Origin of the sequence: Enterococcus sp. FZMF, from assembly GCF_030263915.1 — a bacterium.
GTDB classification, from domain to species: domain Bacteria; phylum Bacillota; class Bacilli; order Lactobacillales; family Enterococcaceae; genus Enterococcus_D; species Enterococcus_D casseliflavus.
In genome coordinates this window covers 2,832,784-2,890,454 of sequence record NZ_CP127160.1, presented here as the reverse complement: position 1 = coordinate 2,890,454, position 57,671 = coordinate 2,832,784, and the positions used below count along the sequence as shown (strand labels likewise).

Below are 57,671 nucleotides of genomic sequence, written 5' to 3'. Positions count from 1 at the left end.
TCTTATTGGATGCTTTGGATTATGGATTCCCACCACATGGCGGCATCGCCCTTGGGTTAGACCGATTAGTGATGCTCTTGGCTGGCGAAGAAAACATTCGCGAAGTCATTGCTTTCCCTAAAAATGGGAAAGCAGCTGATCCAATGTCACAAGCGCCAAGTACCGTTTCGCCAATGCAGTTGTTTGACTTGAACATCGATGTAACAACGGTTGAAGAAAACGAATAAGCGTTAAATCATGATGAAATGAGTGATGAAATAGAAATTGGTGAATGAATGAAAAAAGTTCATGAGAATTCACCCATTTCTTTCATTGCTCGTTTCTTTTTTTATGAGCTGAAGTATAATAAAGGCAAATCAAAAAAGTGAGGCTATGAAATGCAATGACTCCTCTGTTTAAATGGCTCCCTCATCCAGAATACGCCAACAAACTTTCGTTTTCGATCGTCTATGCGCTGCTGGCATCGATTGCGGTCAATTTCTTCTATCAACCAGGTAATATTTATTCCAGCGGCATTACGGGTGTCGCTCAGATCATCACCACGATCTCAAGAGAAGGGCTCGGGTTTTATATCCCCTTATCCCTTGCGCTATTATTGTTGAATGTGCCATTATTTTTTCTAGGTTGGTTTAAGATCGGCCACAAGTTTACGATTTTTACTGGAATTACTGTTTTACTCACCTCCTTATTCGTGCAAATTTTGCCCGAAGAAACCGTCACGACGGACCCGATGATCTGTGCGATTTTCGGTGGTGCCATCAATGGAGTGGGGATCGGCTATGCCTTGAAGAATGGTCTTTCTTCTGGAGGGCTGGATTTTGTCAGCATTGCCATCCGCAAAAGGACAGGGAAAACGATCGGCTCGATATCGATTTTCTTTAACATTGTTATTTTGTTCGCCGCAGGGATCTTGTTTGGCTGGCAATATGCGTTGTATAGTGCGATCGCGATTTTTGTCAGTGGAAAAGTGACGGACGCGGTTTTTACGAAGCAAAAGAAAATGCAGGTGACGATCATCACCCGCAACCCAGAAGAAGTCATTCAAACGATCCAAAAACATATGCGGCGAGGGATTACCATCATCAACGAAGCCGAAGGGGCGTACAAGCATGACAAACAAACGGTTTTGCTGACGGTAGTGACACGCTTTGAACTGCCGATGCTGCGCAGTGCCATGAAAGAAGCCGATCCAAAAGCCTTTGTCAGTATTGCAGAAAATGTCCAGATTTTGGGTCGCTTTTATGAAGAAGAACTGTGAAAAAGGAGTTGAAAAAAGTATTTCTTTATAGAAGTACTTTTTTTTCGCCAAAAATTAATTTTTTTGAAATATAGCAGATGTTGCTAGCTTTATATGGGGGATTTCTGGTAAATTATGAGAGTATGGAATCAATAGCGTTCATGCTGAAATTGTTTTTTTATGAAACAATTGGATCAATTAGAGAAAAGTGGTTGAAAAATGAATAAACGTTTAAGCACAAGCCGCTATATTACCGGGTTTGACGGCATTCGAACCTTGGCAGTCATCGGCGTTATTTTATATCATTTACTACCTACTCATATGCGAGGCGGTTATTTAGGAGTTCCAGTATTCTTTGTCGTATCAGGTTATTTAATCACTGACTTGCTGAGGCAAGAGTGGGATCAAAACGGCAAAATCAAAGTCAAAGATTTTTATGTTCGGCGAATGAAACGGCTCTATCCAGGAATGGTGGTGATGCTGCTTATCTCAGCAGCGTATATCACGTTGTTCCAGCGAAATCTGCTGAATAATTTGCGCGGGGTTTTTGTTAGCTCGTTACTGTATTACAACAACTGGTGGCAGATCAATCATGGGTTATCCTATTTTGATCGGTTCGGTAATGAATCCCCCTTTACCCATCTGTGGTCGCTGGCTGTGGAGGGACAGAACTATCTGATTTGGCCTTTAGTATTTATCTTGTTGATGAAAATCGGCAAGCAGAGGCATCGTGCCTTTAAATTTACTGCCGCAGTCACGATTTTGTCGGCAATTCTGTTAGCAGTCCTTTACACACCAGGCGCTGATCCAACACGGGTTTATTATGGAACGGATACGCGGCTCTTTTCGATCTGGATGGGGAGTGCCTTAGCATTCATTTGGCCAAGTACCCATTTGAAGAAAGAGATCCCGCAAAAAGCCAAACGGGTCTTGAATATCTCTGGTTTTGCTTCCTTGGCTGGTCTGATCGCAGCGTTCTTTTTCTTAGATGATCATTTGACCTTTGTCTATTATGGCGGCATGTTCTTGATCAGTATCCTATGTACGATTCTTGTGGCAGTCACCGCTCATCCCGGAGCCAGCTTGAACCGGGTATTGAGTAATCCGATTTTCAGTTATATCGGCAAGCGCAGTTATGGGATCTATTTGTATCAATTTCCAGTGATGATATTTTACGAAGCAAAAGTGGGAAATATCGGTGAGAACGTGCTGATGCACACGTTAGTGGAACTATTCTTGATCTTGTTTATCAGTGAATTGTCCTATCGGTTTATCGAAAACCCAATGCGTAAATTCCAGTACAAAGATACATTCAGAACGGTCCGCGGTTGGTTCAGTAAACCAATTTTTAGTTGGAAAAAACCGTGGTTAGTGCCCAGCTTACTGATTACCCTCGTTGCTTTGTTTGGCGTCGTGACCGCACCGACGAATTATGTCGATGCCCAGCAGCAGCAGTTGAAAGACAACATTGCGGCCAATAAAAAAGCGGCAGAGCAATCGCAAAAGAATGCGAACGCTGAGGGCAATGAAGCGGACGATGAAGCGAACACGAGTGAAGATGAAAAAAATATCATGGAAAAATATGATCTAACAGCAGCCCAAGTGAAAAAAGCAGAATCTCTTGAAATCACGGCTTTTGGTGATTCTGTGATGCTGGATGCAACGGCTGACTTGAAAGAAGTCTTTACCCAAGCGGTAGTTGATGGGGATGTTGGGCGCCAGCTGTATGCGAGCCCTGAATTGATCAAAGACTTGAAAGAAAAAAATCTTTTGCGGGATACCGTCCTTGTGGGGCTAGGGACGAATGGTTCCTTTACAGAAGCCCAATTTGATAGCTTTATGAATGAGATCGGTGATCGCAAAGTCTACTGGATCAATGTGCGGGTACCGACACAGCGTTGGCAAAATGAAGTCAATCGGATGTTGGAGCGCATGGAGGAAAAATACGACAATATGACCTTGATCGATTGGTATGATTTGAGTAATGACCAAGAGTCATGGTTCTATGAAGATCGGGTCCATCCAAATCCAGATGGCATGGATCAATACGTGAAGCTAGTTGCCCAAACGATTTTACAAGAGGAATAAACAAGAAAAAGACAAACCTTACGCAATCATAAGGTTTGTCTTTTGTCTTAAACGGTGCTTTGTAAGAGCATCGTTTTTTAATTCTTTTCTATCACCGTTAACAGTGAGTCAAACAAAATCGCACTAGAAGCCGATCCGGGATCGATATGACCGATGGCACGTTCACCAACATAAGAGGCGCGGCCTTTTTTAGCAACGAGTTCTTTGGTATGTTCTTTCGCTGCTTCGATCGTGTCTTTGGTCAATTCACCTTTTTTCAAGGCTTCTGCGACAGGTTGCCAGACATCGATCATCGTTTTGTCTTCAAACTCAGCTTTTCCTCGCATTTTGATGCCCGCCAAGCCTTCTTCAACGATCGTACCTAATTGTTCAAAGGAGTCGATCGTTTCTAGTTCCTTCGTTGCTTTGGTCATATTCATAAACGCCGAACCATAAAGGGGACCCGAAGCGCCGCCGACTTTTGAGATCATTGCCATCGAGAAGACTTTAAAGGTATCACTGATCGTCGTTGGCTGTTGTTTGGCATAAGCTTCTTGATAAGCAGCTACGCCGCGTGCCATATTGTTGCCATGGTCCCCGTCGCCGATCGGTGTATCTAAATCGCTCAAATAGGCTTTGTTTGCTTCGATTTCTTTCGTGAAGGTGTCTAACCATGCTTGCACCGTTTCTGTTGTCAATTGCATCTCTATTCGCTCCTTTACCAGGCTATTGTTGTGACGGCTTCATTTAACGCATCGGTGTGATCCGTTTCGCTGAAGTCGATCAAGGTCAGTGAAAGTCCCTGCATATCGATGGAAGTCATGAAATTGCCGACTTTATGGAAGGAGACAGGGATGTCTTTTTCTGCGAGTAATTTCGCGACATCATTGGCAAAAACGAACAGCTCCATTTGCGGCGTACCACCCATACCGTTGATCAAGACACCGACTTTTTCTGGGGTCTTTTCATAATCCGCCAAGATTTTTTCCACCAACTCTTGTGCTAGTTCACGTGAGGGTTTCAGTTTTTCACGACGGTAACCAGGTTCGCCGTGGATGCCCACGCCATACTCGATCTCATCATCGGCTAAGTCAAAACCTGGTTTCCCAACTTCAGGAACTGTTGCCGCTTTTAATGCGACCCCAATGGTTTTGATCGATGCAACCAAGGCATCGCCCAGTGTTTTTAATTCGCTTAAGCTGGCACCATTACGAGCAGCTGCGCCTAAAATCTTGTGGACTAAGACCGTACCGGCAACTCCTCGTTTGCCAGCAGTATAGGTGCTATTTTCAACAGCGATATCATCATCCACGACCACGATCTCCGTCGTGATCTCTTCCATTTCTGCCATATCTTTGGCCATCTCAAAGTTCAAGATATCGCCAGTATAGTTTTTGACGATCAGCAAGACGCCTTGTCCTTGATCAGAATCTTGGATAGCCGTCAAAATCTGATCGGGGGTAGGGGAGGTGAAGACATCGCCTAAAACGGCGGCGCTAAGCATCCCATCACCGACAAAGCCAGCATGGGCCGGCTCATGTCCGCTCCCACCGCCAGAAACAAGACCGACTTGTTCTTTTTGATTATTCTTAGCGATCACCCGAGAGTCGGCGACTTGATGGACCAGTTCAGGATAACTGCCTACGATACCAGCCAACATTTCTTCTACGATCATTGAGGGATCATTAATGATTTTTTTCATGCTTCATGCCATCCTTTCTCGGCTGCTTTTTTTGCTTCTGCAACGATTTGCGCCAAATCATCACTGAAACCAGCGGTGATCGCTGCAGCAAAGGCACCTTCCACTAGCGGCGCGTCGATCAGGTGATAGCGTTCTTGTTGCTGAAGTTCCAGCATGTCGTATGCAAGTTCGGCATTCAAAACGGCACTGCCTAGATCGGCAAAGACTAAGATCAGTTCAGCGTCTGCGGATTCGTTGACGGCATCCACGATTTTCGTGGCGTCAGAACCCAGCTCTCCTTCTGCTGTCCCGCCTAAAGAATAGATCGTGACTGACTCGCCGTCAGCCATTTCTTCGATCATCTGTTTTAATCCTTCGGTGAGTTGCTGACTGTGAGAAACGAGTAAAATACTTTTTTTCATCCAATTTCACCAACACTTTCTGATTAAATTTGGCTGTTTGACAAGGGGGGTGCCTTTTCCAAAGAAACACTGTCCTTGTTGAAACCGCCTACAGGTTCAGTATACCAAATTTCTTTCTTCTTGTATGGTTGCACCTATGGAGAGGACAAAAAAACAGCATCGTCTTTCTGGACAAAGCAAGAAAGAGCGATGCTGCAAAATCAATTAGGATTGTTTAACGAGCACTTTGGCTGAAAAGCACTTCGTTAGGAAAGAAAGCCCCACGTACAGACAGATGTTCAATGCCATCATGCCAAGGAAGTAAGGCAAGGTTACGGCGGTCAAGAAACCAACTTCCAGCAATCCGTGGAAAAGCATTGCTGCGACATAGATCCCCACGGTAGTGGTAATCGCTAAAAACAATCGCAATGGATTTAATGGCAAGCAAGCGCGAATCACAGCGATACAGCTGATCCCGATCAACAAATAGTACAACAAGGTCGTCGTATCAAATTGCGACCAACCGTAGTCGGTTTGTAAAAAGCGGATCGCAAAGTAATTGACTAACACCAACAAGGCATTTGGTAATGCATTGAGTAAGACCGTCGGCAAGTAGCGCCCCTTGATCGGTGCTTTGTTTTCTTCAAAGGAAAGGAAGAAAGAAGGATAGCCTTCAATTGCTAAGTCGATCAATGTGATTTGGATCGGCAAGAACGGAAAGGCGCTGGATGTCAGGATACAAACCAAAGAGAGCAAGAAGCTGTAAATCGTCTTGATAAAGAAGATTCCCGACGCTTTGGTGACGTTATTGACGACGCGGCGTCCTTCAAATAAAACATCTGGCAACGTAGTAAAGTCAGAATCCAATAAGACAAAGTTAGCGATTTGACGGGCTGCACTGTCGCCAGCAGCCATCGCAATACTAACGTCGGCTTCCCGCAGCGCCAACACGTCATTGACGCCATCGCCCGTCATAGCAACGGTCCGTTGATTGGCTTTTAATTCTTGGACAAGCAGTTTCTTTTGTTCAGGGGTCACACGACCAAAGACCGTATAGCGTGTCGCAGCTTCTCGGACTTCTGCTTCGGTCGTTAAGGTAGAAAGATCGATGGCTTGATCGGCATTCGCAAGACCTGCACGATGGGCGATCGCTGCGACAGCTATTGGATTATCGCCAGAGATCACCTTTAGATCGATGCCTTGATCGGCTAAGTAAGCCAAGGTTTCTTCAGCGTTTTGGCGGATGATATCAGATAAAATCAAGACTGCCACCGCTTGTGCATTGCTTGGGTCAAAGGATGCTGGCGCTTTTGGATCGGTCTCTACAGCTAAAATCAACACCCGCAGACCTGCTTCTTGCGCTTCTTTGACTTGCGGCAAGGCAGCAGAGCCAGCGACTTTTTCAGGTGCGCCAAGATAGACATTTCCTAGATGTTCAAAAGCTACAGCACCCCATTTGCGCTGTGAAGAAAAGGCAGCGACTTCGATCGGCTGATGATCCGTTAGCTCAGGGCAGCCTTGACGCAATGCTTGCATCGTCAAATTGTTATCTGTGCTGGCTGCCAAATAATTCCCTAAGAGCATGTTAGGGTCGCTGTCGACTTGGAGAGGAACGATCGATTCGAGAACCATATGGCCTTCCGTCAACGTCCCCGTCTTATCCAGACAAAGGGTATCAACATGCGCTAAGGTTTCAACGGCATACATGTCTTGGACCAAAATCCGTTTTTTGGCCAATTTAATGACACCTGTCGTCAAGGCGATACTGATCAGCAGGACAAGTCCTTTTGGTAACATTCCTAATAAGGCAGCGGCAGAAACGACGACGGATTCCTTGATCCCAGCATCTCGCATCATAAAGGCTTGGAAGAACAAAATCACCCCTAAAGGAACGATCACATAGCTGGTGAATTTGGATACACTACGGATCGAAGCAAGCAGCTCAGAGCGGATCGGTTTGTGGACCTTCGCCTCATTGCTTAGTTTCGCTGCGTAGTTTTCTGCACCGACATGAATGACTTTTCCTGTCACTTCACCGCTGACGATGAAACTTCCTGAGAGTAAGGAAGCACCTGCTTCTTTGACAACCAGATCGGCTTCACCAGTCAGCATCGCTTCATTGACTTCGACTAGTCCAGAAAGCACCGTCATATCAGCGGGGATTTGGTCCCCAGCACCAAGAATGACTGAGTCTTCTAAGACCAATTCTTTGGCTGAAATCTCATGGATTTGACCATCTCGAATCACTCGTACCGTTTGCGGTGAAACAAGTGAGAGTTTTTTTACTAAATTACGTGCGTGCAATTCTTGGCTGATCCCAATGGTGATATTCACAAAAATAATCGCTAAGTAGAACATGTTGGAATAGGCGCCTACGGCAAATAAAAAAACGCCAATCAATAGGTTGAGAAAATTGAATAACGTCAGTAAATTGTCCTTGATGATCGCAGCAGTTGATTTACTGGTTTTGGTTTCATAATCATTGTGCAGCCCCTCTTGGGTTTTCTTGGCGACTTCTGCTGCAGTCAAGCCGGTGGGTAATTGAGTCATAAGCATCTCCATTTCATTTGTTCATTTCTTTCTGATTCCTTTATCTAGTCTAGCATTCGAAAAAGGCAATGCAATCGTTGCGAGGAAAATAATGATAAAATTAATTAAAATCTTAAACAATCAACACGTGTTCTTTTAAAGAAAGAAAAAAACTAGGGGAACAAACCGCACCATCGACTTTTTTCTGGTGCTTACGTATAATAGGGGAAGAGAAAAAGCCGAGAAGCAGATGCTTAGCGGACAAAAGAGGGTAGCGAGCATGTCTTTAAAAGAAAAAATTATTGCAGAAAGCAAGCGGCTTGGCATCGACAAGATCGGGTTTGCTTCAGCGGAGCCGTTTTTGGCATTGGAGCCTTCCTTGCGGGAACAAAAAGCCAAAGGCCATACCTCTGGTTTTGAGCATCCCGTGATCGAAGAGCGTATCTATCCTGAACGGACATTTGAAAATCCGCAAACGATCATTGCGATCGCTTTAGCTTATCCGACAAAAATCAAAGAGAAAGTCCCGCGGGATGAAAAACGTGGCATGTTTGCCCGTGCCTCGTGGGGCATCGATTACCATGATATATTGCGAGAACGGTTGGATCGCTTGATCGCCTTTATCAAAGAACAAGCGCAAACGATGGAAGAACAAGTCGAATGGCGTTTTGCACCGCAAGTCGATACAGGGGAATTGGTGGATGTGGCGGCAGCGCAGCGGGCGGGTCTTGGCTTTATCGGTCGTAATGGCTTGCTGATCACAGAAGAATTTGGTTCGTTTGTTTATCTCGGGGAGATCGTCACTAATATCTCTCTTGAACCAGATGAAGAAGTCCCGTTTGGTTGTGGGGATTGCATGCGTTGTGTGACGGCTTGCCCCACTAAAGCGTTATTGGGCGATGGTCGGATGAATGCCCAGCGTTGTTTGTCCTATCAAACCCAGACGAAGGGCATGATGCCAGAAGAGTACCGCAAAAAGATGCATAACGTGATTTACGGTTGCGATATTTGTCAGCTGGTCTGCCCCTATAATCGGGGGAAGGACTTCCATTTTCATCAAGAGATGGAGCCTGAAGTCGATACCGTTTATCCAAAACTGCAACCGATGCTGTCTTTATCAAACAAAGCCTTCAAAGAACAATTTGGCCATCTATCTGGCTCTTGGCGGGGGAAAAAACCGCTGCAGCGAAATGCCATCATCGCCTTAGCCAATGTGGGAGACCGCAGTGCCTTGCCAGCGATTTGGCGCTGTGCGACAGAAGACGTGCGCCCAGTGATTCGAGGAACGGCTTATTGGGCCATTGGCCAGTTGGGCGTCAAAGAACCAGAGATGTGGTTAGAGCGACTGCAACGGTGCGCAGAGTTAGAACCCGAAGAAGAAGCACAGCAAGAATTGCAGCCTGCTATCGAACGATTGCAAGCAGTCATTACCAAAAAGCAGGAAAAAGAGATATAAAAAAAGCAAAACGTGCCCGTGGCCGTTTTGCTTTTTTGTTTAATCTAGTACGTCATCACTTTCAACGATTTCTTCTGAATCGAGTTCGAAATCGGGTGCTGGATGCACACGCTCAGGCAGCTCCATTTCTAACTCGCCTTCTTCGGTGTATTGGTTGTCGGTATCGGCAACGTCAGCTAAAATTTCTTCAGGAAGCTCTTGCTCCAACCGATAGCCTTCTGCATGACGTGCATCGAGTAATTCCAAAAGATGTTGCCACTCGTCTTTCGAGATCACTACAACGTCAATGCCATCTTTGTTTTGTACCTCTACAACAGAGGAAAGATCGGTGCCGACCGTTTTAATGATCGATTCCAACGACCATTTACTCGTTTCTAAGTCAATTTTTTGTGCCATAAGAATTACTCCTTTTTTGAGAAAAATTTTGTCCTACCTTAATTGTAACGGGAAAGTTGCAGAAAACAAAATAGCTTGATTGGGAATCGTCCCTGATATGCGCAAGAACATTTGCACAGCGGCTTTAACCAAGGTAAGATAAGAGCAAGAAGGGAAGGAATAAAAATGACAGAAAAACAGACATTTCATGTGAATGGGTATTTAGCACTGGTTGTGCTGATCGGGTTATTAGTTGGCGGCGGTTATTTGTTTTATCATGGGTTCGTAAATGAGAGCGTTCTCGAAATCGTTCTCAGTATTCTTTTATGGATCGTTTCGTTTCTTTTCCTTAGTTCGTTAACGATCGTACAGCCCAACCAAGCCAAAGCGATCCTCTTTTTTGGGCAATATTTAGGGACCATTAAAGACAACGGCTTATTCGTGACAACCCCCTTAACCCAAAAAATCAATGTTTCATTGAAAGTCCGTAACTTTAACAGTTCGCTGTTGAAGGTCAATGATTCAGACGGAAACCCGATCGAGATCTCGGCGGTGGTGGTTTTTAAAGTCGTAGATACGGCGAAAGCATTGTTTGATGTCGATTATTACCAAGATTTCATTGAGATCCAAAGTGAAACAGCGATTCGTCATATTGCGACGCAATACCCGTATGACACGTTCAATGACGATGATCTGACGTTGCGAGGCAATACCAATGAAGTTTCGGAAGAACTGGCAAAAGAATTGCAAGAACGATTGGCTGTTGCCGGGGTCGAAGTCATAGAGACCCGCTTAAATCACCTCGCGTATGCGACTGAGATCGCTAGTGCGATGCTGCAGCGCCAACAAGCCAAAGCGATTTTATCTGCACGACAAATCATTGTTGAAGGAGCCGTCTCCATGACACAAATGGCGTTAGAACAAATCGAAGACGGACAGGACATCAATTTCACAGATGACCGCAAAGTCCAATTGATCAATAATTTATTGGTGTCGATCATTACCGATAAAGGCACGCAGCCGGTGATCAATACGGGCGATGTCAAAGAGAAAGGAGTGTAGCATTTGAAGAAACTTTACATCAAACAGAAGGTTTTCAGCATCGGTGAAAAATTTACCGTCACTGATGATTTACAAAACCCTCGCTATTATGTCGAAGGCAGTTTTTTTAAGATCCCGAAAAGTTTTACGATCTTCAATGAGCAGCAGCGACCGATCGCGGAGATCACCAAAAAAGTGTTCAGTTTATTACCGAAATTTTTTGTGGAAGTCCACGGCCAAGAAGCGATCGTTTTAGAAAAACATTTCACATTTTTTAAAGCACGCTATTCCATCAGTGCAGAAGGCATCGATGTGGACGGCAATTGGTGGGATATGGATTTTGTGGTCAACCGCAACGGCAAACGGATCGCAGAGATCCACAAAAAATGGATCTCTTGGGGCGATACCTATGAAGTTGTGATCTATGAAGAAGATCTAGATGACCTGATCATTGCATTAGTGGTAGCCATCGATCGCGTCAAAGCAGATGATGCCGCAGCATCAAGTTCAGCAAGTAGTTAGAAAAAAAGGAGCGATGTGCATGTTATACGGTTCGATTGAAGCAGGCGGCACAAAATTTGTGTGCGCCATTGGCGATGAAGAAATGACAATCAAGGAAAGAGTGAGCTTTCCGACAACGACACCTGAGGAAACAATGCCTTTAGTCATTGGTTTCTTCAAACAATACCAAGCAGATTTAGCAGGGATTGGGATTGGCTCATTTGGGCCTATCGATATCCATCGCGATTCTGCCACTTATGGGTACATTACCTCGACCCCGAAATTGGCATGGCAAAATTTTGATTTCATCGGTACCATGAAAAAAGAATTTCCGATCCCGATTTCTTGGACAACAGATGTCAATGCGGCTGCCTATGGTGAGTATGTCTTCGGCAGTGGCAAAGGATTGAGTAGTGTCGTTTATTACACGATCGGTACAGGTGTTGGCGGCGGTGCCTTACAAGAAGGGCGCTTTATCGAAGGCTTTAGTCATCCAGAAATGGGGCATATGCTGGTCGTCCCTCATCCAAAAGATGACTTTGCTGGCAGCTGTCCATTTCATGGCAACTGTTTAGAAGGGATGGCTGCTGGACCCGCCATCGAAAAACGCTTAGGGAAAAAAGGTCAAGAGGTTGCAGAAGATGATCCTTATTGGGAAATCGAAGCCTCCTATATTGCTCAATGTGCCTACAATACAACCTTGATGTTTTCTCCAGATGTGATCATTTTTGGCGGTGGTGTGATGAAACAACGCCATATGCTGCAAAACGTCCACGACGCATTTGCAAAATTGGTCAATGGGTATGTCGAAACACCTGAGTTAAGCAAATATATCGTGACCCCAGCATTGGAAGACAACGCTGGAACGCTCGGTTGTTTGGCATTGGCTCGAGAAGCGGTCTTACATTCATAAATAAAAAAAAGATCATACTCTTCGGGTATGGTCTTTTTTTACAGCGTATCAGTGGCACTTTTGGCGACTTTTTGTATACTTAAGCTGAGGTGGAAAAGAATGAAATTAGCTGTTCGAAAAAGAAAAATCGGAAATATTCCGGTCTTAGAAGTCGTACCAGAAGAAATGATTTATGAGCCGCTGCCATTGATTATTTACTACCATGGCTGGCAGACGAGTAAAGAATTAGTGTTGACACAAGGCAGAAAGTTGGCTAGAGAAGATTTCCGGGTGGTCTTGCCAGATGCAGCCAATCATGGGGAGCGCAAGACCCAGCTATCGGAGATTCCTTCTCTAACTTTTTGGCAAAGTATCCAAACCAATCTATTTGAGTTTTCTTACTTAGTCGATTTTTTTGAAAACCTTGGTTTGGTCAACGGTCAGATCGCAGTTGGCGGAGTCTCTATGGGAGGGATGACCACGTGCGGTTTATTGTGCCAGCATCCAGAAATTACAGCGGCAGCTTGTATCATGGGTTCTCCTTCCATGTTGAAATACCGTGACCGCATCCAAATGCACGCTGGCGCTGCTGGGTTCTTTGTACCCGAGGATTATGGTCAGCTTTTAAGCTGGATGGATGCTTACGACCTGTCTTCTCAACCAGAGAAATTGGGACAGCGTCCTCTTTTGTTTTGGCATGGTACCCAAGACGAGAAAATTCCTTATGGTGATGTGGAAGCCTTTGTGGCAGAAAATCCAGAAGCAAATTTGCAGTTTATCTCGCGAGAAGAACGCCATCTGGTTCGTGGAGAAACGATGGATCAAGTCACAGCTTTTTTCGTGGCAGAGCTCAATCAAACCAATCAATGAAACTGTTTATAAAAGAAAAAGATTGTGTGAAAAGGTACAAGCATAAAACTCGTTTTTTGTCACGTGATAACCTATACTGTAGGGTGCAAAAAAAGGAGGAATTGGTTTGACATACCGCGTTTTATTATTTTATAAATACACAACAATTGAAGATCCGGAAAGCTTCGCCAAGGAGCATTTAGCATTTGGAAAAGAAATTGGCATCAAGGGCCGTATTTTAGTAGCCAATGAAGGGATCAATGGCACACTTTCTGGAACGGTTGAAGCAACGGATCGCTATATGGAAAAAATGGAAGCTGATCCCCGTTTTAAAGGGATTTTTTATAAGATCGACGAAGTAGAAGAACATGCGTTTAAAAAGCTATTCGTTCGTCCGCGTAAAGAATTGGTTTCATTGAACCTTGAAGACGACATCGATCCATTAGAAATGACTGGAAAATATTTAGATCCTAAAGCGTTCAAAGAAGCGTTGTTAGATGAAGATACCGTGGTGATCGATGCCCGTAACGATTATGAATATGATTTAGGCCATTTCCGAGGAGCCGTTCGTCCCGATATCCGCAGCTTCCGTGAGTTGCCGCAATGGATCATCGATAATAAAGAAAAATTCATGGATAAAAAAGTCGTTACTTATTGTACTGGTGGTATCCGTTGTGAAAAATTCTCAGGCTGGCTGCTGCGAGAAGGTTTTGAAGATGTGGCCCAACTCCATGGCGGTATCTTTGCTTATGGGAATGACCCAGAAGTTCAAGGTGAGCTTTGGGATGGGAAAATGTACGTCTTTGATGAACGCATCAGTGTGGAAATCAATCATGTAGATAAAAAAGTCATCGGCCGCGACTGGTTTGATGGGACACCTTGCGAGCGCTATGTAAACTGTGCCAACCCAGAATGCAATCGCCAATTCTTAACTTCTGAGGAAAATCAGGCTGCCCATTTAGGTGCCTGCAGCTATGATTGTGCCATCCACGAACACAACCGTTACGTGGAGCAACATGGAATCACAGAAGCAGAAAAAGCTGAACGGTTAAAAAACTTTGCAACAAAAAATGAAACAGTCACTGCCTAAACCGACAACTGTTTCACAGGAAATGAATGATTAAAAGAGTCGCACGTGAGTCCGAAAACTGGCTTAGCTCAGTCAGTTTTTCCACCTTCCGTGCGGCTTTTTTGAATGGACAGAATTGGAAACGATTGTTTTTTAATTATCTGAAAAATCTAACTATTCCAATTGTTCTTTTTTCTTTCCTATCGAGAAAAAACGCAAGGCTCTCGCATATTTCACGATTTTAGAGTAAACTATACCTAATTGTGGAAGAGGAAAGAGGAATTCAGATGAAAATTGTTATTGCTGGTGCAGGTGCTATGGGCAGCCGTTTTGCTATTATGCTAAAAAGAGGCGGAAATGACGTCACGTTGATCGACGGCTGGCCTGCGCATATCGAAGCGATCCGTGAACACGGATTACGAGCGAACTTAAACGGTGAAGAGATCGCAGTCCCTTTTTCGATCTATTCGCAAAATGAGATCCCAACGACTGTACAAGCAGACTTGATCCTGGTCTTTACTAAAGCGATGCAACTGGATCAAATGATGCAAACGATCAAACCGATGATCGGAGAGCAAACGAAAGTCTTATGCTTATTAAACGGGATCGGTCATGAGGACACGATTGAAAAATATGTCAGCACAGATAAAATCTTTTTAGGAAATACCATTTGGACGGCGGACTTGATTGGTCCTGGTAATGTTCGCTTGTTTGGGGATGGTTCTGTAGAACTGCAAAACATCGAACCGGGGAAAGAAGAAGATGCCCGTCAATTGGCGGCAGTCTTGGCTGATGCTGGGTTGAATGCGTCTTATTCTGAGAACATCCGTTACTCCATCTATCGCAAAGCCTGTGTCAACGGCACCCTAAATGGCTTGTGTTCGATTTTAAATGTGAATATTGCCCAATTCGGACAAACCTCAACGGCGCGTGCGATGGTCCAAACGATCGTGGAAGAATTTGCGGCAGTTGCTGCCCATGAATCTGTTGAACTGGATGTATCCGAAGTAGTCCACCATATTGAGGAAACCTATGATCCAGAAGGCATCGGAATGCACTATCCATCCATGTATCAAGATTTGATCAATAATCATCGCAAAACCGAGATCGATTATATCAATGGCGCAATCTCACGAAAAGGCCGCAAGTACCAAGTGCCAACGCCTTATTGCGACTTTTTGACTCAAATGATCCATGCTAAGGAAGATATTTTAGCAGCAGAATAACCACTTCTGCGAAGGGAATAACTCGTAAAATCGCTAGCAGTCAGTAGCGATATCAAGAGACTGCATCCAAATCATTCAGCAAAAAAGTCTTTTCGCTCACTCATAGAAGAAACACTATGAGGGCGAAAAGACTTTTTTTATTGATTTCGAGTGAGTCTGCTTATTTTTTCTTGATGCGAATCGCATAAGAATCCAGCAAGATTCGAGCAATGACCGATAAGGGCAGTCGTGAGCGGACTTCATAATCAGGGAAAAAGGAAATTTCTGATTTGAAGCTAATCAAAGAAAGCTCGACTAATTCCAGCAAACGGCTTTCTTTTGAGGCGGTGATCAAAAGCGATCCGATTTCTTTATCGTAACAATTTTGAGCCGCGATGACTAATTCTTCGGTCTCCCCATTTAATGAAACAAAAATCACGGTATCTTCTTTGCGTAAACGCTTACTGATCGTAGTGATAATATTGGGATCAGTGTACAACTCACAATATTTATCCACCAGCTGAAATTTTGTCTTCATTTCTTCCCCAATCAATTCTGAAAAGCCCCGTGCAAAAATAACGATTCGTTTCGCGTTGTATATTTTTTGGATCGCATCTTCAATAGTGCCCGTATCTAGCATATTTAAGGTACGAATGACTTCTTGTTCATTTTTAATAATGGAGCGACGGATCTCTTCATCCACCATTTCCACGTTTGAAAAATTCAAGGTCATATTCGATTGCTCTTTTAAATGATGTTTAAAAGAGGTGTAGCCCTCATAGCCCTTTTTCTTCATGGTTCGGACGATCGTTGTCGTTGAAACATTTGCCAGTTCACTTAGTTTGATAATCGAAAGGCTCGGAATTTCTGAAAGGTTTTGCGTAATGTAATTCCATAAAAATAGTTCTGCTTCACTTAATTTGTTGTCCATCTTGCCACCTCTTAACGCTATTTTAGTGTGATTGTATCTGAAAATCAAATGGAATCAAACAAGATTGAAAATGTTTTCAACAGAATGGATCGTTTTAGAAAACATGTACATTCAGAAACAGTGCATACTTAAGGTACAGCAAGGAGGAACAATTATGGGAACGATTTACACATGCACGATGAATTTAGCGATTGACTTATTTATCGAAACAGAACAGCTTTTGCCTCAAGTTGTCAATCGTACACTAGATGATGAGATCCAAGCCAATGGCAAAGGGGTGAACGTTTCTCTTATTTTGAAGATGCTAGGCATTCCCAGCACTGCTTTAGGATTTAGCGGTGGCTTTACAGGAAAATATATTGAAGATTTTTTAAGCGAAAAGCACATCATGACCGATTTTGTAGCGGTTAATGGAATGACCAGAATAAATGTCTTTACACAAGTCAACGAAGAAAACAAAGAATATAAATTGGTCAATCAAGGGCCAGCGATCAGTCCAGAAAATGTGGAGCGATTGTTAGCAAAAATCAAGACTCTTGTTCCAGGTGATTTTCTTTGTGTTTCTGGGAGTTTACCAAAAGGTGTTCAGCCGACGGTTTTGATTGAGATCAGTAAAATCTGTCAGGAACGAGAAATCAAGCTGATTATTGATAGTAGTTATAAGGAAGTTCGGGAGTGTTTGCAGTATCGTCCTTACTTGATCAAACCAAATGAAGAGGAGTTAGCGACACTGTTTGATGTCGCCACGATCGCACCCGAAGATTATCAGAAATACGGTCAAATGTTAATTGCAGAAGGAGCGCAAAATGTGTTGCTGTCTTTAGGAAGTGAGGGGGGGATTTTTTTTAATGAAGCAACTTGTCTGATCGCTAATGCCCCAAAAGGCAAAGTGGTTAATACAGCCTGTGCGGGAGATAGCTTATTAGGGACCTTTATTGCCGGGATGGTTCGCAAGGAGGAGGTTTCTCATACATTGAAAAGAAGTATTGCTGCGGGAAGTTCAACTGCTTTTAAAAAGGGATTGACTGACTTTTTAGATATCCCTGAATTGGAAGCGCAAATACATGTTCATAGAAAGGAAGTCCATAAATGACAAAATTTCAGATAGTAGCTGCGACGGGATGTCCGACGGGGATCGCGCATACGTATATGGCACAAGAAGCATTAGAGCAAGCCGCTAAAAAGCGAGGCATTTCGATCAAAGTAGAGACTCATGGACAGATTGGGATCGAAAATGCATTGACTGCTGAAGAGATCGAAGCTGCCGACGCAGTCATTATCGCGGCTGATAAAGATGTTCAAGCCGAACGTTTTGCAGGCAAAAAAATCATTGATGTCCCGGTAGCTTCGGGCATTCGCAATGCGGATCAATTGATCGCTGATGCCTTAGAGGGTGCAGGGAAAATCAAACAGCCGAAGCAATCTGTTCCGACCAATAAAGAAGAAGTAGCCGTCAGCGGGATTGGACATACGATATACAAAAACTTAATGAATGGTGTCTCCCATATGTTACCGTTTGTGGTCAGTGGGGGAGTCTTGATTGCTATTTCATTTCTTTGGGGGATTTATTCGGCTGATCCAACTAATGCTCAGTACAACGAATTTGCTGCGCGACTCAATGGAATCGGTGGTTTTGCTATGAGTATGATGGTCCCGATCCTATCAGCATTTATTGCGGAGAGTATTGCGAAACGACCAGGACTAGTGGTTGGGTTTGTTGGGGGCTTGATCGCGGCAGACGGCGGCACTGGCTTTTTAGGTGGGATCGTTTCAGGTTTCTTAGCCGGCTATGTCGTTCTAGGGCTGATGAAGGCATTGGTTCTTTTACCTAAATCATTAGATGGTTTGAAAGCAATTTTTCTTTATCCCGTTTTAGGAGTCTTGATTACAGGATTGATTATGGACTTTGTGTCAGGGCCGATGGCAACGATCAACGAAGCAATGATGTCTTTCTTAGCTGGTTTCGAAAACTCTAGTCCCTTTGTATTAGGAATTATTGTTGGCTGTATGTGCGCATTCGATATGGGAGGACCAATCAATAAAGCAGCTTATGTAACAGGTACTGCTTTATTGGCACAAGGAAATACTAGTTTCATGGCAGGAGTATCCGCAGCGTGCATTGCACCACCATTGATCACAGGTTTTGCCGTTTTATTCTTTGGGAAGTATTTTGATGCAAATGAAAAAAATGCTGGATTAGTCAATTTTATCTTAGGCTCAACACATATTACAGAAGGAGCGATTCCTTTTGCGGCAAAAGACCCGCTGAGAGTGTTACCGATCATGATGTTTGGTTCTTCGATTGCTGCTGTACTGACCTATCTCTTCAAAGTGCAAGTGCCTGCACCCCATGGTGGCTTTCTAGTATTACCCGTTGTTACTCATGGTCTTTTATGGGTAAGTGCGATTTTAGCAGGATCGATCGCAGGTGGGTTGTTGCTAGGATTGGTTCAAAAAAGAAAAGTTGCCAAACAGAGAATGGGCGTGAAAGCATGATTACGGAAGAATATATTTTTGTCGATTCCCTCCTAAATAATAAAGCGGAAGCGCTCTCTTTTCTAGCAAAAGAAAGTAAGAGACAAGGCGATGCTACGAATGTTTCAGAAGTGGAAGCAGCATTTATCCTTCGAGAAGAACAAGGCTCTACAGGCATGATGGATGGCTTTGCCATTCCTCATGCGAAGAGCAGTGTTATTAGACGACCATTTATTAGTGTAATCAAACTTAGAGAAGCAATCGATTGGGACAGTTTAGACGGACAAAAAATCCATACGATCATCGCTATGTTTATACCAGAGAACGAAGCTGGGACTACCCACCTTACGATTTTGTCTCAAGTGGCAAGGATGCTGATGAAAGAAGAGTTAAAAAAAGCGATCCAAGCAGCTACTTCTAAAACAGCTGTACTACAAGCAATGAATCAGTATCTAGAAGGGAATTGAAAAAATGACTACGACAATGAAGCAACCGATAACAGTAACAAAACTTTGTAATTCAAAAGGAATCATCAGTGCATTGGCGATCGATCAAAGAGGCGCATTAAAGCGAATGCTAAGTCAATATAAAAAAGAAGTGTCGGACGCAGCGATCGAGCAATTTAAAACCATCGTCTCTGAAGAACTAACACCATATGCATCGGCTATTTTATTGGATCCAGAATACGGCCTTCCGGCAGCAAAACAACGTGCTCAGCAAACTGGCCTATTGATGGCTTATGAAAAAACGGGGTATGATGCAACGACGCCGGGGAGACTCCCAGACTCGTTAAATTATTGGTCAGTCAAGAAGCTCAAAGAGGCAGGAGCGGATGCCTGTAAGTTTTTACTCTACTATGATGTAGACGAAAGCGATGCAATCAACGATCAAAAGAAAGCTTATATAGAACGAATCGGTTCTGAATGTCTGGCGGAAGGGCTGCCCTTTTTCTTAGAGCTAGTCTCCTATGATGCGACCATTTCGGATAACACATCGAAAGAATACGCAACGGTCAAACCACATAAAGTCAATCAAATGATGAAGGTTTTTGCAGAGTCGCGCTATAACGTAGCTGTTTTGAAAGTAGAAGTTCCTGTCAATATGAAGTTTGTTGAAGGGTTCGGGAATGAGGTTGTCTATACACAAAAAGAGGCTGCAGCATTCTTTAAAGAACAAAGCCAGATGGCTACTTGTCCATTTATTTTTCTTAGCGGAGGCGTCAGTGCAGAGCTTTTTCAAGAAACCCTCCGCTTTGCCAAAGCAGCTGGTTCAACCTTCAATGGTGTATTATGCGGGCGAGCAACTTGGGCAGATGGTGTTAAGGTATTTGCCACTAAAGGAGAAGCTGCTGCAAGACAATGGATGCAAACAGACGGTAGAAAAAACATCGAAACATTGAATGAAGTGCTAATGGAAACAGCTTCTTCTTGTCAGGCAACAACTGAATGATTTCTTTCAATGGCAATATATGAACTTGGGGAGATAAGGTGTCAACATGTGCTGGCTTCCAGACGGTTAAACGGATGTCTGAGATTGACTTTCGCCGAAGTCTTTATTTGAAAAAGTCAATGAGTTGGGTCATTCTTAAGGAGCGTACTAACCAATCGCCGCATTTTTAATACACTCTAATTTAATCGTTTCAAAAAGCTTAGGGAATCTTTCCTAAGCTTTTTTTGTGGAAGAAAAAGGTGGGAGTTTTTCTTTCTTTGACTGCATGTTATTGGAGTGGCTTTGTTGTGGAAAAATCGAGAGCAATTAATTAAGTCGTATTCACAAACCGTCCTTTAAAAAAAGAGCGGATGACTCCTTATAAGGAGAAGATAGGATAGAATAGAAGTCGCTTCAACATGATTCTTTCGGTTGCAAAATAAAATTGCATTGTTTTTTAAGGCAAACGGTCTGAAGATTATTCAGTGAAATTCGTACACTTTTTTTCCAGATCTTTGAAAAAATCCTGTCTTAATTATTATTGGTCAACGCTTATACTGAAAGCGTAATCAAATTGTAGGAGGGAACGTATGAAAGACTGGTTAAATATAGCTGGAAAAACCGTGATCGTAACAGGGGGTTCTTCAGGAATCGGAAAGAGGATTGTTGAAAGTTTATTAGAGCAAGGGGTGAAAGTGGCAAATTTTGACCTTACAGAAGCTACGCAACAACATGACAATTTGTTGTTTGTTGAAACGGATATTTCAATAAGGGAAGAGGTGGAGTCAGGTGTAGAAAAGGTCATTGAGCGGTTTGGAACTGTCGATGGTTTAGTGAACAATGCAGGGATCAATATTCCACGTCTTTTAGTAGATAAGAAAGACCCTCATGGGAAATATGAATTATCAGATCCTATTTTTGACAAGATGAGTGCAATCAATCAAAAGGGCGTTTTCCTAATGACTCAAACAGTAGCCCGAGAATTGGTCAATAAAAAATCTGGAGTCATCATCAATATGTCATCAGAATCAGGGCTTGAAGGATCTGAAGGGCAAAGTGCATATGCTGCTACCAAAGCGGCACTCAATAGCTATACAAGATCCTGGGCAAAAGAATTAGGAAAATCAAATGTTCGAGTCGTGGGTATTGCACCGGGCATCATGGAAGAAACAGGTTTGAGAACGCCCGCCTATGAGGAGGCATTGGCTTACACAAGAGGGACGACAGTTGAAAAACTGCGAGAAGGATACGCAAAAACGAGTACAATTCCTCTAGGTCGGAGTAGAAAATTGACAGAAGTAGCTGACTTGGTCTGCTATTACCTGTCTGACCGATCCAGTTATATTACAGGAGTGACAACAAATGTAGCGGGAGGAAAAACTAGGGGATAGAAATAGGGGGATAAAATGGCATTCGTAAATCGATGGTATCAAATCTTAGACTTGTTAATAACCCATAAGGATATTTCAATCATTGATTTACAGAAAAAGTTGAGCAGTAGTTCAAAAACAGTAAAGAGTAGTATTGATCTGCTTAATGAAGAACTAATTGGTATTGCGAAAATCGTGTAAAGGAAAAAGAGCTATTCCATTGAGATAGAAGACGCTGAAGAATTTGAACTAATTTTGGCTGGAAAGTTAAAAAAAGAAACCGATTTTAACTCAGCAAGTAAACGGGTGGCATTTATCCTAAAACAATTGATCGAGGAAAAGTCATTTATTTTAATTGACGATCTGTCTGAAGCGCTAGGGATCAGTAGGAGTACTGTCTATAATGATTTTCGGATGCTAAAAAAGCTACTCAAGCCTTTTGATACAGAAGTAGTTGGAACGCCAAATAGAAGGATTCAGATTAAAGGAAGTGAATTTAATCTGCGTTTGCTTTATATCTATTATGTACAAGATTATTTTTATGAAAATTATTTAGAAAACGATACACGAGCAATGATCCAAAAAATCATTTCTCTCTCAGGGATTCCGCAGTATTATGGTCGTTTACTGTATAAAGTGATTTCTATTTCCATGAAAAGGATCATTGAAGGAAATTATTTAGAGACGATACCGAATTGTTATACAAATTTCATCAAAGAAGAAAAACAAATCGAGCAGTTGATCTATCATCTAGAGACCAAATACCGAGTGACTTTAAGTCAAACAGAACAAGACTTTCTCTGGTTCCCGTTAAATTTATCTGCAAATTCCTTAATTGAGCGTACGGTTGTCCCGACAGCAGTCGAACAGTACTTTAAAGCGATGCTAAAGCGAATCCATCGCACGCTCGTTTTGGATATCAATGAGAAAGTGTTGTTTTTAGAAATGAAAGAACACTTAAAGTATATGATCAACCGAATCGTGGTCCAAGCAAAATTAAGCGATTTGTTTTACGGCGAAATCGAGCGACAATATCCCTTTGCCTATGAATTAGCCAAAGTCGGTCTACAAGAGATTGAAGAAATGGTTGGTCGAACCATACCCACAGTCGAAATCAGTTATCTAGCACTTTATTTTGAACTTGCTTTGAAAAGCCAACAAAACGAACCAGCCAAAAAACAAATTGCTGTAGTTTGTCACAGTGGCAGAGGTACGGCGATGATCATTCGTCGTCAATTGGAACGAGTCTTAGGCAATGATATTCGCATCACCCATTTATCAGAGGAAGCCTATCATCAGGAAAATCTGACCGATTACTTCGCCATTTTTACGACGATCCCATTAAAACATTTAGAGCAAGTGAAAAGTCCAATCATTAAATTGACCAACTTATTTGACGATCATTGGTTGCGCAATGAGTGGGAAAAAGCCGAACGCTTGCAGTCAGTAGGGAAGCAGTCGATCCTCTTACACTTTAACCACTTAGATCCTGACTTGACCTATCAAAAGAATGTCGAGTCAATGATCGCCGAATTAACAAAGGAGCATATAGTAGATGAGTGCTTTTTGGAACGAATCAGACAAAGAGAGGAAAAACATGCCACGATTTTTGATTCTGAGATTGGCTTTCCCCATGCGATCAATGATCAAACAGATAAAATCGTTTTGTCGATAGGTGTGTTCAAAAGGAAATTGGTTACTCCTGAGGGCAATATCAAACTGATTTTTTTGTTAGGTATTCCAAGTGAATTGACAGGGAAAAACGAACAAGACTTGTTGCGCATTTATGATGAATTATTTGCGATTGCTGGCAATGCGGATTTCAGAGAAGAAATAAGTGCCCAAGAAAATCTATTAGCATTGAAAGAATGGCTTTATCAGAAGGAGTTGATTATATGAGTTTTGTTTATCTATTTGGTATTTTTGCCTTAGGCGCCTATTTGTTACAAATTCTTTTTGGGTTGAAACAGATCAAACACTTTAATCAAAACTATCAGCAACTGCGCAAAAAAGGCAAGGTAGCGATTGGACGCAGAGCTGGAAAAATAAAAGCAGGAACGATCGTTTTACTTGCGGTCGATCCAGCAGGAATCATTCTTGATGCCAGAAAGATGCAAGGGGTAACCGTGTTGGCGAAGTTTAAAGAGCTGCCGGTGTATCTAGGAGAAGATATTCATTATATCGATAAGTACCATCCCAAAGTGCAAAAAGAAAACAAGTTGACGATTCAAGCGATGGAAAATGCCAGAGAAATCTATTTGCGCACAGAAGCCGGGAACTATACCGAAAGTCAGGGAGTGTCGCCTGTAACACTGATGAAAATACAAATACAAACATGGAAAGAAAAAATATATGTGAAAGAAAAAAGGAGTGCAAAATAATGGAGTATATTACAAAATTTGCTGAAGGTTTTATGAGCCTTTTTCAAACCGGAGCAGAGACCTTTATCTCATGGATGACAGGTATCGTTCCAGTGGTGCTAATGCTGATGGTCGCCATGAATACGTTGATTGCTTTCTTAGGAGAAGAACGCGTGACCAAAGTGGCACGTTTATCTTCAAAAAATCCTTTCACTCGCTATTTGCTTTTACCTTTCCTATCTGCCTTTATGTTAGGAAACCCAATGTCGTTTACTATGGCTCGCTTTTTACCTGAATATTATAAGCCTAGCTATTATGCTTCACAAGCGCAATTTTGTCACACCAGTAATGGGGTATTTCCTCATATCAATCCGGGAGAACTCTTTGTATGGTTGGGTATTGCCCAAGGAATCACAACATTAGGCTTAAACTCGATGGAGCTGGCGATTCGTTACCTATTGGTCGGTATGATCATGAACTTTATTGGCGGTTGGGTCACCGACTTTACGACTGCTTACGTGTGTAAGCAGCAAGGCATCACTTTGAGTAAAACAGTCAAACTAGCGGCAGAATAAGGAGGAATCAAGATGACGTACAAAAGTATACGAGTAGTCAAAGGCAGCGGCGGTTATGGCGGTCCCTTAGTGATCACGCCGACAGAAGAAAGACATAAATTTATTTACATTACTGGTGGTGGTGAGCGACCTGCAATCGTTGATAAAATTGTTGAATTAACGGGAATGGAAGCAGTCAATGGCTTTAAAACATCGATTCCCGATGATGAAATTGCATTGGCGATCATTGACTGTGGTGGTACACTACGTTGCGGTATTTATCCCAAAAAAGGGATTCCGACGATCAATGTCGTCGCAACGGGGAAAAGTGGGCCATTAGCACAATATATCAATGAACAGATCTATGTTTCGGCGGTTGGGGTCGACCAAATTTCATTAAGTGAAGAGCAAGAAGCAACCACCGTCGCCAATGAAGCAACAGCTCCTAAGCGGGAATTCACCTACGATACTTCGAAAAAAATCACAGAGCAAAAAGCCGAGCAGCAAAATTTTATTGCCAAGATCGGGATGGGCGCGGGGAAAGTCGTTGCGACCTTTAACCAATCTGCACGAGACGGGGTTCAGACGATGATCAATACCGTCATTCCCTTCATGGCATTTGTTTCCCTGTTGATTGGGATCATTCAAGGGTCAGGCGTTGGAAATTTCTTTGCGAATGTGATGGCGCCATTAGCTGGCAATATTTGGGGATTGATGATCATCGGCTTTATTTGTTCCTTGCCATTTCTCTCCCCGTTACTTGGACCAGGGGCAGTGATCAGTCAAGTGATCGGGACACTGATTGGGGTCGAGATCGGCAAAGGAACGATTCCACCTCAACTTGCTCTACCTGCATTATTTGCGATCAATACTCAAAATGCCTGTGATTTTATTCCAGTTGGGTTAGGATTAGAAGAGGCAGAAGCGGAAACGGTTGAGGTTGGGGTACCTTCTGTTCTTTATTCTCGTTTCTTAAATGGTGTACCACGAGTCTTCGTAGCATGGCTTGCAAGTTTTGGACTTTATAGTTAAATCAGTATAGGAGGAAGCAGAAATGGCAGTTTTTACTACGACAGTTCTTTCAATCGGTGTGGAGGCGGAATTATTTCGCGAAGAAAATATGATCATTCTTTTTGGCAAAGATGCACCGGCAGCGTTAGCTGACTATTGTTACAATATTGAAGTACAGCCAATGAATGGCACGATTACATCTGAACAAAAATTATGGATCGATGATCAAAGCTATCAAATTACCTCGGTAGGCGATGTGGTATCAAGAAATTTACAAGAATTAGGACACATCACGATTAAATTTGACGGCAGTTCGACCTCTGAATTACCAGGCACACTTTATGTAGAAGCAAAAACGATCCCTGTGATTGAAAAAGGAACGAAAATCAGCATTAAGTAAGGAAACTGTCTAGTAAAACGTAAGATTGAAGGAGTGTAAGCAATGGAATTCTTTTTGGATACAGTAAATCTTGAGGAAATCACCCACTATCAAAAGGTACTCCCGCTGGCAGGAGTAACCTCAAACCCCACGATTTTGAAAGCTGCGGGGAACATCGACTTTTTTACTCATTTGCAAGCAGTGAAAGAACGAATCGGAGAAGCATCCTTACATGTTCAAGTGGTTGGGGAAACCGTCGATGAGATGATCCTAGATGCAGAAACGATTATCAATAAGCTGGGAAAAGAAGTCTATATCAAAATCCCTGTCAATGAAAATGGGTTAGAAGCCATCAAACGCTTAAAAGAGCGTGAATTCAACTTAACAGCTACAGCCATTTATACCGAATTGCAGGGGTTCTTAGCGATTGGTGCTGGAGTCGATTATTTGGCGCCATACTATAACCGTATGGAAAATATCAATGTTGATGCACCAACAGTCATTGAATCATTGGCACAAGCGATTCGTACCACTCAAGCACAAAGTAAGATCCTTGCCGCAAGCTTTAAGAACACTGCGCAAATGAATCGCGCGATTCGTGCAGGGGCACATGCGCTCACTGCTGATCCAGACATCTATCGACAAGGATTAGCCATGCCTTCCATTCAAAAAGCAGTAACGGACTTTCACAATGACTGGGTCGAGACGTTTGAGTCGCCATCGATTCAGGGGTTATGCCAATGACGACAACGGTAATTTTTGATATGGATGGGGTTATCGTAGATTCTGAGTATACGTTTTTAGAATCAAAAACAGCGATGCTTCATAGTGAAGGGCACCTTGTAGATGAGTCGTATCACTATCAGTTCATGGGGACCACTGCAGAATTTATGTGGGAAAAAATGAAGGAAGAATTACAGTTACAAAAATCTGTTTCAGCGTACATTGAAGAAATGAATCGCAGAAGAAAAGCGTTGATCACACGTGATGGCGTCAAAGCGATTCCTCATGTGCAAACATTGATTCGGCAGTTAGCAGAAGCGAACTTTCAGCTTGGTGTTGCTTCCTCTTCTCCCAAAAAAGAGATTGAGGAGAACCTGGATCAATTGCAGTTGCGAAACTATTTTACTGAGATCGTCAGTAGTGAAGAGGTAGCACGCTCGAAACCTTTTCCCGACGTATTCTTGAAAGCAGCGTCTTTGTTGGGCACGAACCCTCAGCAATGTATCGTCATTGAAGATACGATCAATGGCTGTAAAGCTGCCAAAGCTGCGGGTATGTACTGTATTGGCTTTGCGAATCCAGCATTTCCTGCGCAAGGTCTGCCAGCGGATCAAACGATCATTGATTTTCGTGACCTGAATGTGCAAGAATTGAAAACCATAAAATAATACGCACGACTAAAAGGACCAACCTAGGAAAGGATGACTGCTAATGAAGCTGGAATCCTCCTTTATAGGCTGGTCATTTTTAATTTTTTTGCATGATAGTCAAAGAATAAGCTTATTCTGTCGGCAGATCCGCCATAAACCGTTCGCTACCTTGAAAGACCGCTAATTGATTGACACCAAAGGAACGCAATAGATCGCTCATCGCTGCAAAATCTAACCGATAGTCACTGGCTTTATGGGCATCAGAGCCGAGGGTGAACAATTTACCACCGACACTTTGATACAGCGGGATAGCATATTGATAAAGGTGGGCATTTTGATAGGGGCCAAAGCTCTTCGCGTTGATTTCCATCGCTAAGTCACGGGCAACGATTTTTTTGAAGATCGTCGTTAACTCTGTTTCAAAATGGGCGGCCAATTCCTCGGCTGTAAATTGGAAACGACGCAAGCCATAATCAAAGTGGGTCACGATATGCCCGTCAGAAAACGAGTCCAACACGTGGGCCATTTGGTCAAAGTATTGTTTGGCGACTGCAAATTTGTCCTTGTTCAACACGGCATCGTCCATATAATCAAAGGTACCGTTTTGATGGATACTGATCAATTTCAAGTCATAAGGATGGCTTTCAAGATAGCGCAAGATTTCTTGTTCTTGACCAGGAACGACACCAATCTCGATGCCTTTTAAGAGTTTCGTCGCTGTGGTCTCTTGCAGCTTCTGGTGGGTATTTACTAGTAATTCATAGTCAGGAATATCATCACGGAATCCCGAATAGGGGTTCTTCAAATCGAAATGATCTGTCGCAACGAAGTAGGCAGGCTGGTAAGCAAGATAATTCTCAAACTGTTCATCTGAATCAAAAGACAAAAATGTATGCAGATGTTGATCATAATAATTCATAAACAAGACTCCTTTTCTTGAATACGATACCACAAAAAAGCAGAAGAAACTATGATTGGCTGAGAAAAGGTTTTCTCTTGGACAATTTTTCGCTTATAATAAATAAGAATAGAGCGAAGGAGTCGGTCAGCCATGAGTATGTACCTTGAAATTCCTGAATTTGAAAGTGAATTTCGTTTTCGAACGTTTCTAAATGATGGTTTGACCATCGTTTACCCCCATGTCCATAAAGAAATCGAGATCATTTACGCTAAGCGCGGCACGGTCAATATTGGTGTTGACGATACGATCATTGAGTTGGAGGAAGGGGATCTGTATCTTTTTTCCAGCGGGCAACCCCACTATTTTCTAGCATCGCCTGAGAGTGAACGCTATGTCTATCAATTTGATATGAAGCTTTTTGAAGAGCCGTTGCTTCGAGAAAATGAAGTATCCTTGATGACACTCTTTGAAGAAGGGGAGCCCCACAGCAAAAATTGGCCAACGAGTTTTACGGAAAAAATAACAGGTCTCTTGATCGAGTTGTATCAGTTGGAAGAGGAAAATGTCGTTGGGAAGCGTTATTTGACTCTCGGGCTGCTTTACCAGTTGATTGGGGAGTGCTATCAAGGTTTGCCAAAGCGCAAACAAGCCGTCAATCCACTAAAACGAACGGCCGCACAATACAAAGAAACCTTGCAGCGTCTGAATGATGTCTTTGAGTACATCGAATCTCATTACCAAGAAGTCTTGACGATGGAGGACACCGCAAGGCATGTAGGGTTTAGTCCCCATTATTTCACGCGTTTCTTTAAAACCAATACTGGTAAGACCTTCATGCAGTTTTTGACGGAATACCGTATCAATCAAGCCAAATTTATCTTGGCAAATGAAAAGATCCCGATGGCAGAAGTCGCTGAAAAAGCAGGTTTTGCCAGTGTCAAAACATTTCACCATGTCTTTAAGGAAGCCGTTGGTCAATCACCGTTGCAGTACCAGAAACAACTGAATCAAAATTGATAGAAACAGCCGATGAGCCTTTGCTTGTCGACTGTTTTTTTGTCAATTTGGCACTATTTTTTTCTCGATAGTGTTTTTTTAAGCGCTTTGCATAAATTGTGGAGTGGTTCTTTTTGTTAAAGTTTCATAAGATAATTTTCGGGAATTTTTTCAATGGAAACTGGGAAGAACTGCTTTCGATGTTTCGCTATAATGAGGAGGTAGAAAATAATAAGCGTTTTCAGGAGGAAAGATATGACAGTTAAAGTTGGAATCATTGGGTGCGGTGGGATCGCAAACGGCAAGCACATGCCTGCCTTGTCTCAAGTAGAAGAAGTAGAAATGGTTGCCTTTTGTGATCTGCTGGTTGAACGTGCAGTTGAAGCGAAATCAGCATTTGGGACCGAAGATGCCCAAGTATTCAGCGATTATCAAGAAATGTTGGCACAAGCTGATCTAGATGTGATCCATGTGTGTACACCAAACGCCTCACATGCTGAGTTGACGATTGCCGCACTAGAAGCGGATTGTCATGTCATGTGTGAAAAACCAATGGCAAAAACAGCGGCAGAAGCCAAAGCAATGATCGAAGCAGCTAATAGAACAGGGAAAAAACTCACGATCGGCTACCAAAACCGTTTTAGAAAAGATTCTCGTTATCTTCATGAAGTGTGTGCCGAAGGACAATTAGGAAACATTTATTTTGGGAAAGCTCATGCGATCCGTCGTCGGGCTGTGCCAACCTGGGGTGTTTTCCTTGATGAAGAAGCGCAAGGCGGCGGTCCGTTGATCGATATTGGTACCCACGCATTGGATCTGACCTTATGGATGATGAACAATTACAAACCAAAATTTGTTGTCGGAAAAGCGTATCATGAGTTGTCGCAAACCAAAAATGCCGCAAATGCTTGGGGCCCTTGGGATCCAGAGAAATTCTCAGTAGAAGATTCGGCCTTTGGTTTTGTGGTCATGGAAGATGGCGCAACGATTTTCTTAGAAGCTAGCTGGGCGCTCAACAGCTTGGATGTGAAAGAAGCCAAAACGACACTGATGGGCAGCAAAGCGGGTGCGGATATGAACAACGGTTTGACCATCAACGGAGAAGACCACAGCTTGCTGTATGAAAAAAATATCGAACTTGAAACAGGCGGCGTTGATTTTTATGAAGGAAACGGCGAGACGCCAGAAATTTTAGAAGCACAATCGTGGATCCATGCGATCATCAACGATACCGAACCAGTGGTCAAACCTGAAGAAGCAATGGTCGTGACGGAGATTTTAGAAGCGATCTACAAATCATCGCAAACCGGTGAGCCAGTCTACCTATAAGAACTGCTGGAAGAAAAGGAGCGAGCATAAATGACAAAACCGAAAATCGCTTTACAGCTTTGGAGTATTCAAGAGGACTGCAAGACAGATCTTTTTGAAGCGTTGAAAACAGTTAAACAAAACGGCTATGACGGTGTTGAATTTGCCGGTTATCATGGACACAGTGCTGCTCAGATCAAAGAAATGCTGGAGCAGTTGGATTTGGCGGTTGCGGCTTCCCATATCCCGTTTGAAGCATTGCAAGATCGTTTTGAAGAAACCGTCGCTTTTGAAAAAACAATTGGCAATCAACGGATCGTCATTCCGTATGCCAGTTTTGATTCTTTGAAAAAATGGCAAGCCTTTGCTGCGGAGCTGACCCAGATCACCCAAAAGTTGCAAGCAGAAGGGCTGACTTGCTACTACCACAACCATGCCCATGAATTTACTGAAGTTGCTGGAGAATCCATGATCGATGAACTGATCAAAGACAATCCGCAACTGCGTTTGGAAGCCGACCTTTACTGGTTAGCCTTTGCAAACGTGGCTGTTTTACCTTGGCTAAAGGAACGCGAAACGAAGGTCGGCTTGGTTCATATCAAAGATATGCAAGAGCAGCCGCAGGAAAGCACCGAGATCGGCAATGGGATTTTACCAATCAAGTCGTATGTAGAAGCAGCTAAAGCATTAGAACTACCATGGTTGATCGTCGAGCAAGAAGCGTTTCAAAAATTCGCTCCTTTAGAAGCCAGCGGGATTGATTATCTGCAATTAAAAAACATCGTAGAGGAGGTCTACCAATGATCCACGTTACGGTATGGAACGAGTTTCGTCATGAAAAAACGAATGAGACCGTCCAAAAAATGTATCCAGAAGGAATCCATGGTCAAATTGCCAAGTTTTTAGAAGAGGATGATTTCCAAGTGCGAACGGCGACCCTTGATGAACCAGAACACGGGTTGACGGAGCAAGTATTGGCTGACACGGATGTGTTGGTTTGGTGGGGCCATATGGCGCACGAAGAAGTCGATGATGCTATCGTTGCTCGTGTGCAGCAGCGTGTATGGGAAGGAATGGGACTGATCGTCTTGCATTCTGGTCATTTTTCGAAAATCTTTAAAACCTTGATGGGAACGTCGTGCGATTTGAAATGGCGAGTAGACGATCAGCATGCGCGGATCTGGAATGTCAATCCAAGCCACCCAATCGTTGAAGGAGTCGGCGAATGGATCGAACTAGAGCAAGAGGAAATGTATGGCGAGCACTTTGATATTCCAGCGCCGGACGAATTGATCTTTGTCAGTTGGTTCCCTGGAGGTGAAGTTTTCCGCAGCGGCTGTACATTCCGCCGTGGGAATGGCAAGATCTTCTATTTCCAGCCTGGTCATGAGACATTCCCAAGCTATTACAATCCCAAAGTGCAAAAAGTGATCCAAAATGCGGCTCGCTGGTGTGCACCAACAGAAAATCGTTACCCAACATATGGGCATTTTCAAGCAATTGAGGAGGAAAGAAAATGAAATTAGGTGTTTTTACCCCGTTATTCAATCAACTTAGCTTTGAAGAAATGATCGATGAAGTAGCGAAAAAAGGGCTGCAAACCGTCGAGATCGGTACCGGTGGTTCTCCAGGCAATGCCCACTTAGACATTGACCGTTTACTAGCAAGTGAAGCAGAGCGAAAAGAATACTTAGCGAAATTAGCTGATAAAGGATTGGAAATCTCAGCTTTGAGCTGTCACAACAACCCAATCTCTCCATTAAAAGCAGAAGCGCAAGAAGCCGATGAACTTTTGCGCAAAACCATCAAATTAGCCAGCTTAATGAATGTACCTGTTGTGAACGGATTTTCAGGCGTTTCAGGCGGAAATGCAACAGATACACAAGTCAACTGGCCAGTATTGCCATGGCCAACGGAATACGATGACAATTATAACTATCAATGGGAACAAAAACTGATTCCTTATTGGAAAGGCATCAACACGGAAGCGGAAGCGGCTGGTGTTAAAATTGGGATCGAACTTCATGGTGGCTTTTTGGCACATACCCCTTATACGATGTTGAAACTGCGGGATGCTGCGGGGAAAGCCATCGGCTGTAACTTGGATCCAAGTCATTTATGGTGGCAAGGGATCGACCCAGTGGCAGCGGTCAAAATCTTAGGGGAAGCCGATGCAATCCATCACTTCCATGCCAAAGATACGTATTTGGACCAAGACAATATCAACATGCATGGCTTGACGGACATGCAACCATATAGCAATGTCAAAACCCGAGCTTGGACCTTCCGTTCAGTCGGTTGCGGCCACAGCTTACAAGTCTGGTCAGATATTATTTCTGCGCTTAGGATTTATGGGTATGATTATGTCTTGAGTATTGAACATGAAGATCCAATCATGTCCATTGATGAAGGACTGACTCGTGCCATCAGTAACTTGAAGACGATTATGATCCGTGAAGAAGCTTCATCCATGTGGTGGGCATAAGAAGAAAACCGAGGAGTGTCAGACATGAGTGCAATCAATTTTGCAGTAATCGGATATGGCGGCATGGGTGCGTACCATGTCCACAATATCTTACCAAATGAAAACGAACGAATCCACATCGTAGGAACTTACGATATCAATGAAGAACGTCAAGCGATCTCCCAAGAAAAAGGCCATAAGATCTTTAAAAGCTATGATGAAGTCTTAGCCGATGAGACGATCGAAGCAGTATTGATCGCCACACCTAATGACTTGCACAAAGAGTTATCGATCGCTGCGTTGAAAGCCGGCAAACATGTTGTTTGCGAGAAGCCTGTTGCGCTGAATACTGCGGAACTAGATGAGATCGTGGCGGTTGCCCAAGAAACTGGCAATACCTTTATGGTTCACCAAAACCGCCGTTGGGATCCTGATTTTCTACTTGTACGCGAACTGTACCGTAATGGACAGATCGGTGATTTGTTCCAATTAGAGTCACGGGTCCAAGGGGCAAACGGCATCCCAGGAGACTGGCGCCATGTGAAAAAACAAGGTGGGGGAATGCTTTTAGACTGGGGCGTTCACTTGCTGGATCAAATGCTATGGCTGATCGACAGTCCAGTGAAAGATGTTAAAGCGGATCTTAGCTTTGTGTTGGGGGAAGAAGTCGATGATGGGTTCTTCGCTTTGATTACCTTTGAAAATGGGGTCAAAGCAATCGTGGAAGTTGGAACCTCCAATTACACGCAATTGCCTCGCTGGTACATCAAAGGAACAGAAGGAACAGCCACCATCACCGATTGGGATTTAAATGGGGAAATGGTGCAAGCAACAGGTCGCGAAGATGTGGCAGCACCAAAACCAGTCCAAGCAGGCGTCGGCTTGACGAAAACGATGGCACCCCCATCGGAATTGGCAGCCAAAGAAATTCCTTTCCCGAAAGCCGAAGCAGATTTTGAACCTTTCTACAAGAATTTTTACAACGTTGTACGCAACGGTGCCGAACCTATCGTTAAAAACGAAGAAGTCCGAGCAGTGATGCAGTTGATCGAACGCATTTTTGCCACAGCGTAAGAGAATAGAAAAAAGCACTAGCTGAGGGAGTGATTGTAGTGACCCCAAAAAGTTAGACTTTTATGGAGTGGAGAAATCCACTCCTTTTTTGTACGATAAAATTAACTGTTAGACAGCTGTTTTTACAGCTTCTCGAAACTGAACCGGACTTCGCCAATTTAATTTCTTTTTGATGCGTTTATGGTTGTAATAATAGATATATTGGTCAATTTTTGTTTTCAATTCATCTAAACTCCGATAGACTTCTCCATGAAAAATCTCTTGCTTTAATAAACCAAAGAAGTTTTCCATAGGTGAGTTATCTAAACAATTCCCTTTACGAGACATACTCTGGAAGATTTTATGCTGCTTCAATTTATTCTTATAAGCATTCATTTGATAGGCCCATCCTTGATCTGAATGGAAGGTTCTACGAAATGGACAATCATTTGTCATCTGGATTGCTTCTTCTAATCCTTCCATTATGGCTAGTGCGTTTGGTTTTTCAGAAATCCGATAAGATAGAATTTCACTATTGTAGAAATCCATGAAAGGATCTAAATACAGCTTTTTCTGACGAACGACACCTGTGGTGTCTACTTCATAATACTTAAACTCTGTGGTATCAGTTGTAATTTTTTGGTGACAGATATTTGTATAAAACCGACGATGAATACGATTTTTGGCGACAGTGCCAACCTTCCCACGATAAGAATTGTACCGTCGAGATTTTCGAGTGTAAGACTTTACTTCGATACCTAGTTTTTTTATCAGACGTTGAATCTTCTTTTTATTGACATGAATCCCTTGATTCTCTAATTCTTTTTTTAGTCGCAGACAGCCATAGTCTTTATGCTCCTTGCGAATTTCAATCATTTTTTCTTCAATTTCTTGGTCTGGGTTTGGTCTGTCAAACCGTTTCTGCCAATACATATAGGTTGCTTTAGGAAATTTCAATGTTTCAAGAAGCTCAACTAGTTTGAATGATCCTCGGAGGCTGGCGATGATTCGTGCGATTGATTCTTGCGTCTTTGCTGGGCTTCCTGTTTTCGCAGCTTCCTCAACTCTTTTAAAAAGGCATTCTCAATTTGAAGGGATCGGACTTGCTTTTCTAATGCCTTGATACGATCGCGTTCTTCAGTTGTTGTATTTTCTTTTTTGTTCTCTTTTTTTCTAGCCAAAGTAAGTGATCGCCCTTTCTCTTTTGAGATCCCCTCAATACCTGCTTCTCTGAAATTACGCATCCAATTGGCAATAAGCGCAGGGTTGTTCATTTCTAAAGTGCTGGCAACTTCTCGATAGGACATCTCACTTGTTTGATATAACTCTATCGCATTTAACTTAAATTGAACAGAATATTTCTGATTTTGATGCTTTCTCAATAGACCTTCCTCTCCGTATTCACGATAGGCATTCACCCAATCACTTACTTGAGACTTGCTTGAAATACCGTATTTATTGGCAAGATGCCGATATCCACCCACACCACTAAGATATTCTTTAACGATTTTTAGTTTTAATTCAAAAGGATATTTTGCCATACAAATAGCGACCCCCAAAAGTTAGATTTTTGGTCTAACTTTTGGGGGTCGCTTCAGATCTCTTTTCGCTACGTGCTTTTTTTGTGTAATGAAACGATAACAGTTATTCCGATACGTAAAAATTGAACAATAAATCTTGAGGATAATTTCCCCATCGATCGCCGAAGATGGTCAAACCACCAGCATTTTCGGCAGTTGCAGGTGCAGCAATTTTGAAGGTGAAAAAATCACTGTGGTCTAAGTCGATTTCATTCAGGTTGTGATCTGTTAATTTTTCTCCATCGAGGGAAGTATCATAGCGATTGATGCGTAAATGCTTAAGTAATCCATATTGACTGAACTCATCGATCCACCATTGCGGAGTCAGAGAACCTCTGACATCCGAAAAGTTTCCTGGTACGGTATAGCTACCGATGCAGTGATTGTTTAAGTAAAAGGAAAGATCGCTGGGCCAATAGTTATTCGAAATTGGGAACTCTGAAGCGATCTCCATACTAATTTCTAGTAATTCGATTTTTTCACCATTTTTCAAAGGATTTGGGGTTTTGTATTCTAAAAAACCGTTATTTAGCCAGATGATACTTGCATCAACACGTTCTTGATCCAGAAAAGATTTTGGATCATCTAAGGCGCCAATCAAGCGGTCTTTGGTCGCCATTCCACAAGAAGGCTCAGCTTTAAAATCGGTGAAGTGGCCAATTTTCACGGATTGGGAGGTTAGATTCATTTCTGGAAACACTTTTGCTGGGAAATTGATATTGATGAAATCAGTTTTTAGAGATAAATATTTTTTCTTCCAGTCTTGCCCCGATCCTTTTTCTGTTTTGATCAACTGAGCTTCTTCGAGTTTACGGATATGTTTGGTCATCAAAGCATTGCTGATTGCTAATTTTTGTCCAATTTCACTGATGCTTTTCTTCTTATCGCCTAATTCTCTTAAAATCGCTAAGCGAGTTTCATTTGCCAGTGCTTCGTAGATCGGTAAAGATGCGTTCGTTAGATCCAATTCCATAGCGATCACCTCGTTATACTAAAATGTTTAATGAAAAGATGGTTTAATTATAACATAACCTTGTGAATTTACCAAATAGTAAAATGATGATTTTTTTGGATACCCCTTGTTAAAATAATGTTGACAGCGCTTTATATTTATAGTAACTTTACGGTGTAAACATTATTCGACGATAGTCTAACAATTTTGTTTATTGATAACTGGATGTCATTTTACTTTTTAGTTAAATTAAAAGGAGTGTAAAAAATGAAAGTAAGTAAATCAATTGTTTTAGTAGGGACAAGCTTATTATGTACAGTGTTGTTAGCTGCTTGTGGCGGAAGTGGTAGCTCAAGTAATAATTCAGAAATTTTGCTTTGGTCTTCGACAACAGGACCGGACGGTGAAAAAATCAAAAAAACGATTGATCAATACAATGAAACAGACCCAGACTTTAAAGTGAAGTTAGTAAGCATGCAAGGTGACACCTTTACTTCAAAGTTGACGACTGCGGGGAAATCGGGGAAAGGTGTCCCTGATTTGGCTTTGATCGCCTCAGAAGCTTTGCCTACGTATAAACACCAAGACATGCTTGAAACTTGGGATGACATGATCGATGGGACAGAATTGGCACGGGAAAACTACGTAGAAGCTGCTTGGGACACTGGTGTAGTGGATGATAGTCAATATGGGATTCCGGCAACCATGGGTTCGTGGGTGATGTATTACAACCAAGATTTGGTGGATAAATATGTTCCAGGAGCGTTGGATGATGGCGTAGTGACGTATGAAGAAATCAGACAAGCTGGGGAAAAAGCAAAAGCAGATGGTATCTATAGTTTTGGCTATACATGGGGCATGCAGAATTATTCGAATCTCTACCAACAAATGGGTGGGGAATGGCAAGATGCACAAGGAAACATCAATATCGATAATGAGTTTTCTTACAATGCCGTTCAAGAGTTTAAGGATCTATACGATGCCGGCTACATGGTCCCAGATGGTGAAGATGCAAATAAACTTTTTGCAAACCAGCAGCTGATTTTTCTTCCAGAAGGAACATGGATGCCAAGTAATATGGAAGAAATCAGTGACTTCACTTGGGGTCAGACATTTACTCCTCAATGGAATGCGGAACATATCATTCAGGGTTCAGGCGTCGATCAGTTTGCGATGTTCAAAACGAACGAGGAACGTTCCGATGAAAAGAAAAGTGGCATGGTCGACTTTCTGACTTGGTTACAAGCAAACCAATTAGAGTGGGTCAAATCAGGTGCAAATCCTACTTCCTTAGCAATGCTAGACAATGAAGAATATGTTGAGATGCCACAATCCTTCTTATTGAAGACAGAAAAAGGACAAGCGGCAATTTCTGTTAACGCAGTTGATGGCTTATCGTATATCTTTGGTGAATATGATAATCGTTCATGGGACATGATCACAGGAAAAGCAGATATTCAAACGACTTTTGGTGAGATCCAAAAAGTTGTAGAAGAAAAGATGAAATAATCTTCTCACGTGGAGGCTGTGGCAGAAGGAAGAGCGACCATAAAAAGAATTCAGTCCATTTTTGATAGGGTAGGAATTCTGATGGGGAGGCTTAAAGGGCTGTCACAGTCGTTTCTTGTTGAGAGCTGCACTAGAAATACAAGGAAGGATGGGTATTGATGAAAAAAAGGTTAAATGGCTGGCCAATCGTTTTTATTGGTCCGCATATGCTCCTTTTTCTTTTATTCTTTTTAGTTCCTGCAGTGATTGGGATCTATGTTTCTTTTACTGAATGGGATCTGTTCAGTACACCGATTTTTGTCGGGTTTGATAATTTTAAAACGATTTTGTTTGATCAAGACTCGTTGTATCATACGCAATTTTTTAATGGAATGAAAAATACGCTGTTTTTTGCGGCAATCTCCGTTCCGTTATGTATTGTAATTCCCTTGTTGCTAGCGGTTGCATTATCTGCTAAACCAAAAATGATGCGTTTTTTTCAATCGATTCTCTACCTGCCAACATTATTTGCAATCTCTGCCGTCATGATTATTTGGGGGTTCCTTTTGAGCAAATCTTTTGGACCGATCAAAGAAGTATTCGGTATCGACATCAATTTTGTAGGCACGCAACCATGGGCATGGATCGCTATTTTGATCGTGACGATTTGGTGGACATTAGGTGGGAATCTAATTATTTATGTTGCTGCATTAAATGGCGTCTCCAAAGAGCAGTTAGAAGCAGCAGAATTAGATGGTGCGAATAGTATCACGAAATTTTTCCGTATTTCTTTGCCGAGTATTCGCAACCAGCTTGTTTTTACCACGGTCATGACGACCATCGCTCAGTTTAATATTTATGGTCAGCCACTAATGCTGACGGGAGGCGGACCCAACAATTCTACTCGCGTGTTGATGATGTACATCCAAGAAAATGCCTTTGGTAGTAGTACCTCGGTTGCAGGAATTTCTTCAGCGATGGCCATTCTACTAGGTTTTGTAATCATGGCAGTTTCGATTGTGCAATTTATGGTCATCAAAAAAATGGAAAGATAGGAGGGATGAAGATGCGAGAAAACAAACTAGGGAAAAGAATTGCCTTTATTTTGCTAGCGATCGTCTGTGTGATTTGGATCTTTCCTTTGATATGGGCAATTTTTACGTCGTTTAAATCGGAGGCAGAGATTCAAAAGGTTGGGTTCAGTTTAATTCCGCAAGATTGGTCGCTGGCTAACTTTTTGGGCTTGTTACAAGGCAATGATTCTTCTCCTGTGTTCCGTTGGTTTGTGAATTCAATGATTATTTCAACTTCACATACGTTGTTAGTTATGGTGATCGTCTCGTTTGCGGCTTATGGCTATACACGACTCACCTTTAAGGGGAGAGATTTGATTTTTGCCCTATTGTTAGGAACGATGATGTTTCCCGGGGTGGTCAATTTGATCCCGAATTTTAAAATCGTTGATACGTTAGGTTGGACCAATACATTTCTGGCAGTCATCGTCCCTGGAGCAGCAGGTGTTTATAACATTTTTCTCGTTCGGCAGTTCATTTTAGGGATTCCTAAAGAATTGGATGAATCGGCTGTGATCGATGGGGCCAACGAGTTTCAAATCTTTTATCATATCATTTTACCGTTGATCAAACCTGTATTGACGGTGGTTGTGTTATTTAGTTTTACTGGCTCATGGAATGACTTCTTGTGGCCATCGATCGTGATAAACGATATTGATAAATTGCCGATTACACCGGGGCTGCAATTGCTGCAAGGGCAATACATGACCTATCCGGGAATTGGAACTGCTGGAGCAATCTTGGCCTTGATCCCTACCTTTTTATTGTATTTGGTGGCGCAAAAAAGTTTTATGGCGTCAATGTCGTTGCAAAGTGGCATAAAATAATTTGTTTTTGGAGGAAATATGAGTAGAGAAGAATACCCGAGACCGCAATTTGAGAGAGAAAATTGGTTAAGTTTAAATGGTGAATGGCAATTTGCCTTTGATGACCAAAATCTTGGTTTAAAAGAAAAGTGGTACACAAACGAAGCAAACTATCCGTACAAGATCAATGTTCCCTTTGTCTATCAAAGTGCATTGAGCGGCATTGATCATCGAGAAGTGCACGACGTTGTATGGTATTATCGGACCTTCGATGTGCAAGTCCCTGAAAAAAGTCGTGTCCTTTTGCATTTTGGGGCGGTGGACTATGAAGCAGATGTGTTTGTCAATGGAAATCATGTGAAAAATCATTGCGGAGGGCATACCTCGTTTGCTGTAGACATCACGGATGCTCTAGTATCTGGACAAGAGCAAATACTAAGTGTGCGAGCATTTGACCCGCATTTTGATGAAAGCATTCCACGGGGGAAACAATTTTGGGAAGAAGAATCAGCAGGAATCTGGTACACAAACTCAACAGGGATCTGGCAGCCAGTCTGGCTTGAAGTAGTTGCTGAAACCCATCTGCAACAGGTGAAATTTACGAGTGATTTTGATGCTGGCGCCGTGAAGATCGATGTAGAACTGAACCAGTTACAGCCGCAAGTAGTCTTAGAATATCAAATCTATTTTAAAGATGCTTTAGTTACCAGCGGAAAGGCAGACTTTATCACTTCTGAGTTGAGTTTTGCAGTTGATATTTTCCAGCAAGAAATTTTTCGGACGAATTTTCACCACGAAGGCTGGTCTTGGACACCTGAAAAGCCGCAATTATTTGATGTTGAATTGACGCTTAGAGAAGCAGGGAATGCCATCGATCAGCTGAAAAGTTATTTTGGTATGCGTAAAATACATACAGAAAACGGTATGATTTACTTAAATAACAAGCCTTACTACCAGAAGTTGGTTCTCGATCAAGGCTATTGGCCGAGCGGCTTGTTAACTGCACCAACAGATGAGGACTTCAAACAAGACATCTTATTGGCCAAAGAAATGGGATTTAATGGTTGCCGAAAACACCAAAAAACAGAAGACCCACGCTTTTTATACTGGGCAGATAAATTAGGATTTCTTGTTTGGGGAGAGTGTGCAGCGCCGGCAATCTATACCGATCGTTCTGTGACGCGCTTGATGCAAGAGTGGGCAGAGATCATTAATCGGGACTATAGTCATCCTTCGATCGTTACTTGGGTACCAATCAACGAGAGCTGGGGTGTGCCAAAAATATCATTTGATCGTCAGCAACAGCATTTTTCTCAAGCGATGTATCACTTTATCCATTCGCTAGACCAGCAACGGTTGGTTATTTCAAATGATGGTTGGGCGATGACGGAGACAGATATTTGTGCGATTCATAATTATGCGCATGGGCAAGAATCTGAACGGCAAAAATATCTATACTTCAAAGACAGTCTCAGCACGAGAGAAAAATTGGTGAATCGAGTATCGACACCATGGCCGATTTTCGCTGGAGGATTTTCTTATCAGGATCAGCCTATTTTATTGACCGAGTTTGGCGGTATTGGCTTCGATGTTTCGGGGCAACCCGGTTGGGGCTATACCTCAGTGGAAAATCAACAAGATTTCTTGAAGGATTATCAGCGAATCATGACAGCTGTTTATGATTCTGTCGGACTCTGGGGCTATTGCTACACTCAGTTGACAGATGTTGAACAAGAAATCAATGGATTGCTGACCTATGACCGCCAACCAAAAGTTGATTTGGCAGCGATTAAAGAGATCAATGAGCAGTTTCATCCACCACAGATAGAATAAAATGATTGGTAAGGAAAGGGGCGGTATCCGATGGGGAAATCAGCAGCTTGGCTCAGTGGAGTAAGTATCTTGATTGCTGCGCTTATGATAACCGGTTGTAGCACTGGAACTGATCCAGGGGAAGAAGTGTCCGATTTTACTTCAATTATCGATAATGATGGGGCAGATCCTTGGATCTTGCAAACGGAAGCGTTCTTTTATTATACCAAAACGACTGGGAATAATTTAACGCTTTGGCGTGCTGAAAACCTCTCTCACGTTGCTGCTGGTGAAAAAAAGGTCGTCTGGGAAATGCCAGCAGAATTTGAAAGTATCTGGGCACCCGAGCTTCATTACTTAGATGATCGCTGGGTGATGTATTTCGCGGCTAATCGTCCTTCAGAAACGCATCGTATGTACGCATTAGTCAATCATCAAAAAGATCCTTACATGGGTGAGTGGCAATTGGAAGAGATCAAAGGGATGGATGATAAATTTGCGATTGATGGAACAGTTTTAGAGATCAATGACAAACGCTATTTCCTTTGGTCGGGCTGGGAAGGGTATGAAAATGTTGCGCAAAATCTTTATGTAGCGGAAATGGTCTCCCCTACGGAAGTGATTGGGGAGAAACGGCTTATCTCAGAACCAGAATATGAATGGGAAATGCGGCAAACACCATTGATCAATGAAGCCCCTCAAGTGATTATCAAAGACGAAACAGTCAATTTGGTATACTCTGCCAGTGGAAGCTGGGACAATGATTACGCTCTTGGTCTTATGACCCTAGATGTAGCTGATGATCCCCTAGAAAGAGCGAATTGGCAAAAGGAACCAGAGCCGATTTTCCAACAGACAAACACTGTCTATGGACCTGGTCATAATGGATTTGCCAAATCAAAAGATGGTTCTGAAGACTGGTTGATTTATCACGCTGCTCGGTGGGATCATTCGGGCTGGGACCGTTCGATCCGCTTGCAAAAGTTTGGTTGGGATCAAGAGGATAAAGTCCTACTGGAAGCTCCTTTGGATGAGTGGCATGTTCAAGCGTTGCCAAAAGCTGAGCCGAATCGACTGCGATTAACTGCTAGCCGTGCTTTGTTGGAAGGCGATTTAGCGCTTGTCGAAGATGAGGCAGCACTCTCTAAGAAAGTCGTCCAAGGCTTTGAATCAACGACTGACAAAATTATCTTTACCCCTCAGATTGAAGAATCAGATGAATTTCTGGTGATTGCCTATGTCAAAACCACTGATTATCTCTCCTTAAATGACCCAATTCAGGTCAAGATTGAAACGAAACAAGCAAGTCACGTGGTGGATGTCTATCCTTCCGAATATTATCAACCGCTACAAGTCCGCATGAAGTTACCGAAAGGATCGCAGGAAATCACCCTTTCGTCTGAGATTGGGGTTGACACGCTAAGTATTGATCGTTTAGAAATCGTCAAATTCCAATAAAGAATAATGAGGAAGTTTTTTTAATCCAAGCGATGGGTGATGATCGCTTGACTCCTGCTACTTTGTCTTTAGACAATGTGGCAGGATTTTTTTATCCTTGAAAATTCCCAACTCCTACCGCCATAGCCTAAAATTCCATGTATAATAAAGAAAACGACCGTTTTATTTGGCGAAGGGAAATGAAAAAGCAAAAGAGGTGCGAACTATGAGGATGAATCAAGAAAAGCTGACTTCATCAAATGGGAAGGATCAGCTTTTTGTCAAAACGTGGCTGCCAGAAGAACAGCCGAAAGCAGTCGTGCAAATCGTTCACGGAATGATCGAACACATTGAACGTTACCACGAGTTTGCGGAATGTTTGACTGCGCAAGGCTATGCGGTGGTCGGCCATGATCACTTAGGGCATGGGCAATCCGTGAAAGAAACACAGGCCTATGGGCATTTTGGTGAAAAAGAGGGCGCCAACTATTTAGTGGCAGATGTGGGAGTGGTCCATCAGTACGCAGCTGCTTGCTACCCAGACCGACCATACTTTATCTTAGGGCACAGTATGGGGTCGCTGGTGTTGCGGAATTATTTGTTTAGTCAGCCACATCCATTGTCAGGAGCGATCATCATGGGCACCACGATGGAAAAAGCCGTGCTGATGCAAGGAGGCAAACTTGTCACGAACTTGTTGCGCCCGTTTGCCGCTCAGCAATGGCCTTATCACGTAATGGAACAGCTGGTTTTTGGCCAGCACAACCGGCGTTTTCGTCCCAATCGGACCGCTAAGGATTGGTTGACCAGTGATCCGCAACAAGTGGATCGCTACTTGAAGGACCCTTACACGCAATTTCATTTTTCCTTAGCGGCTTACAAGGATCTCTTTACATTGACGCAAGCTGCCAGTGATCCGGATCAACTGCGCAGGATTGACCCAGAATTGCCGCTGCTCTTGATTTCAGGTGCAGACGATCCTGTGGGGCACTATGGCAAAAGCGTCCGCCAATTGGCTCATCAGCTGAAGCAAAATGCTGACGTGACGATGTATTTGCTTGAGCAGGGACGTCATGAGATTTTGAATGAGCGCAACCGCGAGATCGTTTACAATGAAATTTCTCGCTGGCTGTTTGAAAAAATGCCGAGATGACGAACGTTAAGAAATTGGTAGTCTTTTCTGAAAATTCAAAATTATTTTCTCTTTTAAGGCTTTTTTCATTTTCGGCTATCTGTTATAATGATTTTCACATCTAACATAAAGGAGAGATTTTTTGTATGACAGTTTATAACTTTTCAGCTGGTCCTGCCGTATTGCCCCGTCCCGTATTGGAGAAAGCACAATCCGAACTTTTGAATTACCGCGGAAGTGGGATGTCCGTTATGGAGCTGAGTCATCGGTCCTCCTTGTTTGAAGCGATCATTAAAGATGCAGAAGCACTTTTACGAAAATTAATGGGGATTCCTGAAAACTATCAGGTACTGTTTTTACAAGGCGGCGCGAGTCTCCAATTCAGTATGGTCCCTTTAAATCTTGCACAAAACAAAAAAGCCTTATACGTAAATACCGGTTCTTGGTCGAAAAAAGCTATTGAAGCAGCAAAAGCGCTTGGAAACGTGACGGTGGAAGTTGTTGCCTCTAGTGAGGATCAAAACTTTACCTATATTCCAGAAATTTCAGAAGATGCGATCGATCAAGAGGCGGCTTATTTGCATATCACCACGAACAACACCATTGAAGGGACGGCCTTTCAAACGATTCCGCAGGCTGGCAATGTGCCGATCGTAGCGGATATGTCCTCAAATATTTTAGCCAATGACTATCGCGTAGAAGACTTTGGTGTGATTTATGCTGGAGCTCAAAAGAATATTGGTCCTGCAGGGTTGACGGTAGTGATCATCCGAGAAGATTTACTCAATGATGATGCTGTCTTCGCTCCAATGCTGGATTATCGTCTACAGGCTAAAAATGACTCATTGTACAATACACCACCAACGTATGCTATCTATATTGCTAAATTGGTGTTTGAATGGTTGGAAGAATTAGGCGGCATTCCTGCCATTTTAGAACAAGACCGCCAAAAAGCGGCGCTTTTATACGAAACGATCGAAGCCTCTGCTCTTTACAGTAGTCCTGTGGCTGTTGATAGCCGTTCACTAACGAATATTCCTTTTGTGACAGGGGATAAAGCATTAGATCAGCGCTTCAATGAAGAAGCTGTCAAAGCTGGCTTTGAGAACTTGAAAGGGCATCGTTCCGTTGGAGGAATGCGAGCAAGCTTGTACAATGCCTTTCCATTAGCTGGCGTTCAAGCGTTAGTCGACTTTATGAAATCATTTGAAGCGGAGGTCAAATAAATGTTCCAAATCAAAACATTCAATGCGATCGCACCAGAAGGATTACAGCGTTTAGAGAAAGAAAAGTATGCCATCAACGAAAGCGACCAACCGCAAGGGATTTTGCTGCGCAGCCAGAAATTGCACGATTACGCTTTTCCTGAAAGTGTCTTAGGTATTGCCCGTGCAGGGGCTGGGACCAACAACATTCCCGTCAAAGCATGTACTGAAAAAGGGATCGTCGTCTTTAATACGCCAGGTGCCAATGCCAATGCGGTCAAAGAATTAGTGATCGCTAGTCTGCTCTTAAGTGTCCGTCCGATTTTACGAGGTGCCCAATGGGTGCAAACCTTGAGCGGCGATAATGTGGAAGAACAAGCAGAAGCGCAAAAAAGTCAATTTGCTGGAACAGAGTTAGAAGGCAAAAAGTTAGGAATCATCGGCCTTGGTTCTATTGGAGCGATGGTCGCCAACGATGCTTATCGTCTAGGGATGGAAGTAGTCGGTTATGATCCTTACGTGTCAGTGGATACTGCTTGGACGATCTCTCGTCGGGTCAAGCGTGCCAATGATATTGCGGAAGTCTTTTCAACCTGTGATTTTATTACGGTTCATGTGCCGCTAATGGAAAACACGCATCATCTCGTCGGGGAAGCTGAACTTGCGAAAATGAAACCAACAACGAAGCTATTCAACTTTTCTCGTAAAGAAATCGTCGATACAGATGCCGTTTTACGTGCGTTAAAAGCCGACCGTTTAGCGGGCTATACGACTGATTTTGCGGATGAACAATTGCTGCACAATGAAAAAGTCCTCGTCTTGCCGCATTTAGGTGCATCAACAGAAGAAGCCGAAGTCAACTGTGCCAAGATGGCAGCCCGAACATTGAAAAAATTCTTGGAATTTGGAACCATCAAGCGCTCAGTGAATTTTCCAACTGTTGAGATGGCTTTTCATTCGCCTTATCGTCTGACGATCATCAATCGCAATGTACCGAATATGTTAGGTCAGATTTCATCGATCATTGCGGAATCTGGGATCAATATCGACAATATGCTGAATCGTGGACGGGAAGACTTTGCTTACACCCTAGCCGATGTCGCTTCTGAAGATGAAGCCTTATTGAATCAATTAGCCGATAAATTACGGGAGAACGAAAATATCGTTCGTGTACGGGTCATCAAGAATCAGGAGGTTGGGTATTAATGGTTCAAGTATTTCCGTTTAAAGCCATTCGTCCAGAAGCCTCATTGGCAGAAAAAGTGGCCGAGCTGCCGTATGACGTGGTCAATTCACAAGAAGCCGCAGCGTTTGCGCAAGGCAATCCTTACAGCTATTTCCACATCGACCGTTCGGAGATCGACTTGCCAGGAATCGATCCTTATGATCCACAGGTGTATCAAAAAGCGGCAGAAAATCTTGCATCTTTTCAAGAATCAGGCTGGTTGATTCAAGAAACGGCGCCCGCATATTATTTGTATGAATTGACGATGGCTGGTAGAAGCCAAACGGGGCTTGTCGCCTGTACCTCGATCGATGATTATGTCGCTGGGAAAATCAAGAAACACGAGTTTACCCGTCCAGAAAAAGAAATCGATCGGATCAATCATATTCTGGCATGTGATGCCAATACAAGTCCGATTTTCTTGAGCTATCGCCAACCAGCAGCAGTCAAAGAAGCGATCGATGCGTGGCAAGCAGAGCATGCGCCAATCTATGATTTTGTCAGCTATCATGAGGTGCAACATCGTGTTTGGCTGATCGATGATCCAGCGCTAGTCGCCTCTTTTGCCCAGCAGTTTCAAGCTGTAGATGCCCTTTATATTGCGGATGGGCATCACCGCACAGAGTCAGCAGTCAAAGTCGGCTTGCAAAAGCGAGCCGATGGCCAGAGCAGTCAAGAAAGCGACCGCTTTTTAGCGATTTTATTCCCAGAAAATGAATTAGCGATTTGGGAATACAATCGGGTTTTGCGGGTACCAGTGCCAGAAAACTTTTTTGAGCAGGCAGCCCAGCATTTTACGATTCGAGAAACTACAAGGAAGAAACCAGCGCAACGTGGTTCGATTCATCTGTATCTAAACCATGCGTGGTGGGAGTTGACCATCAAACCGGAAGCTGTGCCGCAAGATGCGGTAGGACAGCTGGATGTGTCGCTTTTACAACAATACGTGCTGGCTGATATTTTCGCGATCCAAGATGTGCGGACAGACAAACGCATTGATTTTGTCGGCGGAATTCGTGGTCCAGAAGAATTGGAACGTTTGGTAGATAGCGGAGAATGGACATTGGCCTTTTCCATGTATCCAACGCAAATGACCGATCTTTTGGCAGTCGCCGATGCGGAAGAAATTATGCCGCCAAAATCAACTTGGTTTGAACCAAAACTGTTGAGCGGTCTGTTTTTACATGATTTAGAAACGAATTAACCAAAAAAGCTTACGAGGCTAGCTCGTAAGCTTTTTTTCTATTAGAAGTTGCCGAGTGTTTCGATGATCAAGCGGACATTCAAGACCGTCAGTGCAATGGCACAGATCCAGCCTAAGGTAGAGACCCATAGCGGATTCTTGAAGCGTTCCCCCATGATTTTTTTTGAGCTGGTAAAAAGAACCAACGGAATCATCGAAACGGGTAAGGCGATGCTTAAAAAGACTTGCGAATAAATCAGCAGATCGTCCAAGGCTTGTTCGTTGCCGCCAAAGTAAATCGTACAAAGCAAGACGGGGATCACCGATAAGCCACGGGTGATCAGACGTCGCGCCCAAGTAGGGATCTTCATATGGATAAATCCTTCCATCACGACTTGCCCCGTCAGTGTCCCAGTGATCGTTGAATTTTGACCAGATGCCAAGAGCGCCACGGCAAACAGAACGCTCAAGACTGGACTAGCGACAGCACCAGCAATGGAGGAATCTTGCAAAGCATCGAACAGCGCGGAGAAGGTGCCGACTTCTTCACTATGACCAAAGAACAAGGCGCTTCCTAAGATCAAAAGCAGGCAATTGACCAAAAACGCAGCGGATAATTGGATATTGGAATCCCAAGTAGCGAACCGCACGGCCGTTGCCACTTCTTGGGTATCGCTGCGATCGATTTTTCGTGACTGGGAGATCGAAGAATGCAGATAGAGATTATGCGGCATCACAGTCGCACCAACGATCCCCAACGCCATTGTCAGCTGCCCATGGTTCAAGACTTGCTTTTGGGGAATAAAGCCTTGCAAGACAGCAGGCAAATTTGGTTGAGCAATAATGACTTCGTAACAAAAGACCAGCATAATGACCAAAATCAGTGTCATGACGATCGCTTCGATTTTTCGGAAACCCAATTTCATTAAAAAGAGCAGAAGCAGTACATCGAAAATCGTTAAGATGACCCCAACTAATAAAGGTAAGCCGAATAGTAGATTGAGAGCGATCGCTCCTCCGATCACTTCCGCGATATCCGTTGCCATGATAGCCAATTCGGTGACGATCCACAAGACAAAGCCTAAGCCTTTGCTGGTGTGTTTACGAGTTGCTTGCGCAAGGTCCATCTGGGTCACAATCCCTAGCTTGGCTGCCATGTATTGCAGCAGCATAGCAATCAAACTGGAAATCAAGATCACAGAAAGTAAGAGATAGCCATATTCAGCACCGCCTCCGATTGAGGTGATCCAGTTTCCTGGGTCCATATAGCCCACGGCTACCAATGCCCCAGGACCAGAGAACGCTAAGAGATTGCGCCAAAAGCTGCCGTTTTTTGGAATGGCAACTGTATTATTTATTTCTTCCAAGCTAGGACCGTTGGCCGCTTGGATCAATTTTTTTTCTTCATTCATCGTTTCACGTCCTATCTTTTTAGGTGTACCTAAAAACAAATCTATTGTATTCCTCATTTATGAATTTTTCAAGAGAAACCTTTTGGACGTCAGAAGGAAAGGACAAAAAAACAGCAACCAAAGGAATGGCTGCTGTCTGTTGGGTTTTCTTAAAAAATTAGTCGGCGCGTAAAGCGATCGCTGCATCTTTTTTCGCTGCCATTCGAGCTGGAATGTGGCCGCCGATCATCGTTAGGACGGTGCTGACAGCAATCAAGATCAGGCCGTGGACCGGATTTAATTGAGCAACATTTTCGAGATCAGTCATACTATATAAGATTGCGTTGATCGGGAATGTGGCTAACCAAGCAATCAGGACACCTAAAGCTCCTGAAGCGATCCCTAAAATACAGGTTTCGGCATCAAAGACGCGGGTGATGTCTTTCTTGCGAGCACCTAATGCTTTTAAGACCCCAATTTCTTTCGTACGTTCAAGTACAGAGGTATAAGTGATGATACCGATCATGATCATGCTAGTTACCAAGGAGATCCCTGCAAAAGCGATCAAGACGTAAGTGATGGCATCCATCAAGCCACCAGTCAATTGAGTCATCGTACCCGCTAAATCGGAATAAACGATTTGGTCTTCTTTGTCTTTGCCTTTGTTGAAGTCATCCAAGTAATCAAGAATTTTTTCTTTGGCACTGAAATCATTCGGATAGATCATAATGCTGTTTGGTAAATCACTGCCGCCAAGATAAGCGATCAATGAATCTTTAGCACTTTCGTCAACGGGTTCATTCGTCATCACGTTGGCGTCGCTGTCTTTTTGTGCTTGGACGATCGCTGAGTCTTGGTTTTCTTTGATGACTTCTTGCGCGAGGGCATCACTGTAGGCAATGCCAGTTGACAGCAAGTTCATCGTAGAGTTTTGCTTGATACGTAAGATTCCGCTGATCGTTAATTCTTTGTTGTTACTGTTATCGAAAACGTCATTTAAATCTTGATTTGGAATGAAGTTTCCAGTTGGTAATTCGGTGTAAAAGGCATCATTAGACGCCAATGTGATTTTTGTTCCCACGATATCGTCGAAGGACACCGTGTCGCCATCTTCAATGTCAAAACCGAGATTGATCAATGCATTGACATTCGTTACGTTGTTTTCATCGACGATCAAAACGACATCTGTGCTGGCACTTGGGTAGCTGCCTTCTAAAAGGTCGTAGTTGTCTTTTAAGAAATTGCCGTTATCCTCTGATAACTGCTCGGGGAAAGTCGAAACCCCAATCCCAGTGGAGGCACTCATGGCAGACATCATGGCATTGGTCTGTTCATTGTCAGGTGATGCATTGGAAAAGCTGACTTGTTCCACAGTATCATCGATCTTACGGAAAAGGTTCAAGGAAGTGGAACGAGTGTAGCCGATATTGTTGCTTAATTCAGGATCAATATCGTTGATGTAATCGAGAAACTCTTGATCGATTTTATTGATATGGGTTGCACGATCCGCATCACTTAATTTGGCAGTGACCTCTTTATCTGAAGGAAAATCTTCCGATTTCTCCCGCGTCCCCATGGCTGATGGATCTTGTTCAGTTGCTACTTGCGAGATCGTGATCGGAAAACGAGCTAATGTTTCTGACTGGGTATTGTCGATTTGTTTTTGGAATCCCGTTGACAGTGACAAAACAATGGCGATTCCGATGATCCCGATACTAGAAGCAAAGGCTGTCAAGAAGGTGCGCCCTTTTTTGGTGCGGATATTGTTAAACGACAAACGTAAGGCAGTCATGAAACTCATTTTTGTGTGCTTTAATTCGAATTGGTCTTTCTTTTGTCCTTCGACATGAGGGTTCGAATCTTTAATGATTCGTCCGTCTTTAAACTCAATGATCCGTCCAGCGTATTTGTGCGCCAATTCAGGATTATGGGTAACCATGATGACCAATTTTTCTTTTGATAGTTCTTGGATCAGTTCCATGATTTGGACACTGGTCTCTGAATCCAAGGCACCTGTTGGTTCATCACAAAGAAGGATATCAGGATCATTTGCTAAGGCACGAGCGATCGCTACCCGCTGCATTTGACCACCAGAAAGCTGATTTGGTTTTTTGTGCATATGCTCAGCTAAGCCCACACGCGTCAAAGCATCGGTTGCTTTTGCGCGTTTTTCTTCTTTTGACACACCGCTCAAGGTCATCCCAAGCTCGACGTTGTCGATGATGCCTAAATGACTGATCAAATTGTAGCTTTGGAAGACAAAGCCGATCGAATTGTTCCGATACGCATCCCAGTCACGATCTTTAAAGGATTTCGTTGATTTGCCGTTGATGATCATATCACCAGAATCGTAATTATCTAAGCCGCCGATCACGTTCAACATGGTTGTTTTCCCAGAGCCGCTTGGCCCTAAAATGGCAACAAACTCTTGTTTACGAAAGGCGACGGAGACACCATCGAGGGCTTTTGTAGTACTGGCGCCAACCGTATAATACTTCTTGATATCTTTTAATTCTAACATGCTGTCACTCTTCTCTTGCCGTTTTCACGATTATTTTCATTATGTAACCACGCTATCATAATGGTTAACAAAAATCAACGATTATCATTGTTTAAACAAATAATTTATACTAAACTAAAGACAGAAAAGAGGGAGAGTATGGAAAAAGCGTTAGGAACATTCAATATGGCGGTATTTGCGGAGATCTTTTCGCTGATGGGAAACATATTGTTTGAAGAAATCGGTCTGGAAGATTTAAAATTGACCAAAATGGAAATCTTGGAACTCGTGGTGATCTCTAGTAATGAAGGAATCACGATGTCCGAGTTGGCCCAGCAAATCGGTACGTCAAAAGTCCAAATCAGTCGTTCGATCTCGGGGTTAGAAAAGGCTGGCTTTGTGGTCCGCAAAACCAACGGCGTCAATCGCCGCAACGTCAATGTTTATTTGGAAGAAGCTGGGAAGCAGTTGTTTGTCCAAAAGAAAAAACAAGTGGAAGACCGCTTGAATGCCAAAACCGCTCAAATGGCTGCAGAAGATATCCAGCAGTTGAGTCAGTCGTTGACGGAAGCAGTGGGGATCTTGCGGAAATATGACATTTTACGGACTGGCAATCAATGTGAGAAAAATACGCCGTTTGATTAAAAAAGGGCAAAGCAATCGTTTGCTTTTTAATTACTGAATTAATTTCATATTAACTTATATTATTGATTTTTTAGATAAAGCAACCGATTGCGTTTTTCTCTTGTTTTGACTTCTGATTTGTGCGACAATGAGTATATCAAACAAGTCAAAGGAGTCTGCTATGAATACTACTGCCATTTATCATCGTCCCGAAAGTGAATTTGCGTATTTGTACGAGAAGGATAAAATGCATATCCGTTTGCGTACCGCCCGTCAAGACGTCCGCCATGTCCAGCTGCTTTGTGGTGATCCTTACACACTGTATAAAGAAGCTTGGTACCAGCAAAGAATTGAAATGAAAAAAATTCTTTCCACGGACTTGCATGATTATTGGCAAGTATCGGTCGGAGCAGAATTCCGCCGTTTGTCTTACGGCTTTTCCATCGAAAGTTACGATGGGTTGCATGTCTTTTATGGAGACCACGGGGTCTATCCTTTTGAGCAGCAATATTTAGAAATGAACAACAATTATTTTCGGATGCCTTACTTCCAAGAAGCCGATCGTTTCAAAATTCCCGAGTGGGCAAAAGAAACCGTTTGGTATCAAATCTTCCCTGAACGCTTTGCAAATGGGGACCCATCAAATGATCCAGAAGGTGTATTGCCATGGGGCTTAAAAAATCCCGATCGCCAAGACTTTTTCGGTGGGGATCTGCAAGGGGTCATCGATCATTTGGATTACCTCGTCGATCTAGGCATCAATGGGATCTACTTCTGTCCGATTTTTGAGGCCTATTCGAATCACAAGTATGATACCATCGATTATTTAGCCATCGATCCAGCGTTTGGGGATAACGACACCTTTAAACGCTTAGTGGAGGAATGTCACAAACGCGGCATTAAAGTCATGCTAGATGCTGTGTTCAATCATATGGGGGATACTTCGCATCAATGGCTAGATGTCATCAAAAACGGCAAAGATTCGCCCTTTGCTGATTGGTTCCACATCAATGAGTTTCCTGTCAACTACAAAGAAGGGGAAAACTTTGAAGATGCCTATGACATCACCTATGATGTGTTTGCCTTTACGCCGCATATGCCAAAACTCAATACAGAAAATCCCGACGTGCAAGATTATTTGTTGAAGATCGCTCGTTATTGGATCGAAGAGTTTGATATCGATGCTTGGCGCTTGGACGTTGCCAATGAAGTCAGTCACCACTTCTGGAAAAAATTCCGCCAAGTGTGTGATGATGCCAAAGATGATTTTTATATCCTTGGGGAAATTTGGCACTCTTCTCAACGGTGGTTACAAGGCGACGAGTTTCATGCAGTAATGAATTACGCCTTTACGGATGCAATCATTGAATATTTTGTCAAAGACGAGATCTCTATGACGAAAATGGTCTCGGAATTAAATAACCAGCTGATGTTGTATCGGGAGCAAACCAACCAAGTACAGTTCAATATCTTGGATTCTCATGATACCCCGCGCTTGTTAACTTTGGCTCGAGGAGACAAAGACTTGATGCGCCAAGTGATGGCCTTTACGTATCTGCAACAAGGCGTTCCTTGCCTGTATTACGGTGATGAGATCGGTTTGACCGGCGATATGGACCCGGATTGCCGTAAATGTATGATTTGGGAAGAAGAAAAGCAAGATCGTGATCTCCTGCATTTCACTCGCTCATTGATCAGCATTCGCAAAGACAACCAGAAAGTCTTATCAGAAGGTTCCTTGAGTTGGAACTGGGTTTCGGAAGAGGATGGACTGATCATTTTCGAACGAGAGTTAGGGGCACAGCGGATCATCGGTATTTTCAATACGGGCGATGACCAAATCACCCTTTCTCGTCCTGATTCGATCCTGATGGAACAGTTTGTCCAACTGGAAGATGAAACGATGATTATTGATAACAAAGGCTTTGCTATCGTGAAAGTAAACAACGAAGAATCGAATGAAGCATAAAAATGAGGCAAGAATTGCATATGCAATTCTTGCCTCATTCAATGTTTTGGGTATTTTTAATTTCCCCATGCACGTTGGAAAGAATCTTCCCCAAAATTCCTTCTGTCGGTATTATATCCTATAACACCTGAATGTGACAAATGATAACCCTTAAATATAGGTAGATTTTTTCTGCAAAGGGGAAAAAGATTGAAAATTTAGACAGTATTGCCATCTTTTTGCGCTTCTTTCCACGAAAGGTCTTTTCTTTTTTACAAGATATGATAAACTAGTAAAAATGTATTTTTATTCGAGGAGTGATTTGATGAGTACAGGGTATCACGTAGCAGTTGTCGGAGCTACCGGCGCAGTAGGAACAAAAATGATTGAGATGTTGGAGAAGACCACGTTGCCGATCAAAAAAATAACGTTGTTGGCATCCAAACGTTCTGCTGGGAAGACCCTTGTGTTCAAAAATGAACCACTCGTTATTCAAGAGCTGACCGCTGATTCCTTTGCAGGCGTCGATATTGCATTGTTCAGTGCCGGTGGCGGCATTTCAAAACAATTTGCTCCAGAAGCAGTCAAACACGGTGCAGTCGTGATCGACAATACCAGTCATTTTCGGATGGACCCGAATGTTCCTCTAGTCGTTCCTGAGGTGAATCCTCATGCATTAGCGCAACATAAAGGAATCATTGCCAATCCGAATTGTTCAACGATTCAAATGATGGTGGCATTAGAACCGATTCGTCAAAAAGTCGGTTTATCGAGGGTCTTGGTTTCAACGTATCAAGCAGTTTCAGGTGCTGGCGCCCAAGCCTTGGCTGAATTGACTCGCGAATCTCAAGAATTATTAGCTGGCAAAGCCGCTGATGAACTAAACCCTGAGATTTTACCAGCAGGCAGCGACAAAAAGCACTACCCAATCGCGTTTAATGCCTTGCCGCAAATCGATGTTTTCGCCGAAGAGGATTATACTTACGAAGAGTGGAAAATGATCAATGAAACGAAGAAGATCATGGAAGATACGCAGATCAAAGTAGCAGCTACATGTGTGCGGATCCCTGTGTTTAGCGGTCATTCAGAGTCGATTTATATCGAGACCAAAGACCATGCTAGTGTTGAGGAAGTCAGACAGTGGATCAGCGAAGCGCCAGGAGCTGTCTTGCAAGATGATCCAAGTCAACAAGTGTACCCGCAAGCTTTGACCAGTGTGGACAAAACAGAAACCTTTGTTGGTCGGATTCGCAAAGATTTGGATGTCGAAAACGGCTTGCATTTATGGGTCGTTTCTGATAATTTGCTGAAAGGGGCGGCATGGAACTCCGTTCAAATCGCCGAAAGCCTGCATCAGCAAGGATTAGTTCATGTGTAAACCATAAGTTTTTCAGAAAAGTGTGGTGAATGCCACGCTTTTCTTTTTTTTGTTGTATAATAATAGGGACGGCTTATGCTTGGGAAATAACACAGTAGAAAAAAATTAAGAGGTGAATAAAAGTGGAAACGATAAAAATCATTCCTCTTGGCGGTGTACGCGAAAACGGAAAGAACATGTACATTGCTGAAGTTGGCGAGGATATATTTGTGCTGGATTGCGGTGTCCGTTATCCAGAAAATGAATTATTAGGGATCGATACAGTGATTCCAGACTTCACATATTTAGAAGAAAATGCCGACCGTGTGGCGGGTGTCTTCTTGACCCATGGGCATGCAGATGCGATTGGTGCATTGCCTTATTTCTTGGAGAATATCCAAGTACCGGTCTTTGGGACCGAGTTAACGATCGAACTAGCAAAATTGACCGTGAATAAAAATGAAGCTACCAAGCGCTTCAAAGATTTTCATGTGATCGATGAACATTCGGAGATCGACTTTGGTCATGCGACCATCAGCTTTTTCCGTACGACCCATTCTATCCCTGATTCTGTTGGGATCAGCGTCAAAACAGAAGCTGGCAATATCGTTTATACAGGAGATTTCAAATTTGACCAAACAGCGATCCCTATGTATCAAACCGATTTTGGCCGCTTAGCGGAAATTGGAAAAGAAGGCGTCTTAGCATTGCTAAGCACGTCTTCAAATGCCGAAAATCCAACGCCGATCGCTTCTGAATTGACGATCCAAGATGAAGTTTATGACAATATCCGTTACTGGGAAGGTCGGATCATCGTTGCTAGTGTTGCCAGCAATTTGCAACGGGTGCAACAAGTATTAGATGCGGCGTTTCGTTCTGATCGCAAAGTCGTTTTGACCGGGCAAGATTTTGGTCGGATCATCAAAACGGCCATGAAGTTAGGGAAATTAAAATTACCTGCCGAAGACTTGCTGATCACCCAAAAAGAAATGAAAAAATACTCAGACGAACAGTTGCTGATTTTAGAAACAGGTCGTATGGGTGAACCAATCAAAGCGTTGCAAAAAATGGCCAACGGCTCTCACCGGACGCTGCGTATCAAAGAAGGAGATCTTGTTTACATCACAACAACGCCGACAACGGCAATGGAAACTGTGGTTGCGAAAACGGAAGATATCATCTATCGCGCTGGCGGTACCGTAAAACAGATCTCGGATAATTTCCGTGTTTCTGGTCATGCCAACCCGAATGATCTGCAGCTGATGTTGAATATGATGAAACCGAAGTACTTTATCCCTATTCAAGGCGAGTACCGCCAATTAGCCGCCCATGTGGACTTGGCGCAAGAAGTCGGGATTCCGATGAAAAATATCTTTATTACTGCTCGTGGAGATGTGTTAGAGTACAAAAAAGGCGAAATGCTTGCCGCAGGTGCGGTCCCAGCTGAAAACGTCATGATCGATGGGATCGGTGTCGGTGACATTGGGAATATCGTCTTGCGAGACCGCAAAGTCTTATCTGAAGACGGAATCTTCGTTGCGGTAGTGACGATCAATCGTCGTGAAAAGAAAATTATTTCTGCACCACAAATCACTTCTCGTGGATTCGTCTACGTGAAAGCCAGTCGCGATCTGATTCGTGAAAGTGGCGAGATCGTGGAAGAAATCGTAGAAAAACACCTTCATGATGAAGAGTTTGAATGGAGCAAATTGAAACAAGATATCCGTGATCGTTTGAGTCGTTTCTTGTTTGAACAAACCAAACGCCGTCCAGTCATCTTGCCGGTCATCATGGAATCAAGCCAAAGAAATCGCAACCGTAAATAATTCGTTTTGACCTACTGACAAAAGCAGGTGAAAGAATAGCCGTTTGACGGCCGATTTCTTTTCACCGAAGCTTTTGTCTTTTTTTATGTAAGAAACAGGCGGCGTTTTTTTTTACAAAATGACCCTTATTTTGGTCGTGATGAGCAGATAAGGATTGACGGCGAATGGATTTCGATCAATAATACAAAGTTGTCCCCCTAAGACTAGAGGAACAAAACAAGCAAAG

53 protein-coding genes (1 of these 53 running past the window's edge) are annotated in these 57,671 nt (G+C 43.0%); 42 read left to right on the top strand and 11 right to left on the bottom strand.

The window, feature by feature from the left end; all coding sequences use genetic code 11:
* The 3 genes from aspS to QN079_RS14035 form a co-directional block, all read left to right on the top strand.
* On the top strand, positions 1-227 hold the end of the coding sequence (gene aspS / locus QN079_RS14045) for an aspartate--tRNA ligase (protein WP_015510364.1). Its footprint begins 1,549 nt before the window's first position; the window shows 227 of its 1,776 coding nt (coding positions 1,550-1,776); the start codon falls outside the window, past its left edge; the stop codon is at positions 225-227.
* A gap of 155 nt (positions 228-382) precedes the next feature.
* Complete coding sequence (locus tag QN079_RS14040) at positions 383-1,258, top strand: YitT family protein (RefSeq protein ID WP_010750004.1); 876 nt, start codon at positions 383-385, stop codon at positions 1,256-1,258.
* Positions 1,259-1,456: 198 nt separating this feature from the next.
* Positions 1,457-3,325 carry an acyltransferase family protein gene (locus QN079_RS14035; RefSeq protein WP_289229983.1) on the top strand — a complete coding sequence of 623 codons (1,869 nt, stop codon included), beginning with the start codon at positions 1,457-1,459 and terminating at the stop codon, positions 3,323-3,325.
* Positions 3,326-3,402: 77 nt separating this feature from the next.
* On the opposite strand, the gene dhaL is transcribed toward QN079_RS14035, so the two are convergent.
* The 4 genes from dhaL to QN079_RS14015 all read right to left on the bottom strand — a co-directional run bounded on the left by dhaL (position 3,403) and on the right by QN079_RS14015 (position 7,936).
* Positions 3,403-4,008 carry a dihydroxyacetone kinase subunit DhaL gene (gene dhaL, locus QN079_RS14030; protein ID WP_289229982.1) on the bottom strand — a complete coding sequence of 202 codons (606 nt, stop codon included), beginning with the start codon at positions 4,006-4,008 and terminating at the stop codon, positions 3,403-3,405.
* Positions 4,009-4,022: 14 nt separating this feature from the next.
* On the bottom strand, positions 4,023-5,006 hold the full coding sequence (dhaK, locus tag QN079_RS14025; protein WP_010750002.1) for a dihydroxyacetone kinase subunit DhaK: 984 nt from the start codon (positions 5,004-5,006) through the stop codon (positions 4,023-4,025).
* Positions 5,003-5,407: a dihydroxyacetone kinase phosphoryl donor subunit DhaM gene (gene dhaM / locus QN079_RS14020; RefSeq protein WP_289229981.1), complete on the bottom strand. Its 405-nt coding sequence runs from the start codon at positions 5,405-5,407 to the stop codon at positions 5,003-5,005. Before dhaM ends, dhaK begins: the two co-directional genes overlap by 4 nt.
* Positions 5,408-5,611: 204 nt before the next feature.
* Positions 5,612-7,936, bottom strand: coding sequence for an HAD-IC family P-type ATPase (locus QN079_RS14015; RefSeq protein ID WP_289229980.1), 2,325 nt, complete (start codon positions 7,934-7,936; stop codon positions 5,612-5,614).
* A 259-nt stretch (positions 7,937-8,195) separates the two neighbouring features.
* Between QN079_RS14015 and queG the strand changes: the two genes are divergently transcribed.
* Positions 8,196-9,371: a tRNA epoxyqueuosine(34) reductase QueG gene (queG, locus tag QN079_RS14010; protein ID WP_289229979.1), complete on the top strand. Its 1,176-nt coding sequence runs from the start codon at positions 8,196-8,198 to the stop codon at positions 9,369-9,371.
* Positions 9,372-9,410: 39 nt separating this feature from the next.
* Here the strand turns inward: queG and QN079_RS14005 are convergent, their stop codons facing one another.
* Positions 9,411-9,767 (bottom strand): hypothetical protein, encoded by a 357-nt coding sequence (locus QN079_RS14005; RefSeq protein WP_289229978.1) that lies wholly within the window; start codon positions 9,765-9,767, stop codon positions 9,411-9,413.
* A 165-nt stretch (positions 9,768-9,932) separates the two neighbouring features.
* Between QN079_RS14005 and QN079_RS14000 the strand changes: the two genes are divergently transcribed.
* From QN079_RS14000 to QN079_RS13975, 6 genes are all read left to right on the top strand, one after another.
* Entirely contained in the window at positions 9,933-10,808 is an 876-nt protein-coding gene (locus QN079_RS14000; RefSeq protein ID WP_010750000.1) for an SPFH domain-containing protein, read from the top strand.
* Between the two features lie 3 nt (positions 10,809-10,811).
* Complete coding sequence (locus tag QN079_RS13995) at positions 10,812-11,309, top strand: LURP-one-related/scramblase family protein (protein ID WP_005233908.1); 498 nt, start codon at positions 10,812-10,814, stop codon at positions 11,307-11,309.
* Between the two features lie 19 nt (positions 11,310-11,328).
* Complete coding sequence (gene scrK / locus QN079_RS13990; RefSeq protein ID WP_010749999.1) at positions 11,329-12,201, top strand: fructokinase ScrK; 873 nt, start codon at positions 11,329-11,331, stop codon at positions 12,199-12,201.
* A gap of 99 nt (positions 12,202-12,300) precedes the next feature.
* Complete coding sequence (locus QN079_RS13985; protein ID WP_289229977.1) at positions 12,301-13,050, top strand: alpha/beta fold hydrolase; 750 nt, start codon at positions 12,301-12,303, stop codon at positions 13,048-13,050.
* Between the two features lie 106 nt (positions 13,051-13,156).
* The gene (trhO, locus tag QN079_RS13980) at positions 13,157-14,119 is read left to right on the top strand and encodes an oxygen-dependent tRNA uridine(34) hydroxylase TrhO (RefSeq protein WP_010749997.1); all 963 of its coding nucleotides are present in this window, start codon (positions 13,157-13,159) and stop codon (positions 14,117-14,119) included.
* Positions 14,120-14,385: 266 nt separating this feature from the next.
* Positions 14,386-15,324: a 2-dehydropantoate 2-reductase gene (locus QN079_RS13975; protein ID WP_005228196.1), complete on the top strand. Its 939-nt coding sequence runs from the start codon at positions 14,386-14,388 to the stop codon at positions 15,322-15,324.
* A gap of 160 nt (positions 15,325-15,484) precedes the next feature.
* Here QN079_RS13975 and QN079_RS13970 read toward each other — a convergent pair whose 3' ends face one another.
* Entirely contained in the window at positions 15,485-16,234 is a 750-nt protein-coding gene (locus QN079_RS13970; protein WP_289229976.1) for a MurR/RpiR family transcriptional regulator, read from the bottom strand.
* A gap of 154 nt (positions 16,235-16,388) precedes the next feature.
* On the opposite strand from QN079_RS13970, the gene pfkB reads away from it, so the two are divergent.
* The 13 genes from pfkB to QN079_RS13905 all read left to right on the top strand — a co-directional run bounded on the left by pfkB (position 16,389) and on the right by QN079_RS13905 (position 27,202).
* Positions 16,389-17,327, top strand: coding sequence for a 1-phosphofructokinase (pfkB, locus tag QN079_RS13965; protein ID WP_289229975.1), 939 nt, complete (start codon positions 16,389-16,391; stop codon positions 17,325-17,327).
* Positions 17,324-18,730 carry a PTS fructose transporter subunit IIC gene (locus tag QN079_RS13960; protein ID WP_289229974.1) on the top strand — a complete coding sequence of 469 codons (1,407 nt, stop codon included), beginning with the start codon at positions 17,324-17,326 and terminating at the stop codon, positions 18,728-18,730. The genes pfkB and QN079_RS13960 overlap by 4 nt, the downstream gene beginning before the upstream one ends.
* Positions 18,727-19,176 (top strand): PTS sugar transporter subunit IIA, encoded by a 450-nt coding sequence (locus tag QN079_RS13955; protein WP_289229973.1) that lies wholly within the window; start codon positions 18,727-18,729, stop codon positions 19,174-19,176. Before QN079_RS13960 ends, QN079_RS13955 begins: the two co-directional genes overlap by 4 nt.
* Positions 19,177-19,180: 4 nt before the next feature.
* Positions 19,181-20,158 (top strand): tagatose-bisphosphate aldolase, encoded by a 978-nt coding sequence (lacD, locus tag QN079_RS13950; RefSeq protein WP_289229972.1) that lies wholly within the window; start codon positions 19,181-19,183, stop codon positions 20,156-20,158.
* Between the two features lie 569 nt (positions 20,159-20,727).
* Positions 20,728-21,528 (top strand): SDR family oxidoreductase, encoded by an 801-nt coding sequence (locus QN079_RS13945; protein ID WP_289229971.1) that lies wholly within the window; start codon positions 20,728-20,730, stop codon positions 21,526-21,528.
* Positions 21,529-21,543: 15 nt separating this feature from the next.
* The gene (locus tag QN079_RS13940; RefSeq protein WP_289229970.1) at positions 21,544-21,708 is read left to right on the top strand and encodes a helix-turn-helix domain-containing protein; all 165 of its coding nucleotides are present in this window, start codon (positions 21,544-21,546) and stop codon (positions 21,706-21,708) included.
* Between the two features lie 54 nt (positions 21,709-21,762).
* Complete coding sequence (locus QN079_RS13935) at positions 21,763-23,406, top strand: BglG family transcription antiterminator (protein WP_289229969.1); 1,644 nt, start codon at positions 21,763-21,765, stop codon at positions 23,404-23,406.
* Positions 23,403-23,888 (top strand): transcriptional regulator GutM, encoded by a 486-nt coding sequence (locus tag QN079_RS13930; RefSeq protein ID WP_289229968.1) that lies wholly within the window; start codon positions 23,403-23,405, stop codon positions 23,886-23,888. The genes QN079_RS13935 and QN079_RS13930 overlap by 4 nt, the downstream gene beginning before the upstream one ends.
* A complete protein-coding gene (srlA, locus tag QN079_RS13925) occupies positions 23,888-24,442 on the top strand; it encodes a PTS glucitol/sorbitol transporter subunit IIC (protein WP_074934132.1) in 555 nt (184 codons plus the stop codon). Before QN079_RS13930 ends, srlA begins: the two co-directional genes overlap by 1 nt.
* Before the next feature lie 12 nt (positions 24,443-24,454).
* The gene (gene srlE, locus QN079_RS13920; RefSeq protein WP_074934133.1) at positions 24,455-25,453 is read left to right on the top strand and encodes a PTS glucitol/sorbitol transporter subunit IIB; all 999 of its coding nucleotides are present in this window, start codon (positions 24,455-24,457) and stop codon (positions 25,451-25,453) included.
* A gap of 22 nt (positions 25,454-25,475) precedes the next feature.
* The gene (locus QN079_RS13915) at positions 25,476-25,832 is read left to right on the top strand and encodes a PTS glucitol/sorbitol transporter subunit IIA (RefSeq protein WP_015510342.1); all 357 of its coding nucleotides are present in this window, start codon (positions 25,476-25,478) and stop codon (positions 25,830-25,832) included.
* 42 nt (positions 25,833-25,874) lie between these two features.
* Positions 25,875-26,555 carry a fructose-6-phosphate aldolase gene (locus QN079_RS13910; protein WP_015510341.1) on the top strand — a complete coding sequence of 227 codons (681 nt, stop codon included), beginning with the start codon at positions 25,875-25,877 and terminating at the stop codon, positions 26,553-26,555.
* Positions 26,552-27,202, top strand: a complete 651-nt coding sequence (locus QN079_RS13905) for an HAD family hydrolase (RefSeq protein WP_289229967.1) — start codon at positions 26,552-26,554, stop codon at positions 27,200-27,202. Before QN079_RS13910 ends, QN079_RS13905 begins: the two co-directional genes overlap by 4 nt.
* 112 nt (positions 27,203-27,314) lie before the next feature.
* On the opposite strand, the gene QN079_RS13900 is transcribed toward QN079_RS13905, so the two are convergent.
* Positions 27,315-28,103 carry a PHP domain-containing protein gene (locus tag QN079_RS13900; protein ID WP_015510339.1) on the bottom strand — a complete coding sequence of 263 codons (789 nt, stop codon included), beginning with the start codon at positions 28,101-28,103 and terminating at the stop codon, positions 27,315-27,317.
* Positions 28,104-28,235: 132 nt separating this feature from the next.
* Here QN079_RS13900 and QN079_RS13895 point away from each other — a divergent pair, with 132 nt between their 5' ends.
* The 6 genes from QN079_RS13895 to QN079_RS13870 all read left to right on the top strand — a co-directional run bounded on the left by QN079_RS13895 (position 28,236) and on the right by QN079_RS13870 (position 33,927).
* Positions 28,236-29,102 carry an AraC family transcriptional regulator gene (locus QN079_RS13895; RefSeq protein WP_005228201.1) on the top strand — a complete coding sequence of 289 codons (867 nt, stop codon included), beginning with the start codon at positions 28,236-28,238 and terminating at the stop codon, positions 29,100-29,102.
* Positions 29,103-29,336: 234 nt separating this feature from the next.
* On the top strand, positions 29,337-30,410 hold the full coding sequence (locus tag QN079_RS13890; protein WP_005228203.1) for a Gfo/Idh/MocA family protein: 1,074 nt from the start codon (positions 29,337-29,339) through the stop codon (positions 30,408-30,410).
* Positions 30,411-30,440: 30 nt separating this feature from the next.
* A complete protein-coding gene (locus QN079_RS13885) occupies positions 30,441-31,193 on the top strand; it encodes a sugar phosphate isomerase/epimerase family protein (protein ID WP_289229966.1) in 753 nt (250 codons plus the stop codon).
* Positions 31,190-31,909, top strand: coding sequence for a ThuA domain-containing protein (locus QN079_RS13880; protein ID WP_005228207.1), 720 nt, complete (start codon positions 31,190-31,192; stop codon positions 31,907-31,909). The genes QN079_RS13885 and QN079_RS13880 overlap by 4 nt, the downstream gene beginning before the upstream one ends.
* Positions 31,906-32,874: a sugar phosphate isomerase/epimerase family protein gene (locus QN079_RS13875; protein WP_005228209.1), complete on the top strand. Its 969-nt coding sequence runs from the start codon at positions 31,906-31,908 to the stop codon at positions 32,872-32,874. Before QN079_RS13880 ends, QN079_RS13875 begins: the two co-directional genes overlap by 4 nt.
* Positions 32,875-32,898: 24 nt before the next feature.
* On the top strand, positions 32,899-33,927 hold the full coding sequence (locus tag QN079_RS13870) for a Gfo/Idh/MocA family protein (RefSeq protein ID WP_010749991.1): 1,029 nt from the start codon (positions 32,899-32,901) through the stop codon (positions 33,925-33,927).
* A gap of 108 nt (positions 33,928-34,035) precedes the next feature.
* Here QN079_RS13870 and QN079_RS13865 read toward each other — a convergent pair.
* Both QN079_RS13865 and QN079_RS13860 read right to left on the bottom strand, forming a co-directional pair.
* Positions 34,036-35,447, bottom strand: a protein-coding gene (locus tag QN079_RS13865; RefSeq protein WP_428206824.1) for an IS3 family transposase whose coding sequence is annotated in 2 segments (ribosomal slippage) — positions 34,036-34,979 and positions 34,979-35,447 — 1,413 coding nt in all. Because the reading frame shifts where the segments join, the coding sequence is not laid out codon by codon here.
* A gap of 103 nt (positions 35,448-35,550) precedes the next feature.
* The gene (locus QN079_RS13860; protein WP_289229965.1) at positions 35,551-36,459 is read right to left on the bottom strand and encodes an ArsR/SmtB family transcription factor; all 909 of its coding nucleotides are present in this window, start codon (positions 36,457-36,459) and stop codon (positions 35,551-35,553) included.
* A 246-nt stretch (positions 36,460-36,705) separates the two neighbouring features.
* On the opposite strand from QN079_RS13860, the gene QN079_RS13855 reads away from it, so the two are divergent.
* From QN079_RS13855 to QN079_RS13815, 9 genes are all read left to right on the top strand, one after another.
* Positions 36,706-37,947 carry an extracellular solute-binding protein gene (locus QN079_RS13855; RefSeq protein WP_289229964.1) on the top strand — a complete coding sequence of 414 codons (1,242 nt, stop codon included), beginning with the start codon at positions 36,706-36,708 and terminating at the stop codon, positions 37,945-37,947.
* Between the two features lie 158 nt (positions 37,948-38,105).
* Positions 38,106-38,981 carry a carbohydrate ABC transporter permease gene (locus QN079_RS13850; protein WP_016609464.1) on the top strand — a complete coding sequence of 292 codons (876 nt, stop codon included), beginning with the start codon at positions 38,106-38,108 and terminating at the stop codon, positions 38,979-38,981.
* 11 nt (positions 38,982-38,992) lie between these two features.
* Positions 38,993-39,826 (top strand): carbohydrate ABC transporter permease, encoded by an 834-nt coding sequence (locus QN079_RS13845; RefSeq protein ID WP_289229963.1) that lies wholly within the window; start codon positions 38,993-38,995, stop codon positions 39,824-39,826.
* Positions 39,827-39,844: 18 nt separating this feature from the next.
* On the top strand, positions 39,845-41,638 hold the full coding sequence (locus tag QN079_RS13840) for a glycoside hydrolase family 2 protein (RefSeq protein ID WP_195961293.1): 1,794 nt from the start codon (positions 39,845-39,847) through the stop codon (positions 41,636-41,638).
* Positions 41,639-41,668: 30 nt separating this feature from the next.
* Positions 41,669-43,075, top strand: a complete 1,407-nt coding sequence (locus tag QN079_RS13835) for a glycoside hydrolase family 43 protein (RefSeq protein WP_289229962.1) — start codon at positions 41,669-41,671, stop codon at positions 43,073-43,075.
* Between the two features lie 205 nt (positions 43,076-43,280).
* On the top strand, positions 43,281-44,207 hold the full coding sequence (locus tag QN079_RS13830) for an alpha/beta fold hydrolase (RefSeq protein WP_289229961.1): 927 nt from the start codon (positions 43,281-43,283) through the stop codon (positions 44,205-44,207).
* Between the two features lie 125 nt (positions 44,208-44,332).
* Positions 44,333-45,412 (top strand): 3-phosphoserine/phosphohydroxythreonine transaminase, encoded by a 1,080-nt coding sequence (gene serC / locus QN079_RS13825; RefSeq protein WP_288307935.1) that lies wholly within the window; start codon positions 44,333-44,335, stop codon positions 45,410-45,412.
* Positions 45,413-46,597 (top strand): phosphoglycerate dehydrogenase, encoded by a 1,185-nt coding sequence (locus QN079_RS13820; RefSeq protein WP_016609459.1) that lies wholly within the window; start codon positions 45,413-45,415, stop codon positions 46,595-46,597.
* Entirely contained in the window at positions 46,597-47,820 is a 1,224-nt protein-coding gene (locus QN079_RS13815; RefSeq protein ID WP_289229960.1) for a DUF1015 domain-containing protein, read from the top strand. Before QN079_RS13820 ends, QN079_RS13815 begins: the two co-directional genes overlap by 1 nt.
* Before the next feature lie 41 nt (positions 47,821-47,861).
* On the opposite strand, the gene QN079_RS13810 is transcribed toward QN079_RS13815, so the two are convergent.
* Complete coding sequence (locus QN079_RS13810) at positions 47,862-49,211, bottom strand: Nramp family divalent metal transporter (RefSeq protein WP_034857503.1); 1,350 nt, start codon at positions 49,209-49,211, stop codon at positions 47,862-47,864.
* Positions 49,212-49,368: 157 nt separating this feature from the next.
* Positions 49,369-51,711, bottom strand: coding sequence for an ABC transporter ATP-binding protein/permease (locus QN079_RS13805; protein WP_289229959.1), 2,343 nt, complete (start codon positions 51,709-51,711; stop codon positions 49,369-49,371).
* A gap of 138 nt (positions 51,712-51,849) precedes the next feature.
* Here QN079_RS13805 and QN079_RS13800 point away from each other — a divergent pair, with 138 nt between their 5' ends.
* The 4 genes from QN079_RS13800 to QN079_RS13785 all read left to right on the top strand — a co-directional run bounded on the left by QN079_RS13800 (position 51,850) and on the right by QN079_RS13785 (position 57,445).
* Entirely contained in the window at positions 51,850-52,335 is a 486-nt protein-coding gene (locus QN079_RS13800; protein ID WP_010749984.1) for a MarR family winged helix-turn-helix transcriptional regulator, read from the top strand.
* A 160-nt stretch (positions 52,336-52,495) separates the two neighbouring features.
* Positions 52,496-54,283, top strand: coding sequence for a glycoside hydrolase family 13 protein (locus QN079_RS13795; protein ID WP_289229958.1), 1,788 nt, complete (start codon positions 52,496-52,498; stop codon positions 54,281-54,283).
* 304 nt (positions 54,284-54,587) lie between these two features.
* Positions 54,588-55,640: an aspartate-semialdehyde dehydrogenase gene (locus QN079_RS13790; RefSeq protein ID WP_015510328.1), complete on the top strand. Its 1,053-nt coding sequence runs from the start codon at positions 54,588-54,590 to the stop codon at positions 55,638-55,640.
* 122 nt (positions 55,641-55,762) lie between these two features.
* A complete protein-coding gene (locus QN079_RS13785; protein ID WP_010749981.1) occupies positions 55,763-57,445 on the top strand; it encodes a ribonuclease J in 1,683 nt (560 codons plus the stop codon).
* Positions 57,446-57,671: the final 226 nt, after the last annotated feature.

What these genes read in the sequence shown, in the direction of transcription:
- queG (WP_289229979.1), top strand. Translation starts at nt 8,196, where the DNA reads ATGTCTTTAAAAGAAAAAATTATTGCAGAAAGCAAGCGGCTTGGCATC.
- srlE (WP_074934133.1), top strand. Translation starts at nt 24,455, where the DNA reads ATGACGTACAAAAGTATACGAGTAGTCAAAGGCAGCGGCGGTTATGGC.
- QN079_RS13820 (WP_016609459.1), top strand. Translation starts at nt 45,413, where the DNA reads ATGTTCCAAATCAAAACATTCAATGCGATCGCACCAGAAGGATTACAG.
- QN079_RS14015 (WP_289229980.1), bottom strand. Translation starts at nt 7,936, where the DNA reads ATGACTCAATTACCCACCGGCTTGACTGCAGCAGAAGTCGCCAAGAAA.
- QN079_RS14000 (WP_010750000.1), top strand. Translation starts at nt 9,933, where the DNA reads ATGACAGAAAAACAGACATTTCATGTGAATGGGTATTTAGCACTGGTT.
- QN079_RS13885 (WP_289229966.1), top strand. Translation starts at nt 30,441, where the DNA reads ATGACAAAACCGAAAATCGCTTTACAGCTTTGGAGTATTCAAGAGGAC.
- QN079_RS13985 (WP_289229977.1), top strand. Translation starts at nt 12,301, where the DNA reads ATGAAATTAGCTGTTCGAAAAAGAAAAATCGGAAATATTCCGGTCTTA.
- QN079_RS14040 (WP_010750004.1), top strand. Translation starts at nt 383, where the DNA reads ATGACTCCTCTGTTTAAATGGCTCCCTCATCCAGAATACGCCAACAAA.
- scrK (WP_010749999.1), top strand. Translation starts at nt 11,329, where the DNA reads ATGTTATACGGTTCGATTGAAGCAGGCGGCACAAAATTTGTGTGCGCC.
- QN079_RS13835 (WP_289229962.1), top strand. Translation starts at nt 41,669, where the DNA reads ATGGGGAAATCAGCAGCTTGGCTCAGTGGAGTAAGTATCTTGATTGCT.
- QN079_RS13850 (WP_016609464.1), top strand. Translation starts at nt 38,106, where the DNA reads ATGAAAAAAAGGTTAAATGGCTGGCCAATCGTTTTTATTGGTCCGCAT.
- dhaK (WP_010750002.1), bottom strand. Translation starts at nt 5,006, where the DNA reads ATGAAAAAAATCATTAATGATCCCTCAATGATCGTAGAAGAAATGTTG.
- QN079_RS13970 (WP_289229976.1), bottom strand. Translation starts at nt 16,234, where the DNA reads ATGGACAACAAATTAAGTGAAGCAGAACTATTTTTATGGAATTACATT.
- QN079_RS13840 (WP_195961293.1), top strand. Translation starts at nt 39,845, where the DNA reads ATGAGTAGAGAAGAATACCCGAGACCGCAATTTGAGAGAGAAAATTGG.
- srlA (WP_074934132.1), top strand. Translation starts at nt 23,888, where the DNA reads ATGGAGTATATTACAAAATTTGCTGAAGGTTTTATGAGCCTTTTTCAA.
- QN079_RS13955 (WP_289229973.1), top strand. Translation starts at nt 18,727, where the DNA reads ATGATTACGGAAGAATATATTTTTGTCGATTCCCTCCTAAATAATAAA.
- QN079_RS13860 (WP_289229965.1), bottom strand. Translation starts at nt 36,459, where the DNA reads ATGGAATTGGATCTAACGAACGCATCTTTACCGATCTACGAAGCACTG.
- QN079_RS13915 (WP_015510342.1), top strand. Translation starts at nt 25,476, where the DNA reads ATGGCAGTTTTTACTACGACAGTTCTTTCAATCGGTGTGGAGGCGGAA.
- QN079_RS13930 (WP_289229968.1), top strand. Translation starts at nt 23,403, where the DNA reads ATGAGTTTTGTTTATCTATTTGGTATTTTTGCCTTAGGCGCCTATTTG.
- QN079_RS13960 (WP_289229974.1), top strand. Translation starts at nt 17,324, where the DNA reads ATGACAAAATTTCAGATAGTAGCTGCGACGGGATGTCCGACGGGGATC.
- QN079_RS13905 (WP_289229967.1), top strand. Translation starts at nt 26,552, where the DNA reads ATGACGACAACGGTAATTTTTGATATGGATGGGGTTATCGTAGATTCT.
- serC (WP_288307935.1), top strand. Translation starts at nt 44,333, where the DNA reads ATGACAGTTTATAACTTTTCAGCTGGTCCTGCCGTATTGCCCCGTCCC.
- QN079_RS13890 (WP_005228203.1), top strand. Translation starts at nt 29,337, where the DNA reads ATGACAGTTAAAGTTGGAATCATTGGGTGCGGTGGGATCGCAAACGGC.
- QN079_RS13940 (WP_289229970.1), top strand. Translation starts at nt 21,544, where the DNA reads ATGGCATTCGTAAATCGATGGTATCAAATCTTAGACTTGTTAATAACC.
- QN079_RS13845 (WP_289229963.1), top strand. Translation starts at nt 38,993, where the DNA reads ATGCGAGAAAACAAACTAGGGAAAAGAATTGCCTTTATTTTGCTAGCG.
- QN079_RS13790 (WP_015510328.1), top strand. Translation starts at nt 54,588, where the DNA reads ATGAGTACAGGGTATCACGTAGCAGTTGTCGGAGCTACCGGCGCAGTA.
- QN079_RS14005 (WP_289229978.1), bottom strand. Translation starts at nt 9,767, where the DNA reads ATGGCACAAAAAATTGACTTAGAAACGAGTAAATGGTCGTTGGAATCG.
- QN079_RS13805 (WP_289229959.1), bottom strand. Translation starts at nt 51,711, where the DNA reads ATGTTAGAATTAAAAGATATCAAGAAGTATTATACGGTTGGCGCCAGT.
- QN079_RS13795 (WP_289229958.1), top strand. Translation starts at nt 52,496, where the DNA reads ATGAATACTACTGCCATTTATCATCGTCCCGAAAGTGAATTTGCGTAT.
- QN079_RS13855 (WP_289229964.1), top strand. Translation starts at nt 36,706, where the DNA reads ATGAAAGTAAGTAAATCAATTGTTTTAGTAGGGACAAGCTTATTATGT.
- QN079_RS14035 (WP_289229983.1), top strand. Translation starts at nt 1,457, where the DNA reads ATGAATAAACGTTTAAGCACAAGCCGCTATATTACCGGGTTTGACGGC.
- pfkB (WP_289229975.1), top strand. Translation starts at nt 16,389, where the DNA reads ATGGGAACGATTTACACATGCACGATGAATTTAGCGATTGACTTATTT.
- QN079_RS13945 (WP_289229971.1), top strand. Translation starts at nt 20,728, where the DNA reads ATGAAAGACTGGTTAAATATAGCTGGAAAAACCGTGATCGTAACAGGG.
- QN079_RS13875 (WP_005228209.1), top strand. Translation starts at nt 31,906, where the DNA reads ATGAAATTAGGTGTTTTTACCCCGTTATTCAATCAACTTAGCTTTGAA.
- QN079_RS13910 (WP_015510341.1), top strand. Translation starts at nt 25,875, where the DNA reads ATGGAATTCTTTTTGGATACAGTAAATCTTGAGGAAATCACCCACTAT.
- QN079_RS13895 (WP_005228201.1), top strand. Translation starts at nt 28,236, where the DNA reads ATGAGTATGTACCTTGAAATTCCTGAATTTGAAAGTGAATTTCGTTTT.
- QN079_RS13800 (WP_010749984.1), top strand. Translation starts at nt 51,850, where the DNA reads ATGGAAAAAGCGTTAGGAACATTCAATATGGCGGTATTTGCGGAGATC.
- QN079_RS13975 (WP_005228196.1), top strand. Translation starts at nt 14,386, where the DNA reads ATGAAAATTGTTATTGCTGGTGCAGGTGCTATGGGCAGCCGTTTTGCT.
- QN079_RS13880 (WP_005228207.1), top strand. Translation starts at nt 31,190, where the DNA reads ATGATCCACGTTACGGTATGGAACGAGTTTCGTCATGAAAAAACGAAT.
- QN079_RS13810 (WP_034857503.1), bottom strand. Translation starts at nt 49,211, where the DNA reads ATGAATGAAGAAAAAAAATTGATCCAAGCGGCCAACGGTCCTAGCTTG.
- lacD (WP_289229972.1), top strand. Translation starts at nt 19,181, where the DNA reads ATGACTACGACAATGAAGCAACCGATAACAGTAACAAAACTTTGTAAT.
- QN079_RS13900 (WP_015510339.1), bottom strand. Translation starts at nt 28,103, where the DNA reads ATGAATTATTATGATCAACATCTGCATACATTTTTGTCTTTTGATTCA.
- QN079_RS13830 (WP_289229961.1), top strand. Translation starts at nt 43,281, where the DNA reads ATGAGGATGAATCAAGAAAAGCTGACTTCATCAAATGGGAAGGATCAG.
- dhaM (WP_289229981.1), bottom strand. Translation starts at nt 5,407, where the DNA reads ATGAAAAAAAGTATTTTACTCGTTTCTCACAGTCAGCAACTCACCGAA.
- dhaL (WP_289229982.1), bottom strand. Translation starts at nt 4,008, where the DNA reads ATGCAATTGACAACAGAAACGGTGCAAGCATGGTTAGACACCTTCACG.
- QN079_RS13815 (WP_289229960.1), top strand. Translation starts at nt 46,597, where the DNA reads ATGGTTCAAGTATTTCCGTTTAAAGCCATTCGTCCAGAAGCCTCATTG.
- QN079_RS13870 (WP_010749991.1), top strand. Translation starts at nt 32,899, where the DNA reads ATGAGTGCAATCAATTTTGCAGTAATCGGATATGGCGGCATGGGTGCG.